Raw genomic sequence first — 57,039 nt, 5'->3', positions numbered from 1 at the left:
TACGCTTACCGGGTGGCCCGCATGCAAAAAGCACAACGGATCATTAAAACCTATCGCCGTAATCGAATGATTGTTTGTACGATTTGCGCACTCTTTACGTTTGTGGCAACACTGAGCGTGCGATTTATTTCACAGCGGAACTTAAATCAGCAGCGGGTAGTGCTCTTTGCCAATCACGCCGTTGAGGAATTAGACAAAGTCCTGCTTCCACTTCAGGCGGGTAACAACGTACTGCTTCCCCTGATTGGACTCCCCTGCTCAGTCGCCCATCTCCCCTTACGCAAACAGGCGGCAAAACTGCAAACTGTACGGTCAATTGGCCTGGTGCAAGACGGCACGCTTTATTGTTCCAGCATTTTTGGTTATCGCAATGTTCCTGCTGAAGATATCCAGGCTGATTTACCCGCGCCGCAGCCCCTTTTACGCTTAACTACCGACCGCGTATTAATTAAAGACAGCCCGGTATTGATTCAGTGGACACCTTTACCGGGCAATGGTCGAGATGGCGTGATGGAGATGATCAACATCGACCTGTTGATGGCAATGTTGCTGGAGCCGCAATTACCGCAAATAAGAACGGCCAGCCTGACGGTAGCCGAACGCCATTTACTCTATGATGATGGTCTGGTTGATTCTTTACCTCCGCTTAATGGCAATGAACGTTACCAGGTTTCATCGCAGAATTTTCCTTTTATCATCAGCGTTAGTGGACCTGGTGCGACAGCGCTGGCGTTGCAATATCTTCCCAGCCAGTTTCCACTAGCGGTACTGTTGAGTTTACTGGTGGGGTACATCGCATGGTTGGCCACGGCCCATAGAATGAGCTTTTCACGCGAGATAAATCTCGGGCTGGCGCAGCGCGAATTTGAGTTATTTTGTCAGCCCCTGCTCAATGCACGCTCGCAGCAATGTATTGGTGTAGAGATATTGCTGCGCTGGAATAATCCGCGTCAGGGATGGATCTCGCCGGATGTTTTTATCCCCATTGCGGAAGAACATCACCTGATAGTGCCGCTTACCCGTTATGTGATGATGGAAACCATCCGTCAACTCCACGTTTTTCCAATGAGCAGCCAGTTCCACATCGGCATTAACGTCGCCCCCAGCCATTTTCGCCGTGGCGTATTGTTAAAAGATCTCAATCGTTACTGGTTTAGTGCTAACCCGATTCAGCCACTAATCCTCGAAATTACCGAGCGCGATGCCTTACTGGATGTTGATTATCGGATTGCCCGCGAACTGCATCGTAAAAACGTCAAACTGGCGATTGATGACTTCGGCACCGGCAACAGTTCGTTTTCCTGGCTGGAAACGTTACGTCCTGACGTGCTGAAAATTGATAAGTCATTTACCGCAGCTATCGGTTCTGACGCGGTTAACTCAACGGTGACCGATATCATCATCGCGCTGGGGCAAAGACTGAATATTGAACTGGTGGCAGAAGGTGTGGAAACGCAAGAACAAGCGAAGTATTTGCGCCGTCATGGCGTGCATATTTTACAAGGGTATTTGTACGCGCAGCCCATGCCGCTGCGTGATTTCCCGAAATGGCTGGCGGGCAGCCAACCGCCGCCCACCCGGCATAATGGGCGCATCACACCCATTATACCGTTACGTTAACGCTTACTCGTCTTCATCGTGCGCCGGTTGCTCTTTAACAATGCGAACCAGATCAACACGATAATCATTGGCTTCTACGATGGTGATATGCAGCGGTCCAACATCGATCACGTCGCCTGCGCGAGGAATGTGACCATTTGCCGAAATTACCAGACCTGCAACCGTCGCAATATCATCATCATCGGTAAGGTGCTCAACATCAAGCGCCTGCTGTAAGGCATGTAAGTCTGTACCACCTTTTACCAGCCAACCGTCGCCATCGATAACAATTTCCGGCGTTTCATCTGCATCCGGGAACTCACCAGCAATGGCTTCCAGTACATCCAGCGGCGTAACCAGACCTTGCACCACACCAAACTCGTTGGTGACGATAACAAAACTACCGCGAGCACGACGCAACACGCCCAGCAGGTTGATCGGGTCGAGGGTTTCCGGAACGATTATCGCCGGAGAAGCCGAAGCAATTGCCGTCACGTCGACACCGACTTCCAGTGCCACCAGCAGTTCTTTGGCACGCACGATACCGATGATTTCATCCAGCTCACCACGACACACCGGAAACAGGCTGTGCGGTGAAGAAAGCAGTTGCTGGCGGATTTCATCAACGCCAAGGTTAGCATCTACCCAACTGATCTCACCGCGTGGCGTCATAATGCCGCGCAGAGAGCGTGACGCCAAAGTCAGTACGCCGTTAATCATATAACGCTCTTCTTCGGCAAAGGCACCTTCTGGAACCGGAATTGGCACCGGGTTATCGGCATCGTGTTGAATGCTTGCCTGACGTTTACCCCCCATCAAACGCAGAATGGCATCGGCGGTACGCGCACGTAGCGGTAAGGTAGACTGATGACGAATAAAGTTACGACGCGCAATCTGGTTAAACACTTCGATGATGATCGAGAAACCAATTGCTGCATACAGGTAGCCTTTTGGAATATGGAAACCAAAACCTTCAGCTACGAGACTCAGACCAATCATCAACAGGAAGCTCAAACAGAGCACTACAACTGTTGGATGCTGGTTAACGAATCGCGTCAGCGGTTTCGATGCCAGCAACATAACTGCCATCGCAATCACTACCGCAGCCATCATTACCGGTAGATGGTTGACCATCCCTACGGCAGTAATCACTGCATCCAGCGAGAAGACAGCGTCAAGGATGACAATCTGTGTGACGACCACCCAGAAACTGGCATAACCTTTACCGTGACCAGAGTCATGATCGCGGTTTTCCAGCCGCTCATGCAACTCGGTTGTCGCTTTGAACAGCAAGAATATCCCCCCGAACAGCATAATCAGATCGCGCCCGGAGAAAGAAAAATCCATTACGGTAAATAGTGGTTTGGTCAGCGTGACCATCCATGAAATCAGCGATAACAGCCCCAGGCGCATAATCAACGCCAGTGACAGCCCCAACAAACGCGCTTTATCACGTTGTTTCGGCGGCAGTTTATCGGCAAGGATGGCGATAAAAACCAGGTTATCGATACCCAGCACGATTTCAAGGACGACAAGCGTGAGCAGCCCCGCCCAAATCGAGGGATCCATTAAGAATTCCATGACAAGCTCCTGCTTAAGGAATAGCTAATCGGCGCCAGAAATAATGCAGGCGAAACGAGAAAATACAAACAAAAGGTGCGGCAAAAAATGCCAGGAAGGCAGGCGCTATATGGCCTGATGCTGAAGTGACGTCGGTGACGATCCATACTGCGGGCTGCAGCCCTATACTCCTTGGTTGTTAAACGGGAGTTAAACATATCAGAGAGATCTCTGATTTGGCAAAGATTTACCTTCCTTTGCAAATGAATGTGACAACATTTTTTACTCTTTCGGAATTTTGTCAATTCAAAGTTAATTTACGGATCTTCATCACATAAAATATTTTTTTCGATATCTAAAATAAATCGCGAGGCACAGGGGGTTTCTGGTTGTAGCCCTTATCTGAATCGATTCGATTGTGGACGACGATTCAAAAATACATCTGGCACGTTGAGATGTTAACAATAATAAGGAGGTAGCAAGTGACCATTGCTATTGTTATAGGCACACATGGTTGGGCTGCAGAGCAGTTGCTTAAAACGGCAGAGATGCTGTTAGGCGAGCAGGAAAACGTTGGCTGGATCGATTTTGTTCCTGGCGAAAATGCCGAAACGCTAATCGAAAAGTACAACGCTCAGTTGGCAAAACTCGACACCACTAAAGGCGTGCTGTTTCTCGTTGATACATGGGGAGGCAGTCCGTTCAATGCTGCCAGCCGCATTGTCGTCGACAAAGAGCATTATGAAGTGATCGCAGGCGTTAACATTCCAATGTTAGTGGAAACGTTAATGGCTCGTGATGATGACCCAAGCTTTGACGAACTGGTAGCACTGGCCGTAGAAACAGGCCGCGAAGGTGTGAAAGCACTGAAAGCGAAACCAGTTGAAAAAGCAGCACCTGCCCCCGCCGCAGCGGCACCGAAAGCGGCTCCTGCACCAGCAAAACCGATGGGACCAAACGACTATATGGTAATTGGCCTCGCGCGTATCGACGATCGTTTGATTCACGGTCAGGTTGCTACCCGCTGGACCAAAGAAACTAATGTCTCCCGTATCATCGTAGTTAGTGACGAAGTGGCTGCGGATACCGTTCGTAAGACACTGCTCACCCAGGTTGCACCTCCCGGCGTAACAGCGCATGTAGTTGATGTCGCCAAAATGATTCGCGTCTACAACAACCCGAAATATGCGGGCGAACGCGTGATGCTGTTATTTACCAACCCGACAGATGTTGAGCGTCTCGTTGAAGGCGGCGTGAAAATCACCTCAGTCAACGTCGGTGGTATGGCATTCCGTCAGGGCAAAACTCAGGTGAATAACGCGGTTTCGGTTGATGAAAAAGATATCGAAGCGTTCAAGAAACTGAATGCGCGCGGTATCGAGCTGGAAGTCCGTAAGGTTTCCACCGACCAGAAACTGAAAATGATGGATCTGATCAGCAAAATCGATAAGTAACGTATTGTGTTGATTATCACTCAGTTTTCACACTTAAGTCTTACGTAAACAGGAGAAGTACAATGGAGATTACCGCTCTTCAAATTGTGCTGGTATTTATCGTAGCCTGTATCGCAGGTATGGGATCAATCCTCGATGAATTTCAGTTTCACCGTCCGCTAATCGCGTGTACCCTGGTGGGTATCGTTCTTGGGGATATGAAAACCGGTATTATTATCGGTGGTACCCTTGAAATGATCGCGCTGGGTTGGATGAACATCGGTGCCGCTGTTGCACCTGACGCCGCCCTGGCTTCTATTATTTCTACCATTCTGGTTATTGCTGGTCATCAGAGCATCGGTGCCGGTATCGCGCTGGCAATCCCTCTGGCAGCAGCAGGCCAGGTGCTGACCATTATCGTTCGTACTATTACCGTTGCCTTCCAGCACGCTGCGGATAAAGCAGCTGAAAACGGTAACCTGACGGCGATTTCATGGATCCACGTTTCGTCTCTGTTCCTGCAAGCTATGCGTGTGGCTATTCCGGCCGTTATCGTTGCGCTTTCTGTTGGTACCAGTGAAGTTCAAAACATGCTGAACGCCATTCCGGAAGTGGTGACCAATGGTCTGAACATTGCCGGTGGCATGATCGTGGTAGTTGGTTATGCGATGGTTATCAACATGATGCGTGCTGGCTACCTGATGCCGTTCTTCTACCTCGGCTTCGTAACCGCAGCATTCACCAACTTTAACCTGGTTGCTCTGGGTGTCATCGGTACCGTTATGGCGGTGCTCTACATTCAGCTGAGCCCGAAATATAACCGTGTCGCCGGTGCGCCAGTTCAGGCTGCTGGTAACAACGATCTCGACAACGAACTGGACTAACAGGTGAGCGAAATGGTTGATACAACTCAAACTACCACTGAGAAAAAACTCACTAAGAGTGATATTCGTGGCGTCTTCCTGCGTTCTAACCTCTTCCAGGGTTCATGGAACTTCGAGCGTATGCAGGCGCTGGGCTTCTGCTTCTCTATGGTGCCGGCGATTCGTCGCCTCTACCCGGAAAATAACGATGCCCGTAAACAGGCGATTAAACGTCACCTCGAATTCTTTAACACCCAACCGTTCGTGGCGGCGCCAATTCTGGGCGTAACCCTGGCGCTGGAAGAACAGCGTGCTAACGGTGCAGAGATCGACGATGGTGCAATCAACGGTATCAAAGTAGGTCTGATGGGTCCGCTGGCAGGTGTAGGCGACCCAATCTTCTGGGGTACGGTACGTCCGGTATTTGCAGCGCTGGGCGCCGGTATCGCGATGAGCGGCAGCCTGTTAGGTCCGTTGCTGTTCTTTATCCTGTTTAACCTGGTACGTCTGGCAACGCGTTACTACGGCGTAGCATATGGTTACTCCAAGGGCATCGATATCGTTAAAGATATGGGCGGCGGCTTCCTGCAAAAACTGACGGAAGGGGCGTCTATTCTCGGCCTGTTTGTCATGGGGGCATTGGTTAACAAGTGGACACATGTCAATATCCCGCTGGTCGTCTCACGCATCACTGACCAGACGGGTAAAGAGCACGTTACCACTGTACAGACCATTCTTGACCAGTTAATGCCGGGCCTGGTACCGCTGCTGCTGACCTTCGCCTGTATGTGGCTGCTGCGCAAAAAAGTGAACCCGCTGTGGATCATCGTTGGCTTCTTCGTCATTGGTATCGCTGGTTACGCTTGCGGCCTGCTTGGACTGTAAGACTGTTGTACACTACCGGGGCCTTTTGGCCCCGTTTTTTTATCTGGAGGATTAATGACAATCACGGAACTGGTGCTGATTCTGTTCATCGCCGCACTGCTTGCCTTTGCGATATACGATCAGTTCATTATGCCCCGCCGCAATGGCCCCACCCTGCTGGCAATTCCTTTGCTGCGGCGCGGCCGCATCGACAGCGTTATCTTCGTCGGGCTGATTGTCATTCTTATCTACAATAATGTGACCAGTCATGGCGCACAAATTACCACCTGGTTATTAAGTGCTCTGGCGCTGATGGGTTTTTATATATTCTGGATCCGCGTTCCGAAGATCATCTTTAAACAGAAAGGTTTTTTCTTCGCCAATGTCTGGATTGAATATAGCCGGATAAAAGCAATGAACTTATCGGAAGATGGTGTCCTGGTTATGCAATTAGAACAGCGTCGGTTGTTAATCCGCGTTCGAAATATCGACGATCTGGAAAAGATTTATAAACTTCTTGTTTCAACTCAATAGGTTATATCTTTAGCCAAAGCTATGTTAAGTGTGTTTTTAATAACCAGACATAGCTTAGGCTATATTACCTCTTCGATCATTTGTTATTTATTTTAACGTTTCATTTATATATAAATCTAAATGAAAATCGTTATCAATGAAGTAATGAAATAATATATTCCAACAGTTGTTTTATATTCTCAAAATATGTTAAGGTTGCGCCCTCATTTGGGGAGTAGCCGATTTCCAGACTCCGGAAATGTACGTGTCAACATACTCGTTGCAAAACGTGGCACGTACGGACTGAACATTTTCAGTCAGGCGAGACCATATGCACATCAATCGCTATGCCTGCATGAGCGCCTCTTGTCGTTCATGTGTGCATGTTTGCGGGGGGCGAAGATGTGTTTTATGGATACCCCGGTCAGGACGTTGTCATGAATATCACTGCTACTGTTCTTCTTGCGTTTGGTATGTCGATGGATGCATTTGCTGCATCAATCGGTAAAGGTGCCACCCTCCATAAACCGAAATTTTCTGAAGCGTTGCGAACCGGCCTTATTTTTGGTGCCGTCGAAACCCTGACGCCGCTGATCGGCTGGGGTATGGGCATGTTAGCCAGCCGCTTTGTCCTCGAATGGAACCACTGGATTGCGTTTGTGCTGCTGATATTCCTCGGCGGGCGAATGATTATTGAGGGTTTTCGTGGCGCAGATGATGAAGATGAAGAACCGCGCCGTCGACACGGTTTCTGGCTACTGGTAACCACCGCGATTGCCACCAGCCTGGATGCCATGGCTGTTGGTGTAGGTCTTGCCTTCCTGCAGGTCAACATTATCGCGACCGCATTGGCCATTGGTTGTGCAACCTTGATTATGTCGACATTAGGGATGATGGTTGGGCGCTTTATCGGCTCAATTATTGGGAAAAAAGCGGAAATTCTCGGCGGGCTGGTACTGATCGGCATCGGCGTCCAGATCCTCTGGACGCACTACCACGGTTAATTTGTTCGCTGCCAGAGGTGAATATTAAAGTCCGTCTGGCAGTCGAATACTTCTTTTGCCGCCAACGTTTGCCAGACATCAGGCTTCGCACGCCAGGCAAACGGCGTCATCTGCAACAATGAAACAGCTTCATCGCCGCGAAGACGCATCGGATACCGCAGTTCATCGCTCTGCTGTAATGCAAAACCTTCCAGTTGTTCAGTATGGGGGGCATGCAGAAGTACTTCGTCGTAAATCAGCCCTTTCAACTCCATTAAATGTCGTGGCCCTGGAGTAACGGTAATTACCCACCCTCCCGGTTTGACGACACGCGCTAACTCTTCTGCTTTGCATGGCGCGTAGATGCGAATAATGGCATCCATACTGGCATCGGCAAAAGGCAGACGGTGGCTGGAAGCGACACAAAAGGTAACCTGTTTATAGCGTTTCGCCGCAGCTTTAATTGCGACCTTAGAGACATCAAGACCAAAGGTTGTCACTACTGGCAAGGCATCGGCAAAAGCATGAGTGTAATACCCTTCCCCACAGCCAATATCCAGTACCGCTGTTGCGTGCTCATTAAGACATCCACGCAATTGAGCGACTATCGCATCACGAAGCGGCTGGTAATGACCGGCATCTAAAAACGCACGTCGCGCCTGCATCATTTCCGCGCTGTCTCCCGGATCGCGGGATCGTTTATATTGAACGGGTAGCAGATTGACATATCCCTCTTTCGCCATATCAAATTGATGCCGCTGCGGACAGATATAGCTATTTTGTTCAAGAGATAGAGGCTGGTGGCAAAGTGGACAGGAAAACGACATGAAAACTCCGGCGGGATACTAAATGCCGCAAGTGTAACGCGAATCGCGCTGCGGGCAAATATTCGAAGATCGTAAGGGAGCATTAAACAAAGTAAAAAGCCTCGCTTTTTCGACGAGGCTTTATAGCGAGATTGAAGTGCGTTAACACTTCAGATCAGTGAATTCGATCAGATAGCGGTTACGTTAACAGCTGCCGGACCTTTCTGGCCGTCCTGAATTTCGAACTCAACGTTCTGGCCTTCGGCCAGAGTTTTGAAGCCATTACCCTGGATAGCGGAGAAGTGTACGAACACATCTTTGCTGCCATCAGCCGGAGTAATGAAGCCAAAACCTTTAGACTCGTTGAACCACTTAACCTGACCTTTAATCTTTGCCATTTGAAAAATTCCTTAGATTGTTTTCTTCGCCCGCAGGCATTACAGAGATAAAACTGACACATTACTGCTTGAGGCACTAATATAAGGTTCGGCAGAGAAGCGGTATTCAACGACAACGTGTTTACTCAGGACTTCTTTACTGAAAATGCCACACATAAACAGAACTGTACCTCGTTTAACCCAAAGCTGTTATCACATACAACGTTAATTATGGCAAGCCATTTTTAAACATGTCTCGATCAGCTGCACAAATCTCGATGCGCCTTCCACTTTTTTTGCACATTTATGCAACGAACTGCGTGTCGATATATCGAGACACTTAAGCATACCAGTACAAACAGATGCCTGAACTGATGTGGTTTCTAACATAGTTCAATAAGTTCTAATCTTCCAGTTCAGAAATACAATTTAATTCCACAATGTGTGTGATATCACTTTTTATACTATGTAATGATAAAGTGTTATATAACTTTATCTCATAAAACAGTCAGTTAACAACATACATAGATGCAATGCCGATGCCATATTCAAAGCATGTTAATAATGTAAAATAAGAAAAAATGATGAATGATAAAAAAATGAGAAGAGAAACGTTTCGCTTATAAACAATGCTATAATTAATCAATATTCCGATGCAAACATCCCAATCAGCAAGTATAAAAAATAACTTTTTCTGATGTCAAAATAAATGAATAAATAACAGAGAAAATAATAAAAATCCAATAAAGGATTAATTTTAATCAATTGCATCATTATAGTGCATGTAAGAATGATGAGATGAGTAACCCATCAACACAGGGTTACTCAAATTGCAGGAAGGATTACCGTTCTGCTACCAGACGAATAATATCTTCATCTTCACCCGTTTTTTGGTTCTCAGTAACCTTTTCATCGGCTTTTTCAGGTGCGTTAGCTTCGCACAAGCGGCGTAACAGTACATTCTGCCGTTTTTGCTGATCCAGTAATGCCTCAAGCAGTTCAACCTGTTCGTTAGTCCGGGAACTGGCTCGGTTGATGAAAAACCACAAGATGAGCCCAATAATAAGAACTACTACCGATACGACCAAAGACGCAATGTTCATCACGCCTGAATTTACAACTTCGTTCATTTAACCACCTCTAAGTAGAGGCGCCATTTTACCACTGCTACGCAGGAAGGAAATCTACTGATGAAAAAATGATATCACCATGGGATGAACTGATTGATGGCACAAATTCCGCTGAAAAATTGCACATCCTGATCGCACATTATGTTGAATACCTGCATCCATAGCAGCAAGAAAGCCAGCACAGCGGCAACCAGAACGACCCATCGAAACTTTTTCACTCCAATCTCCGTTTAACCTATCTTCTGCCTTTAAACTATCATGCGTTAGTTAAACAACGTCTAACCATGTCGATATTCGTGCTTTTTCGGAATGATACGCTTGCTTCAGTCCATATTGCCGCTACGATTAAGCAAACAAAAAGAGAAGAGGTCGTAATGCGATTCATCATTCGCACAATTATCTTGATAGCACTGGTATGGACAGGATTATTACTCAGCGGATATGGCGTTCTGATTGGAAGCAAGGAAAATGCTGCCGGGTTAGGGCTGCAATGCACATATCTCACCGCCCGAAGCACAAGCACGGTGCAATATCTTCATACTAAAAGTGGATTTTTGGGGATTACAGATTGCCCGCTGCTACGTAAAAGCAATATCGTCGTCGATAATGATTGATAGATAACGGTACAAATATCCACATCAAAACTAATGGATATAAAGTATTTTCATCTTCTGCTCGAACGATATCACTATTAACATTATTTAATCCACGCTAAATGAAGAACCTGTCTGAATTTTATGCAGACAGGTTCTTATTTTAATCAGAATGGATAGTCGTGATACCCCATTTGTGCGGATATTTTGCGCGCGGCCGTATGCAACATAGCCACATACTCCTGCAAACGTTCTTCAGAAAAACGCAGCGTCGGGAAGGAAATACTCAAGCCGGCAATCACCACGCCAAAGCGGTCAAACACCGGAACGGCGATGCAGCGCAGCCCTTCTTCCTGCTCTTCGTTATCTTCGCCGTATCCCTGCTCACGGACCTGATCTAACACGGGTAATAACGCCTCTGTGCTAGTGATGGTCCGATCGGTGCTGCGTTTATATTCCACGCCCTCAAGAATTTGCTTCACTTCATCGCGATCGCGCCATGCCAGCAGCACCTTACCAATCGCAGTGCTGTACAGCGGATTACGACGGCCAATCCGTGAATACATGCGCAAATTGTACATAGAGTCAATTTTGTGGATGTAAACGATACTGTCTTCATCCAGTGCGCCAAGATGAATGGTTTCTTTGGTCAAACGGGAGATCTCACGCATCTGGATATCAGCACTGCGAATAAGATCGACGTTTTGTAGCGCACGAGCGCCCAGCTCAAATAATTTCAGGGTCAGAGAGTATTTCTCCGACTCCCCTTCCTGCGCGACATAGCCCAAGGTTTTCATGGTCTGTAAAAAGCGATAAACGGTGCTTTTTGACATCATGACGCGCTGTGACAGCTCGGTTATCCCTATTTCGCGCTCTTCGCCCAGCGCCTGCAAAATGCCAAAAACCTTCAGTACGGAAGATACAGAATCAGGTTGTTTATCCAGATCTGCGTTAGCCATTTATCACCTCATTGCGAGTGTTTTATAAAAATTAGAACTGTTTTTTATTATAATTTCGCGCCAGGGTGGTCGCAATCCATCTTTTGCCGGTTAGTTACAATTCTGCGACATTCACCGTGAATATCAGTGCTAAAATCATACCCCTGTTGATTATTACCAAAAGATATAAAATTCCTATGCCAAAAGTTCAGGCCGATGGCCTGCCGTTGCCTCAGCGGTACGGCGCAATTTTAACCATTATTATTGGTATTTCGATGGCGGTTCTCGACGGCGCTATCGCTAATGTCGCCTTGCCAACCATTGCAACCGATCTCCACGCCACACCAGCCAGTTCCATCTGGGTGGTGAATGCCTACCAAATCGCGATTGTTATCTCCTTACTCTCGTTCTCTTTTTTGGGCGATATGTTTGGCTATCGACGAATTTATAAATTCGGTCTGGTGGTTTTTCTGCTCTCATCGTTGTTCTGCGCTCTTTCTGATTCACTGCAAATGCTAACCCTGGCGCGTGTAATACAAGGTTTTGGCGGCGCGGCGTTAATGAGCGTCAATACTGCACTCATCCGCTTAATCTACCCACAACGTTTTCTGGGGCGAGGGATGGGAATTAACTCTTTTATCGTCGCCGTCTCCTCCGCTGCCGGGCCGACGATCGCCGCCGCAATCCTTTCAATTGCGTCCTGGAAGTGGTTATTTTTAATTAATGTACCGTTGGGTATTATCGCCCTACTCCTGGCAATGCGTTTTCTGCCGCCAAATGGTTCTCGTGCCAGTAAGCCGCGGTTTGACCTGCCCAGCGCCGTGATGAATGCGCTGACATTTGGCCTGCTTATTACTGCATTGAGTGGTTTTGCTCAGGGGCAATCACTGACGCTGATCGGTGCTGAACTGGCGGTAATGATTATTGTTGGTATTTTCTTTATTCGCCGCCAGCTTTCCCTTCCAGTTCCACTGCTACCGGTGGATTTACTGCGTATTCCGCTGTTTACACTATCAATTTGTACCTCCATTTGTTCTTTCTGCGCGCAAATGCTGGCGATGGTTTCCCTGCCTTTTTATTTGCAAACCGTACTTGGACGTAGTGAAGTTGAGACAGGTTTGCTCCTGACCCCGTGGCCGTTGGCAACGATGGTAATGGCTCCGCTGGCAGGTTATTTGATAGAGCGCGTCCATGCAGGATTGCTTGGTGCTTTAGGGCTGTTCATCATGGCCGCGGGACTTTTTTCTCTGGTCCTGTTGCCAGCTTCGCCTGCCGATATCAATATCATCTGGCCGATGATCTTATGCGGTGCAGGCTTTGGGTTATTCCAGTCCCCCAATAATCACACCATTATTACCTCCGCCCCGCGTGAGCGTAGCGGTGGTGCCAGTGGAATGTTGGGTACAGCGCGTCTGCTTGGTCAGAGTAGCGGTGCAGCTCTGGTGGCGCTGATGTTGAATCAGTTTGGTGATAATGGTACGCACGTCTCGCTGACGGCTGCGGCTATTCTGGCAGTGATCGCCGCCTGTGTCAGTGGTTTACGCATTACCCAACCGCGCGCACAAGGCTAAAAAAAAGCGCGTCAACCAGGACGCGCTTTTTTATAATTTACTGCAAATTACTTCAGGTATTCACCGGTACGCAGGGCTTCAATACGTTTATCCAGCGGCGGGTGAGTCATGAACAGCTCACTCAGCGATTTGGACTTACCATTGATACAAAATGCCATCATGCTGGTTGCTTCCTGCGGCTCATAGCTGGTTTTCAGACGCTGCAGCGCAGCAATCATTTTCTCACGACCAACCAGTTTGGCTGAACCTGCATCGGCATGGAATTCACGGTGACGCGAGAACCACATGGTGATAATGCTCGCCAGAATACCAAATACCAGCTCCAGAACCGTCGCAACCGCAAAGTAGATCAGCGGGTTGCCGTTGCTCTCTTCACCTTCATCACGGTTACCGCCCATAAAGCCCGCGGCAAGCTGCGCCAGAATACGTGAAATAAAGATAACGAAGGTGTTTACCACGCCCTGAATCAGCGTCATGGTAACCATGTCACCATTCGCAATGTGGCTAATTTCGTGGGCAATTACCGCCTCGGCTTCATCCGGGCTCATGTTCTGCAGCAAACCGGTGCTGACAGCAACCAGAGAGGCATCACGACGAGCACCTGTCGCAAAGGCGTTGATATCCGGCGCATGGTAGATAGCTACTTGCGGCATAGCAATCCCCGCCTGACGGGCCTGGGTTGCTACAGTATTGACCAGCCAACGTTCCCTTTCGTTACGCGGTTGCTCGATCACTTCCCCGCCAACAGATCGTAATGCCATCCATTTGGACATCAGAAGCGAAACGAAGGAACCACCAAAACCGAACAGCAAGGCCATAATCATCAGCCCCTGAACGCTGCTCGACTGTATCCCTGTCAGGCTCAGTACCAGCCCGAAAACGACCATGACGGCCAGGTTCGTTAGCAGGAAGAGCGCGATTCGCATCATAATTTTCTTTTTACCTCAGTTTAACAAAACGCAATATGCGATACCCACATCGTATGGGTTACGCGACTATTTTCAAGTCTGGATAGAGCGTAAGTCACCAGAAAGACACAACTTTACATTTTGTAGCATCTGATTTACGGCATCTTGCCACTGTTAAAAAATCAGGCACAATTTCTTGTGCCTGATTGATGTTACTTGACGGGAGCGGGCTGTTCCGCTGGTCTGGATTTTTCCAGCTTCGCCAGATCGAGTGCGATATTCACTGTCTCGTCCAGATACGGATCTGGCTCCTTGTAATCTTTTGGCAAATCATCCAGTTTCTTCAACTCCGGTTTGCCTTCGCGTTTAAAGCGATCGTTCAAGCGCGCCAGACGCATCGCATCATCTTCATTGTTCTCTTTCTCACGCACAGCGTAATTCAGAGAAACAATATTGCGTTTGTCCTTCATGGCATTGAAACGAGCAATATCCTTCATGATGTTCTGGAATTCAGGATCCTTCGCGATGCGCGCATTATGTTCCTTCAGCAATTCCGGCTCAAACGCCGATAAATCGCCTGATTTCACATAGGTTGCAGCATCAATGCTATCCCACGGCAGCGCGTTATCTTCGAATTTCTCTCCCGTTTCCGTCTCTTCATTGCCTGTCGGCATGATGATATCCGGCGTCACGCCCTTACGTTGGGTACTGCCACCGTTAACGCGATAGAATTTCTGGATTGTATACTGCACTGACCCCAGCGCCGGCCATTCAGGACGTAACATCTGATCGTAGATACGATTCAGAGAACGATACTGCTGGACAGTGCCTTTGCCGAATGTTGGTTCGCCCACAACCAGCGCGCGACCGTAATCCTGCATCGCGGCGGCAAAGATTTCTGAAGCCGAAGCACTGAATCGGTCAACCAATACCACCAGCGGGCCTTTATAGAACACCTGGCCGTCGGTATCACTGTCCTCGCGGACTTTACCATTGTTATCACGGACCTGAACAATCGGACCGGAAGGAATGAACAAACCAGAGAGCGATACTGCCTCGGTCAGCGCCCCGCCGCCATTGCTACGCAGGTCGATGACGACGCTGCTGACATTCTGTTTTTCCAGCTTCTGCAACTGAACTTTGACATCGTCTGTCAAGCCAACATAGAAGCCGGGAATATCCAGTACGCCCACTTTTTCTTTGCCGACAGTCTTCACGGACATTTTAACTGCGCGGTCTTCCAGACGAATGCGTTCACGCGTCAGTGTTACCGTACGGGTTTTGGTCCCTTTACCGGCTGGTAAAATTTCTAAACGAACTTTACTGCCTTTCGGCCCTTTGATTAAGGCAACGACATCATCAAGACGCCAGCCAATCACGTCAACCATCGGCTTGCCGGTTTGACCAACACCGACAATTTTGTCACCAACGCTGATAGCCTTACTCTTCGCAGCCGGGCCACCTGCCACCATCGAATTGATAACGGTGTAGTCATCATCCATTTGCAGCACCGCACCAATACCTTCCAACGACAAGCTCATTTCAGTATTGAACTGTTCGGTATTACGCGGGGAAAGGTAGTTGGTATGCGGATCAATTTCGCGCGCAAACGCTGTCATTGCCAGCGAGAACACATCTTCACTGTTAGTTTGCGCCAGACGGCGAATGGCAAATTTGTAGCGACGAGTCAGGGTTTCACGAATTTCTTTATCCGTTTTTCCTGTCAGCTTCAGACTTAACTCGTCGAATTTGACTTTGCTGTCCCACAGCGCGTTCAACTCGGCCTCGTTTTTCGGCCAGGGCGCTTTGCTGCGGTCCAGGTTATAAGTGTCGTTGCCGGTAAAATCCATCGGTTTTTCCAGTACCGATAAGGCGTACTGGTAACGTTCAAAACGGCGTTTTTGCGCCAGATTGTAAAGATCGTAGAAAACGTCAAGTTTACCGGAGCGCAGTTCATCGCCCAGCTCATTTTTCTTTTTCGCGAACTGTTCAACATCGCTTGCCAGCAGCACATTGTGGCTGTAATCAAGCAGGTTCAGGTAGCGGTCAAAGATTTTGGCCGAGAATGCCTGATCGAGGTCGAACTGGCGATAATGGGAGCGGGTAAAGCGCGACGTTACGCGCTCACTCACCGTCGCATGCTGCGTCTCTTCCTTTAATACCGGAATCTGATCAGCACGCGTAATATCTTCTACTGCGAAGGTCTGGCCTGCTATTGCAAGCAGGCCAGCTAACGCGGTAAGCCTAAAAAACATGTTCATGCCTGGCCCGGCCTCCGTTTCAGAACACCAGGTGTTCTGCGCGCACAATCAAAGACATACCCGAATTCAGCTGGACGCGGACGCCGTCTTTGGTGATTTCTAATACGGTGGCATCCATCGCATTTTGACCAGCTTTCACCTTCAGGGCTTGTCCGACAGTCAGAGCTGAAATGTCAGAAACTGGGGTGTGCTGTTCTTCGCGAGGTGCTTTTACTGTTTTTGGCGCTTTCTCAGCCGGTTTCTGCGCGCGAGGTTTGCGCTCGGCGCCTTCTTTACGGCGTTGCGCGGCAGGACGTGGCTTGCGTTCGCGGCGTGGTGCGTCTTCTTTCTCACCTGCAGCTGCGGCAGCTTCGCGTTTTTTCGCCTGCTGTTCGGCACGCTGCGCCTGGACGCGCGCTTTCGCTTCTTCAAGCTGCTTGCGAGCATGTTCTACATGCTGCTCGTCCAGCTCACCGCATGGGTTGCCGTCGAGATCGACACGCGTCGCGCCTGGTTTAACGCCATACAGATAGCGCCAGCTCGAAGTGTAGAGACGTAAAGCGGATCGCAGTTGCGTTTTGCTAAGGTTCATTTCCCCAGCAACGCGATCGACCAAATCCTGAAAAATACCGATTTTCAGCGGACGCGCTTCACCTTCCGCACTGAAACAGTGGGGAAAACGTTCGGCCAGAAACGCGATTACTTCTTTACTGCTATTCAACTTAGGTTGATTTTCCATGAAATTTCCTGATTACAACGGACGTAGCCAACAAGCGCAGGCATGAACAGGCGTCATTATAATGACGTCATCAGTAAATGCTACGTTATCCGTTGATTATCCTGCGACGCTCGCAAAGAATTTTTTGTAATCCGTCGTTGCAAGCACCTTTTCAAGCTGTGCCACAAGCTGACGTAAGCCTTGCTCGTCCTCGTCTGTAAAGCGACCGAAGACAGTACTGTCGATATCGAGAACGCCAATAATCTGATTTTTCACCACCAACGGCAGAACGATTTCAGAATTACTCGCCGCATCACAGGCGATATGCCCATCAAAGGCGTGAACATCCTCGATTCGCTGTACTTCATTGCGGGCAACTGCAGTCCCACACACGCCACGCCCTACCGGGATCCGTACGCAGGCAATTTTGCCCTGAAACGGCCCGAGTACCAGCGTATCGTCCTCAAGTAAATAAAACCCAGCCCAGTTTACGTCAGTCAGACGCTCGTATAACAAAGCACTGGTATTCGCCAGCGTTGCCAGAAAACTGGTTTCTCCCGCCATCAACGCATTAAAGTCGCGGTTTAAGTCCGCGTAAAATTCTGTTTTGTTCATTATATAATCACTTGGTTGTCTTACCTGGAACTGCCAGCCTATTAAAATAAGCATTAAATGCGTTAATGCTCAAGATCATTCCCATCATGGGTTAAGATAAATGTTAATTCTTATTACATTTGGCATGTCATGGCTCTTAACACCCCACAAATTACGCCGACAAAAAAGATAACAGTGAGCGCAATTGGCGAGGCACTACCGTGTGGTGATTATCAGCGTTGCCCGCAATGTGACATGCTGTTTAGCCTGCCCGAGATAAATTCTCACCAGAGTGCCTATTGCCCGCGCTGTCAGGCGAAAATTCGCGATGGGCGTGACTGGTCGCTCACAAGGCTGGCTGCAATGGCTTTTACTATGTTGTTGCTTATGCCGTTTGCCTGGGGCGAACCTCTATTACATATCTGGCTGTTAGGTATCCGTATCGACGCCAATGTAATGCAAGGCATCTGGCAAATGACCAAACAGGGCGATGCGATAACCGGCGCAATGGTGTTTTTCTGCGTTATAGGTGCACCTCTCATACTGGTGACCTCTATTGCTTATTTATGGTTTGGCAATCGGCTGGGAATGAATTTACGCCCGGTGTTGCTGATGCTGGAGCGACTAAAAGAGTGGGTAATGCTGGATATCTATCTGGTCGGCATTGGCGTTGCTTCTATAAAGGTACAGGATTACGCCCATATCCAGGCGGGCGTCGGGCTATTCTCTTTTTTCGCGCTGGTGATTTTAACAACGGTGACGTTGTCACATCTTAATGTTGAACAGCTGTGGGAGCGATTTTATCCGCAGCGCCCTGCCACGCGTAGGGACGAGAAATTACGCGTTTGCCTGGGTTGTCACTTTACCGGCTATCCCGATCCGCGCGGTCGTTGTCCCCGTTGCCATATCCCACTTCGCTTGCGTCGCCATCATAGTATTCAAAAATGCTGGGCTGCTCTTTTGGCTTCAATTGTCTTGTTGTTACCTGCCAACCTGCTGCCTATTTCGATCATCTACCTGAACGGTGGACGACAAGAAGATACGATTCTTTCCGGAATTATGTCGCTGGCGAACAGCAATATTGCAGTTGCCGGCATTGTTTTTATCGCCAGTATCCTGGTGCCGTTCACCAAAGTGATCGTCATGTTTACTTTACTGGTAAGCATTCATTTTAACTGCCAGCAAGGCTTACGCACGCGGATTTTGCTATTGCGGATGGTGACCTGGATTGGCCGTTGGTCGATGCTCGATCTGTTTGTCATTTCATTAACCATGTCGCTGATTAATCGCGATCAGATCCTCGCTTTTACTATGGGACCCGCTGCGTTTTATTTCGGCGCAGCGGTTATTTTGACTATTCTTGCTGTGGAATGGCTGGACAGCCGCTTACTTTGGGATGCACATGAGTCAGGAAACGCCCGCTTCGACGACTGAAGCGCAAATTAAAACTAAACGCCGTATCTCACCTTTCTGGCTGTTGCCGTTCATCGCGCTAATGATTGCCGGTTGGCTGATTTGGGGTAGTTATCAGGATAGAGGCAATACCGTCACCATCGACTTTATGTCGGCAGACGGCATTGTTCCAGGTCGCACGCCTGTTCGTTATCAGGGCGTTGAAGTCGGCACGGTGCAGGATGTCAGCCTTAGCGACGATCTACGTAAGATTGAAGTGAAGGTCAGCATCAAGTCCGATATGAAAGATGCCCTGCGCGAAGAGACGCAGTTCTGGCTGGTGACGCCGAAAGCCTCACTGGCAGGTGTTTCCGGGCTGGATGCGCTGGTCGGCGGTAACTATATCGGCATGATGCCGGGTAAAGGTAAAGAGCAGGATCACTTTGTGGCGCTCGATACCCAGCCAAAGTATCGGCTGGATAATGGTGATCTGATGATCCACCTGCAAGCCCCCGATCTCGGTTCATTGAACAGCGGTTCGCTGGTCTATTTCCGTAAAATTCCGGTGGGACGCGTCTATGACTATGCGATCAATCCCAATAAGCAAGGCGTAGTGATTGATGTCCTGATTGAGCGGCGTTTCACCGATTTGGTGAAAAAAGGCAGCCGCTTCTGGAACGTTTCCGGCGTTGATGCCAATGTCAGTATCAGTGGCGCGAAGGTAAAACTGGAAAGTCTGGCTGCCCTGGTTAACGGTGCGATTGCCTTCGATTCACCAGAAGAGTCGAAACCTGCCGATCCGGAAGATACCTTTGGTCTGTATGAGGATCTCGCCCACAGCCAGCGTGGGGTGATCATAAAGCTGGATCTACCAGGTGGAGCCGGATTAAACGCCGATTCAACGCCGCTCATGTACCAGGGACTGGAAGTCGGGCAACTGACCAAACTGAATTTAAACCCAGGTGGCAAAGTCACCGGAGAAATGACCGTTGATCCCAGCGTCGTCACTCTGCTTCGTGAAAACACCCGCATCGAATTACGTAACCCGAAGTTATCCCTCAGCGACGCCAATCTCAGCGCCCTGCTGACCGGCAAAACGTTCGAACTGGTACCGGGTGATGGCGAACCACGCAAAGAGTTTGTCGTTGTGCCTGGCGAGAAAGCTTTACTGCATGAACCCGATGTTCTGACGCTAACCCTGACAGCACCAGAAAGCTATGGAATTGATGCCGGTCAGCCGCTCATTCTTCACGGCGTACAGGTAGGTCAGGTTATCGACCGTAAACTCACCAGCAAAGGCGTGACATTTACCGTCGCTATCGAACCCCAGCATCGCGAACTGGTAAAAGGCGACAGCAAATTTGTCGTTAATAGTCGTGTCGACGTGAAAGTGGGTCTGGATGGTGTCGAGTTTCTCGGTGCCAGCGCCTCAGAATGGCTCAACGGCGGGATCCGTATTCTGCCAGGCGACAAAGGTGAGATGAAAACCAGTTACCCACTGTACGCCAATCTGGAAAAAGCCCTCGAAAATAGTCTTAGCGATTTACCTACCACGACCGTGAGTTTAAGTGCGGAGACACTGCCGGATGTGCAGGCAGGGTCGGTAGTGCTGTACCGTAAATTTGAGGTCGGTGAAGTGATTACCGTACGTCCACGGGCCAATGCGTTCGATATCGATCTGCACATTAAACCGGAATATCGCAACCTGCTGACCAGCAACAGCGTGTTCTGGGCTGAAGGTGGCGCGAAAGTTCAACTTAACGGCAGCGGCCTGACCGTTCAGGCGTCACCGCTTTCGCGGGCGTTAAAGGGAGCCATCAGCTTCGATAATCTCAGCGGTGCCAGCGCCAGCCAACGTAAAGGCGATAAGCGGATTTTGTATGCTTCCGAAACAGCGGCTCGTGCGGTTGGCGGGCAGATTACGCTCCACGCTTTCGATGCCGGAAAACTGGCGGTCGGTATGCCAATTCGCTATCTCGGTATTGATATCGGGCAAATCCAGACTCTGGATCTGATCACCGCGCGCAATGAAGTACAGGCAAAGGCGGTGCTCTATCCTGAATATGTCCAGACCTTTGCGCGCGGTGGTACACGCTTCTCAGTGGTCACACCGCAAATTTCGGCAGCAGGCGTTGAGCATCTTGATACGATCCTCCAGCCGTATATCAACGTCGAACCAGGTCGGGGTAATCCTCGCCGTGACTTTGAATTGCAAGAAGCTACCATTACTGATTCGCGTTACCTTGATGGCTTAAGCATTATTGTTGAAGCGCCGGAAGCCGGTTCGTTAGGTGTTGGTACGCCAGTACTGTTCCGTGGTCTGGAAGTAGGTACAGTCACCGGAATGACGCTGGGGACATTGTCAGATCGCGTGATGATTGCGATGCGCATCAGTAAACGTTACCAGCACCTGGTACGTAACAATTCCGTCTTCTGGTTGGCATCGGGTTACAGTCTGGACTTTGGTCTGACGGGCGGCGTAGTGAAAACCGGCACCTTTAACCAGTTTATCCGTGGCGGCATCGCCTTCGCCACGCCTCCAGGTACACCGCTGGCACCGAAAGCCCAGGAAGGCAAACACTTCCTGTTGCAGGAAAGTGAACCGAAAGAGTGGCGTGAATGGGGAACAGCACTCCCCCGATAAGCCACATTGCTCCGGCGTGCCTGCGCCGGAGCGTTTATGCTAAACTGCGCGCCTGTTTTTTTGCCAGTGGTACATGCTCGTGGCCCAACACACCGTTTATTTCCCGGACGCCTTTCTGACACAAATGCGCGAAGCCATGCCTTCGACGCTCTCTTTTGATGATTTTCTCGCCGCCTGTCAGCGCCCGTTGCGCCGCAGCATTCGCGTAAATACCCTGAAAATCTCCGTTGCTGATTTCCTGCAATTAACCGCCCCTTACGGCTGGACGCTAACGCCGATTCCGTGGTGTGAAGAAGGTTTCTGGATTGAACGCGATGATGAAGAAATCTTGCCGTTGGGCAGTACCGCCGAGCATTTAAGCGGCCTGTTTTATATTCAGGAAGCCAGTTCAATGTTGCCCGTTGCCGCATTGTTTGCCGACGATAATACCCCACAGCGGGTGATGGATGTCGCCGCCGCGCCTGGTTCAAAAACCACACAAATTGCCGCTCGCATGAATAACGAAGGGGCGATTCTTGCCAATGAGTTTTCCGCCAGCCGGGTAAAAGTGTTACATGCCAATATCAGTCGCTGCGGTATCCGTAACGTCTCTCTGACTCATTTTGATGGCCGCGTCTTTGGTGCAGCGTTACCAGAAATGTTCGATGCCATTTTACTGGACGCCCCCTGCTCTGGCGAAGGCGTGGTGCGTAAAGATCCCGACGCACTGAAAAACTGGTCACCAGAAAGCAATCAGGAAATTGCTGCCACCCAACGGGAACTTATCGACAGTGCCTTTCATGCATTACGCCCTGGCGGTACGCTGGTTTACTCGACCTGTACCTTAAACAAGGAAGAAAACGAAGCCGTTTGCTTGTGGCTGAAAGAGACTTACCCCGATGCAGTAGAGTTTTTACCGCTGGGCGATCTCTTCCCTGGTGCGGACAAGGCACTCACCGAAGAAGGCTTTTTGCACGTTTTTCCGCAAATTTACGACTGCGAAGGCTTCTTCGTTGCCCGGTTACGCAAAACACAGTCGATTCCCGCCTTACCCGCACCGAAATACAAAGTGGGTAATTTCCCGTTTAGCCCAATCAAAGATCGCGAAGCCGCACAAATTCGCCAGGCGGCGACTGCCGTTGGCTTACAGTGGGATGAAAATCTGCGCCTCTGGCAGCGCGATAAAGAACTCTGGCTGTTCCCTGCAGGTATTGAAGCCCTGATCGGTAAAGTCCGATTTTCCCGTCTGGGAATTAAGCTTGCTGAAACGCATAACAAAGGTTATCGCTGGCAGCATGAAGCGGTTATTGCCCTGGCCTCCCCCAACCATACGAACGCTTTCGAACTGACGCCTCAGGAAGCGGAAGAGTGGTATCGCGGGCGCGATGTTTACCCGCAAACCGTGCCAACTACGGATGATGTGCTGGTAACCTTCCAGCATCAGCCAATAGGTTTAGCCAAACGTATTGGCTCGCGACTGAAAAACAGTTACCCACGTGAACTGGTGCGCGATGGGAAACTTTTTACCGGTAACGCCTGATAGCGCACAAAAAAAGCGCACTTTTTGACTGGCACATTCGCCTGCCTCAACTACGCTGAAAAATGGTGCGATCGGACTGGTCGTACCACAACCGGCAGATAAATGGAGAGCACGAAGATGAAAACCAGTGTGCGCATAGGCGCTTTTGAAATCGATGACGGCGAGTTACACGGCGAATCGCCAGGTGATCGAACATTAACTATTCCTTGTAAATCTGACCCCGATTTGTGTATGCAACTGGATGCCTGGGACGCCGAAACCAGCATTCCAGCTCTACTAAACGGCGAACACTCTGTCCTGTACCGTACCCGCTACGATCAAAAGTCTGATGCCTGGATTATGCGTCTTGCATGATCCAAAAAGAACCCGTCGGCATGGCGGGTTATTTATTCTGGTTATTTCCCCGAAGTAAAATCCTCTCCTAAACTTAACGGTACGGCACCACACTTCGAGGATGAAATGTTCGCGCTGGTACTTTTTGTTTGCTATCTGGACGCTGGCTGTGAAGATATTGTTGTTGATGTTTACAACACGGAACAGCAGTGCGTCTACTCAATGGACGATCAACGGATCCGCCACGGCGGCTGCTTTCCTGTTGAGGATTTTATTGATGGGTTCTGGCGGCCCGCGCAGGAGTATAGTGACTTTTAATTACTGGAGTTGTTCCATTGTGAGTGTCCCTCCGAAGACGGCGCCGGTGTCTATATAATGCAAGTTTCCAATATCTACTCGATGAGGTAACGGCGTATGTCCAAACCAGAAATGGTCAGCACCGGTAATTCCCTGCCCTTTTTGGCCTTCACGTAATCGCGAACGACTCCACAATACCTGGTGCAAATCGACGTCCTTTTGCCATTGATAAACGTCGTCAGGATAATCAGCATGGGCAATAACGTGTTTGCCAGTGCGACTGTTTAATTCAAGAATAAAAGGCAAATGCTGGCATTTGCTGAGCGCCCTTTCTGCTTGCTTCTGTTGCTTATCTGCCAGCGCAGCAAACCAGTCGCCACCGTTCATATACCATAAAGACATCTGCTGCGCGGCCAGCGCATCTATCGCCATCTGCTCATGATTGCCTCTTACCGCTCTGACCCAGCGTTGCTCCAGTAGTTGAAGACAACGTAAACTCTCCGGACCACGATCAATAACATCTCCTACCGAGATCAATAAGTCTTGCCACGGGTCAAAACGGCAATGCCATAATTTGATACGCAGTAGCCCAAGGCAGCCATGAATATCCCCCACCAACCAGATATGTCGCCAATGGCTGCCATCAATTTTCTGATAGGTGCGGCCTGCCTCTTTCATCAATTTTTTACTCCCGCGCAGAAGGTCACATTATTTTAACATAAATGTTAAAAAAGGCTGGACTGAAGCAGTAGAGTGTGTGTTATGGTTGATTGTGAAGTCAGCACAGGGAAAACAGTGATGTATTCATCCGCTGGCTTAATAGATAAAAAGAGACCGAATACGATTCCTGTATTCGGTCCAGGGAAATGGCTCTTGGGAGAGAGCCGTGCGCTAAAAGTTGGCATTAATGCAGGCTTAGTTGCCTAGCCCTTTAAGAATAGATGACGACGCCAGGTTTTCCAGTCCACACGAAAAGTGGTCAGAAAAAAGCGTCTTAATCATCGTTTTAAAAGTAAAAAAAAACGCCCGATCTGATAAAAGATCCTGGGCGTTTTTTTTGGCAAATCAAAAGACTAATTCAGGTAATCAGCAAAGTTTTTCAGCTCGTTCTATAAATGGCATCAGGCTCATTTTTTCACCGGGTTTGTTGGGATCTTCAATCTGGATCACTGAAATAGGCTGGGCCTTAGTCTTCCCACTGGAAACCTCTTTTTGCGCAACATCGTTCAAAGGGTATTGCACCAGGGTGCTGGGGTTAATGACATACAGCGCATTACCTGGTCGGCATGTCAACATCACTTCTTCGCGATTAAACGCCCATTTGTCTTTGCCAATTTCAAAACGGCTGACGGTAATCACCTGAGGAGCCGCCAGCGCCGCAGTGGAACTGGTGAGCAACAAAAACGCCAATATACTTTTTTTCATCATTTATCGTAATCCATCAAAACGGTTCCAGAGTCGCTAGCAGGCTGATAATCACCAGTACCACCGCGCCTATCGCCCATTCGAGTTGAGTCATCCATACAAACCAGGGAACAGCCCGGACTTCATCATGCCGCATTCTCGGGACCAGAACATAACGATTTGCCAGCGCGATAACCACCATAATCATAACCAGTATGACTTTGAGCAATAAGAGCTGGCCCCAGTAAGAGGCAAGCGTGGGGGGAAATCCCGTGATTAGTAATGCATTGAGAACACCACTCACTAGCACGCCAATGACAGCAAAATGTCCGCACCAGGAAAAACGCATCAGCGCATGAATGGCCGGGCGTCTCCAGCGCCCTTTCACCAGCCGCATACACCAGACAACCGGCAGTAGCCCTCCAAACCATGCGGCAGCACAGATAAGATGTACGGCGTGATTGGTCTGATGAATTTTTGCAGTTAATCCTTCATTTAATGTCGCGTGTCCCATACCCGCCATCAGGATAAATTGCGCGGTAGTCAGCATGAACAGTAACCGCAACATATTCCGTGGTTGCATCAGAACGACGGTCAACGTAACGAGAGCGAGAACGATTTGCCAGATCCAGACGCCTCCGAAGTGCGTTTGTAACACCGACTGCCAGATGCTCAGCGAAACGACATCTGGCCATCCCGCCCCCATCAACCCACCCTGAACGGCGAACATCGCTGCGGCACTGATCAAACTCCATGCGGCTGCGTGCTGTTGTAAACGCAAAAAACGCTTCGTCAATAATCGACGAATCGTCACTGGTGCCAACCATGCCCCGTACATCGCGAAGCCAAAAACCAGCATCAGAGAGATAAAATAGATAAATCGCAGTGTGACCCAGGTAAGCGCTAGCATGCTTTATTTCACTGTAAAGGTGTACTGCCCTTTGGTTTTATGTCCGTCCACCGAAACAACATGCCAGTCAACGGTATAACTTCCGGGATTCAGGGCGTCGGCAAGCGGAACTACCAATTGCTTTTTGTCTTGTTCATTACGTTTCGCGGGTAATGTTTTAACATTTTCATTCTTCGGGCCGATGATTTTGGCCCCACTGAATCCAGGTTCAATACCTTCAGAGAAATTTAAAGTAATGGCCTGTGGGGCAGCGGTGACCGCCGCATTCGCCGCAGGATACTGGTGAGTCAGGTGCGCATGAGCCCAGACGGAAGGGGCCGCCAGCGAACCGGCAATTATTGCCAGTGTATAACGAAGAGAACGCGCAGTTGAAACCATATTATCTATTCCTTTTTGTAATGAGTTTTTTACAGAGCATAACCTTGTCTAATGAGAGAGTCGAGGATCATCAATTCAGGCTTGCCATCCTGGCTGACTCTTAGTAACTTTTGCCCGCAATTAACGAGGAGACACCGATGCTGAAGAATCTGGCCAAACTGGATCAAACTGAAATGGATAAAGTAAATGTCGATCTGGCCGCTGCCGGAGTGGCATTTAAAGAACGGTACAATATGCCGGTGATTGCTGAAGCGGTTGAACGTGAACAACCGGAGCACTTGCGTGGCTGGTTTCGTGAGCGCCTTATCGCCCACCGTCTCGCCTCTGTAAATCTGTCACGTTTACCTTACGAGCCCAAACTTAAATAAACCTTATATTAAGTTACACTTTCTTACATGGTGGCTGCTAAATTATAAGTATTTTCTCATACACGCCATTATTCGCAGACACTATGAAAAGGAAGTCATCATGTCGTACTGGAAAGTTGCAGCAGCACAATATGAGCCTCGTAATGCTTCACTCACTGAACAGGTAGCCCATCATCTGGAGTTCGTGAGGGCTGCCGCCAAGCACCAGTGCGAACTGTTGGTTTTTCCCTCACTTTCTCTACTGGGATGCGATTACAAACGTCGTCCGCTTCCGTCTCCGCCCGATCTCTCGCTTTTAGACCCGCTTTGTTATGCAGCAACAACCTCGCGAATGACCATTATTGCTGGCCTTCCCGTTGAATATAATGAGCGGTTTATTCGCGGTATTGCAGTATTCGCCCCCTGGATGAAAACGCCAGGAATTTATCATCAAAGTCATGGTGCATGCCTGGGTCAACGTTCCGAAACCATCACTGTAGTGGATGGCCAACCGGAAGGTATTGATATGGACCCGACTTGTTCACTTTTTACAACCGGGCAATGCATCGGTGAACCTGACCTATTGGCTTCGACCCGACGCTTAGAGTTTTTCTCACATCAATACTCCATCGCTGTGCTAATGGCGAACGCCCATGGTAACAGCGCACTGTGGGATGAACATGGCCGCCTTATTGTTCGCGCCGATCGCGGTTCTCTTTTGTTGGTTGGTCAGCGCTCTTCGCAGGGTTGGCAAGGCGATATCATTCCATTACGCTAGGCGTTTTCTTCCTGGAGCATGACCATGCTGCGCATTATCGATACAGAAACCTGCGGTTTGCAGGGAGGGATCGTTGAAATTGCCTCTGTTGATGTTGTTAACGGGAAAATCGTCAACCCTATGAGCCACTTGGTGCGTCCCGACCGTCCCATCAGTCCACAAGCCATGGCGATTCACCGTATCACAGAGTCCATGGTTGCCGACAAACCGTGGATTGAAGAAGTTATCCCGCACTATTACGGTAGCGAATGGTATGTCGCCCACAATGCCAGTTTTGACCGCCGGGTATTGCCAGAAATGCCCGGTGAGTGGATTTGCACCATGAAACTGGCTCGTCGTTTGTGGCCAGGAATCAAGTACAGCAATATGGCACTGTATAAATCGCGCAAGCTGAATGTCCAGACACCATCGGGTCTGCATCACCACCGCGCGCTGTATGATTGCTATATTACCGCGGCCCTGCTTATCGATATTATGAACACATCAGGCTGGACGGCGGAGCAGATGGCGGATATCACCGGGCGGCCGTCGTTGTTGACGACGTTCACGTTTGGCAAGTATCGCGGTAAAGCCGTATCAGACGTTGCAAAGCGCGATCCGGGCTATCTGCGCTGGTTGTTTAACAACCTTGACAGTATGAGCCCGGAGTTACGTTTAACCTTGAAGCATTATCTGGAGAGTGTTTAACCCGCTGATTGGCCTGGTAATGTCCCCTGCGCCAGGGCTATCAGAAAAGCATATTCCATCGCCACACCTTCGTAGGATTTAAAACGTCCGGATTTACCGCCATGCCCTGAATCCATGTCGGTACAAAGCAATAATAGATGGTTATCAGTTTTAAGCTCGCGCAGCTTAGCCACCCATTTTGCCGGTTCCCAGTATTGCACCTGTGAATCGTGTAATCCGGTCGTTACCAGCAGATGCGGATAAGCCTGAGCCGTGACATTGTCATACGGGCTGTAGCTTTTCATATACTCATAATATTGCGGATCCTGCGGATTTCCCCACTCTTCAAATTCGCCGGTAGTAAGAGGAATCGACTCATCAAGCATCGTTGTTACAACATCAACAAACGGTACCTGGGCAATCACGCCGTGGAATAACTCGGGGCGCTCATTAATTGCAACGCCCATCAACATACCGCCAGCACTGCCCCCCATCGCATAACAGAGTGAAGGTGAACCGTAGCCCAGTTTTAACAATGCGTCGCAGGCATCAAGATAGTCATTAAAGGTATTTTTCTTTTTCAGGAATTTACCGTCTTCGTACCATTGCTGCCCCAGTTCGCCGCCACCACGGACATGGACAATGGCGTAGACAAAACCGCGATCCAACAAACTCAGGCGGCTAAAACTAAAATCGGCATCAATGCTTGCGCCGTAAGAGCCATATCCATATACCAGCAGCGGGTTGTGGCCTTTCTGGAAATGCTTGCGATGATAGACCAGCGAAACAGGCACTTCGACGCCATCACGGGCAGTGATCCACAAGTGTTCGCTGCGGTAATTCGCCGCATCGAAACCGGGGACTTCCGTTTGTTTTAATACCCGACGCTCTCCAGTATCCATATCCAGTTCAAACAATGTATCTGGCGTAGTCATGGAGGAATAGCCATAACGCAATCGTGAGGTTTCAGGTTCCGGGTTATAGGCAATCCAGGTAACGTAAGCCGGATCATCAAAGGCAATGCCGATAACCTCCCGCGTTTTGCGGTTGATTTGCCGCAGACTGGTTAACCCACGCTGACGCTCTTCAACCACCAACCAGTCAGTAAACAGCGTAAAGCCTTCGAGCATGATGTTATCGCGCGGTGGGATTAACTCTTCCCACTCTTGCTCATCACGCATACGGGTACGGTATAAGCCAAAATTTTTGCCGTTGCGGTTGGAGCGCAGATAAAACCGATGCTGGTAGTGATCAAGACTGTATTCGTGATCTTTGCGACGCGGTAAAAAGACAAACGGCTCGGCATCGGCCAGCTCTGCATCCAGCAGCCGAACTTCACTGGTAGTAGCGCTGGCAAGATGAATAACCACATAGTGTTTCGACGTCGTTTTATGTAGGCTGACGTAAAAGGTATCGTCTTTTTCTTCGTAAATCAGTTTGTCTTCAGATGCTGGAGTGCCAATGGCATGCCGCCAGACCTGATACGGCAACAACGTCACTGGATGCTTGCGAACATAATAAAATGTCCAGGAGTCATTCGCCCAGACAAAGCTGGGTTCCACGTTATCCAACAGTTCGGGATACCAGTTGCCCGTTTCCAGATTGCGAAAACGGATACCGTACTGGCGTCGGGAAAGAAAATCTTCTGCAAGTGCCATGATCGTGTTATCGGGCGTAATCGCCATTCCGCCCATTGAATAAAATTCACTGTGCGCCGCCCGTTTGTTCGCATCGAGCAGAGTCTCCCATTCGTCCCACTCTTCACTGAACGCCGACTGACGCTGGTAGATTGCATATTCACAACCAGGTTCATAAATTTGCCGGTAGCGATAGCCATTTTTGACGTAAGGTGCAGAGACTTCTCTTTGCGGTATGCGGTCAATGATTTCTTTTAATATCCGATCCTGCAAAGCTTGTTGCGACTCCATGACCTGATGACCGTAGCTATTTTCTTGTTGCAGGTAATCCAGCACTTCCGGCTGCGAGCGTGTGTCGTCCCGCAGCCAGTAGTAATTATCGATGCGCGTGTCGCCATGAAGCGTCATGGCATGGGGGATGCGGGCGGCTTTTGGTAGCATGTTATTGTTCTTTCTGGTTGAAACATCTTATAAGGGTGGCAAAACTCACCCGGGATGCAAGCGAAACAGGGCGGTCATTGTATAGATGATGACAGGTAATGGTGTGAAAATCGAAAGGATGTCGCCAGCGAAAATTAATTCGCTCAAATAGCTGTGCGGTTTTGTATAGCCCGATAAACAGGCATATCAGGCTATACGGAGTGAGATATTATTCAGACAAAGTGCGTTTTTGCTGTTCGAGATCGCGTTCAATTCCTTCACGGACTTCCTGGGGAATTTTCAGCGCATCCCCCAGTGCATTCAGGTAACTGCGCTCCATAAAATGGTCAATATCAATAGCCGCACAGCTCAGGAAATAGATCTCCAGTGCCTCTTCTTCGTTGCGAATCCCCTGGGCCAGGCGCTGCGGATCCAATGGTTGCTCGATTGCCTGTTCGATAAGTACACGCCCCTGCTCTTCAACACCAGCTTCACGCAATTGCTGGTCGATAGCCGCGCGTTCTTTACTATCGATATAACCATCGCTTTTGGCAGCAAAAACCAGGGCGAGGATTAAACGTTCTGTACGTTCATCCAGCGGCGTACTTTGGGTGCCGTATTGCGGTTCGTTCTGATGCGCCGCACGAATTTTATCTTTGTATTTGTTCCACAGTACGGTACCGGCGACCGCTCCGCCGCCAACCAGCAACGCGTTTGTGCCGTATTTCGTTAATAGTTTACGTGCTGATTTATTGGCAACCAGCAGTCCTGCCAACCCGCCTAATGCGCCGGGTACTAAAAGTTTGCCCAATCCCTGATCTGTAGACGAAGAGGAAGCGCTGCTTTGCCCAAGAAGGGATTGCAGTTGATTTAACCAGTTAGCCATATTTACTCCTCGATTCACTATTTTAATGGCAACAGCATAGCGAATGAGGATGTCAGAAAGTGTATATAGAGACAAAAGATGCGCAAATAAGCGGGACGGGAGGCAGTCCTCACAGGAAATTCACGTCATGTAAGGTGCCGGGTGATGTGATTAATTTGAAACTTGTAGATTTGATTGTAATTGCCTGATGCGAACCTGGCGCTTCTTATCAGGCTTGTGGGGGCTGGTACATTGTTGGGCGGATAAGGCGCTCGCGCCGCATCCGCCAACAGTCAGCCGAATTATCAGAAGCCATTAGCGCCGCTGATATTCCGCCATTCCCGCTTTACAATCCACATTAACCAGATAATGAATATCGGCACTTTTACCACGCACAGTCAGCGGTACCGACCATTTATCATCTTTCCCCTGAATGTCCTGCAAACTAACCCACGCCACCGGATCGGCCTGACCGACGATTTTTTGATCGTCTGCCCAGCGCGCCACGCGGTTTTGCTGGTAATCACGTTTTACACTCGCAGCGATTCCGGCTGCATCCAAACCTTCACATTTGGGGAAAGTTACCGACTTGCTGGTTTCGTTATTGGCAGCGAAAACTGATGCACAGGCGGAAACCAACAACAGCCCCAACAACGCTCCTCTTTTTTTCATGTTTTTCTCCATAGCACAATGATTCAGGAGAAAGCATGGTACAAATTATCAGGAGCGCAAGTTGCTTCAGGCGGCGTGGGTTTCACCTTCCCCATCCGTGTCAGTATCAACCACCTGAGGAGAAGGTAATTTACCGGTTTTCAGAATGGTACTAAGCACATCTTTCTGTTCCGCCAACCACAAAGAAAGCGCCTCACGCTGCTCGTCTTCCATTGTCACCGGAGAATTCGCCAACCATGTGTCGAGTAGATCCGCTGTATCGAGCATTTTGTCATAAGCATCGGCTTCCTTTTTGCTGGTAAACGACATCTTCTCTTCGCCCTCACGAATGACCACGTATTTAATTTCAACCGCCATTTGCAGCCTCTCATCATAACTGTAATTTTATACAGTATATTTCTTTTCAGTCGAGAAATCAACGCAGGCAATCAAGCAATAAAGACACGCGCAAACGTTTTCGTTTATACTTCACGCGGAATTAATCAGGGGATATTCGTTATGACGTTATTAGGCACTGCGCTGCGTCCGGCAGCAACTCGCGTGATGTTATTGGGCTCCGGTGAACTGGGTAAAGAAGTGGCTATCGAATGCCAACGCCTCGGCGTAGAGGTGATTGCGGTCGATCGCTATGCCGACGCGCCCGCCATGCATGTCGCGCATCGCGCCCATGTCATTAATATGCTGGATGGCGACGCATTGCGCCGTGTTGTTGAACTGGAAAAACCACATTATATCGTGCCGGAGATCGAAGCTATTGCTACCGATATGCTGATCCAGCTTGAAGAGGAAGGGCTAAATGTTGTCCCCTGCGCGCGTGCAACACAATTGACGATGAACCGCGAAGGTATCCGTCGTCTGGCGGCGGAAGAGCTTCAGCTTCCCACTTCAACTTATCGTTTTGCTGATAGCGAAGACCTTTTCCGCGATGCGGTCGCCGCCATTGGCTATCCCTGCATTGTTAAACCGGTGATGAGTTCTTCCGGCAAGGGGCAGACGTTTATTCGCTCTGCCGAACAACTGGCTCAGGCATGGGAGTACGCCCAGCAAGGTGGTCGCGCCGGAGCGGGTCGCGTGATTGTCGAAGGCGTCGTTAAGTTTGATTTCGAAATTACCCTGCTGACCGTCAGCGCGGTGGATGGTGTTCATTTCTGTGCGCCTGTAGGTCATCGCCAGGAAGATGGTGACTATCGTGAATCCTGGCAACCGCAGCAAATGAGCCCACTGGCCCTCGAACGTGCGCAGGAGATTGCCCGCAAGGTGGTGCTTGCACTGGGTGGTTATGGTCTGTTTGGTGTCGAGTTGTTTGTCTGTGGTGATGAGGTGATTTTTAGTGAAGTCTCTCCTCGCCCGCATGACACCGGGATGGTGACGTTAATTTCTCAGGATCTTTCTGAGTTTGCCCTGCATGTGCGTGCTTTTCTGGGACTGCCGGTGGGCGGGATTCGCCAGTATGGTCCTGCCGCTTCAGCCGTTATCCTGCCGCAACTGACCAGCCAGAATGTCACGTTTGACAACGTGCAGGAGGCCGTTGGCGCAGGTTTGCAGATTCGTTTATTTGGTAAGCCGGAAATTGATGGTAGCCGTCGTCTGGGGGTTGCGCTTGCTACAGCAGAAAGTGTTGATGAAGCGATTGAACGCGCGAAGCACGCCGCCGCACAGGTAAAAGTACAAGGTTAAATCTGGCAAAAACGCGACAAAAATGCCCGATTCACGATCGGGCATTTTGACTGTTACAGCTTCGCGCCTTCTACTGCTTCACGCGCCAGCTTAGTAATGCGGTCGTAATCGCCTGCTTCCAGCGCATCTGCCGGAACCAGCCAGGAACCACCAATGCACAGTACGCTTTTCAGCGCCAGGTAATCACGGTAGTTAGCCGGAGAAATACCGCCAGTCGGGCAGAAACGAACCTGAGAGAACGGACCCGCAATGGCCTGCAGTGCTTTCACGCCGCCATTAGCTTCTGCCGGGAAGAATTTGAATTCTTTCAGGCCGTAGTCCATACCCAGCATCAGTTCGGAAACAGTGCTGATACCTGGAATCAGAGGAATAGTCCCTTCTGTCGCCGCTTTCAGCAGTGGTTCAGTCAGACCCGGGCTAATTGCGAACTGTGCGCCCGCTTCAGTTACTTCTGCCAGTTGCTGCGGATTCAGAACCGTACCGGCACCCACAATCGCTTCCGGCACTTCTTTGGCGATAGCGCGGATAGCATCAACTGCACACGCCGTACGCAGAGTCACTTCCAGAACGCGCACCCCACCAGCAACCAACGCTTTTGCCATTGGCACCGCGTGTTCCAGTTTATTTACCACGATAACCGGTACAACCGGGCCGGTGGTCAGGATTGATTCTGCACTTGTTTTCCAGTTTTTCATCAGAGTTTTCTCTCGCCTGAGTACAAATTTTGTCGTCTTAAAAAGTGATACAGGTTGCGCCCTGTTCGGCACCGGACAGTTTTTCGCGCAAGGCGCTGAATAATTCACGTCCTGTTCCCACGCGTGACGCGCTCAGGTCAGGAATGTGCGGTTCGCGAGCAGCCAGTTCAGCTTCGTCTACCAGCAGCGTCAGTTCGCCTGTCTGTCCATTCACACGAATGATGTCCCCATCGCGCACTTTTGCCAGCAGCCCACCATCGTAGGCTTCTGGTGTTACGTGGATAGCTGACGGCACTTTACCTGAAGCACCAGAGAGTCGTCCATCGGTAACTAACGCAATTTTGAAACGCCGGTCCAATAATACACCAAGTGGCGGCATGAGTTTATGTAATTCTGGCATTCCGTTCGCTTTTGGCCCCTGATGGCGGACAACAACCACACAATCACGGTCCAGCATACCCGCTTCAAAAGCAGGCATAACGTCATGCTGGCTCTCAAAAACAACAGCAGGCGCTTCAATCACCTGGTTTTCAACCGGCACTGCAGAGGTTTTCATGACGGCACGGCCCAGGTTGCCGCTTAACACTTTTGTCCCGCCATGATGCGAGAAAGGTTGTTCAAAGGAAGCAATCACATTGCTGTCGAGCGATTTGTCTGCACCTTCGCGCCAGTCCAGCTCGCCGTTATTCAGCCATGGTTCGAGGGTATAGCGCGAAAGACCAAATCCCGCCACCGTATTGACATCTTCATGCAACAGGCCAGCCTTGAGCAGCTCACGCACCAGAACCGGTACACCACCCGCCGCCTGGAAGTGGTTAATATCGGCCGGACCGTTTGGATACAAACGTGCCATCAGAGGTACGACATCAGAAAGATCAGAGAAGTCATCCCAGTTGATCTGAATACCGGCCGCTCGCGCCATCGCCACCAGGTGCATCGTGTGGTTAGTGGAGCCACCGGTCGCCAGCAGCGCAACAATACCGTTCACCACCACTTTCTCGTCGATCATCTTACCGATCGGCATCCATTCATTACCGTTGCCAGTCATGCGTGTAACCTGGCGCGCAGCGGCTGCAGTTAATGCATCACGTAACGGGGAGTCTGGATGAACAAAAGAAGAGCCCGGCAACTGCATCCCCATAAACTCCACCACCATCTGGTTGGTGTTGGCAGTACCGTAGAAAGTACATGTACCAGGGGCATGATAAGACGCAGCCTCTGACTCCAGCAGTGCCATTCGATCCACCTTCCCTTCGGCATAAAGCTGGCGAATGCGCACTTTTTCTTTATTTGGCAACCCGCTTGCCATCGGACCTGACGGCACAAATACCGCAGGCAGATGACCGAACGACAGCGCGGCCATCGTCAGCCCTGGGACAATCTTATCGCACACGCCGAGGAACAGCGCGCCATCAAACATGTTATGGGACAGCCCCACCGCCGCAGACATCGCAATCACTTCACGGCTTAACAGCGACAGTTCCATACCATCCTGCCCCTGGGTGACACCATCACACATCGCCGGAACACCACCCGCAACCTGGCCAACCGCATTAGCTTCATGCAGTGCTTTACGAATAATCTCTGGATAATGTTCATAAGGCTGGTGGGCGGAGAGCATGTCGTTGTAGGAGGTGATGATAGCGATATTGTTACGCAACATGCTTTTCAGGGAGGCTTTGTCTTCTGGCTGGCAAGCTGCGAAACCGTGAGCCAGGTTACCGCATGCCAACTGCGAACGATGAACGGTCGAAGTTTTCGCTTGTTCGATCCGGGCGAGGTAAGCAGAGCGAGTCTCGCGCGAACGTTCAATGATTCGATTTGTTACGCGTAACAATTGTGGATTCATAAAGGCTCCTGAAATTGAGTTGTCAGAGCAGGATGATTCACAACGCGTTTCATTCAGAGGATTTATGAGTGAAACGCCTGTAACCGGAGCTCATAGGGCAGAAACGTTTCAGTCAGTGTAATAAAAAAAGCCTCGCGGGTGAATCCACGCGAGGCCTGAAAGTGTAAAAATTGTTCTACAATCTGTGCAAGATCATGTTACCGGTAAAATAACCATAAAGGATGAGTGCAGATATTACTCAAACTCATTCCAGGAACGGCCATCACGGGTAATCATCGCCACCGAAGCAACCGGTCCCCAGGTTCCGGCCTGATACGGTTTCGGCGCATCGTTATCCATCGCCCATGCTTCGGTAATGGAGTCCACCCATTTCCACGCTTCTTCCACTTCATCACGACGTACAAACAGCGCCTGAATACCGCGCATGGTTTCCAGCAGCAGGCGTTCATAGGCATCTGCCAGATGCGTCTGATTAAAGGTTTCTGAATAGCTCAGATCCAGCTTGGTGATTTGCAGGTTATGTTTGTGATCAAGACCCGGGACCTTGTTCAACACTTGAATATCCACGCCTTCATCAGGTTGCAGACGGATAGTCAGTTTGTTCTGTGGCAGGTCCTGCCACGACTCTTTAAACAGATTGAGCTCTGGCGTTTTGAAATAGACCACCACTTCAGAGCATTTGGTCGGCAAACGTTTACCGGTACGCAGGTAGAACGGTACGCCAGCCCAGCGCCAGTTGTCGATATCGACACGGATAGCCACGAAGGTTTCCGTGTTACTGCTTTTGTTTGCGCCCTCTTCTTCCAGGTAGCCCGGCACTTTTTTGCCTTGGGCGAAGCCCGCAGTGTATTGCCCGCGTACGGTTTTTTCGCGTACGTTGGAGCGGTCAATGCGGCGCAGAGACTTCAGTACTTTCACTTTTTCATCGCGGATGCTGTCTGCGCTCAGATCAGACGGCGGAGACATCGCAATCATGCAGAGAATTTGTAACAGGTGATTCTGGATCATGTCGCGCATCTGACCGGCTTTATCAAAATAGCCCCAGCGCCCTTCGATCCCCACTTCTTCTGCCACGGTAATCTCAACATGATCAATAGTGCGGTTGTCCCAGTTGTTCACAAACAGAGAGTTAGCAAAACGCAGCGCCAACAGGTTCAGCACCGTTTCTTTACCAAGGTAATGGTCGATACGGTATACCTGGCACTCCTCGAAGTATTCGCCAACCTGATCGTTGATTTCCTGCGAGGTCGCCAGCGACGTACCCAGCGGTTTTTCCATCACCACGCGCGCCGGTTTGCCGTTCAGTTTCGCCTCACCAAGCCCTTTGCAGATTGCGCCAAAAGTGCCTGGCGGCATGGCAAAGTAGTTAATGGTGATACGATTTTTTTGATCCAGCATCGCACCAAGACGGCTGAATGCAGCGGTGTCATTGACATCGAGATTACAAAAATCCAGACGTGCACTCAGGGTGTCCCATAAACCTTCATCAATAGTTTCTTTCATGAAAGTTTCCAGCGCTTCGCGGACTACTTTGGTATATGCCGCTTTATCCCAGTCAGCACGCCCTACGCCGATAATACGGGTATCCGGGTTGAGCTGACCGGCTTTTTCCAGTTGATACAGGGAAGGCAGCAATTTACGACGCGCAAGGTCGCCTTTCGCGCCGAAAATGACCAGGTCACAAGCCTGGGCTGTTTGCGTTACCGCCATGTCATTCTCCTTAAGTTAACTAACCCGGTACTTAAGCCTGGGTATACTTGTAATTTTCTTACGGTGCACTGTACTGCTTTTACGAGCTTGCGAAAACTGTAAACGCTTATCCACCCGTGCGATTACGGCAAAAGCGCGCAAAGTGCGGCAAAACTGATAAAAAAATCATCGTTTTCCATTGGGTAAAAATCTGACACTGATCATGTTATGAAAAAAAATGACAACTTTTTTATCCGCTTTTGTCATTAATACGACACACAGGCGTAATATCAGACCAAACTGCATTTCGATTTCTTTCAGTGTGGAAATCGTCATTACCGTGAGTCTCTTTACATCATGAATATGCTGGAAAAAATCCAGTCTCAACTGGAACATTTGAGCAAATCAGAACGAAAAGTCGCCGAGGTCATTCTTGCTTCGCCTGACAACGCGATCCATTCGAGTATTGCTGCTCTGGCGCTTGAGGCCAATGTTAGCGAACCAACGGTGAATCGTTTCTGTCGCAGCATGGACACCCGCGGTTTTCCTGATTTTAAACTTCATCTGGCACAAAGCCTGGCAAATGGCACGCCCTATGTTAATCGCAACGTTAATGAAGATGACAGCGTTGAATCATACACGGGGAAAATATTTGAGTCGGCAATGGCCACGCTCGATCACGTCCGTCACTCGCTGGACAAATCTGCCGTCAACCGTGCCGTCGATCTCCTGACTCAGGCCAAAAAAATCGCCTTTTTCGGTCTGGGCTCTTCTGCCGCCGTCGCCCACGATGCGATGAATAAGTTTTTTCGCTTTAATGTTCCAGTGGTTTACTCCGACGATATCGTGCTGCAACGCATGAGTTGTATGAATTGTAGCGACGGAGACGTGGTTGTGCTGATTTCTCACACCGGAAGAACCAAAAATCTGGTTGAACTAGCGCAGTTAGCACGGGAAAACGACGCGATGGTAATTGCCCTCACCTCCGCCGGTACGCCACTCGCCCGGGAAGCAACGCTGGCAATTACCCTCGACGTACCTGAAGATACTGACATTTATATGCCCATGGTGTCTCGACTTGCGCAGTTGACCGTGATAGATGTGCTGGCAACAGGATTTACTTTGCGACGCGGCACAAAATTCAGAGATAACTTGAAGCGGGTCAAGGAAGCACTCAAGGAATCGCGCTTTGATAAGCAGTTACTTAAATTGAGTGACGATCGCTAAATCGATTATCACTGTTCTATCTTTATACGATATTCGCATGTGTTTAAATTACAACCATAATGGTTTTAGTTTATGCGAATTCATGTTCAAGCAACACCTGGTTGTTTCAGTCAACGGAGTATTACATGTCCAGAAGGCTTCGCAGAACCAAAATCGTTACCACGTTAGGCCCGGCTACCGATCGCGATAATAACCTTGAAAAGGTCATCGCAGCGGGTGCAAACGTCGTACGAATGAACTTTTCTCATGGCTCGCCTGAAGACCATAAAATGCGCGCGGATAAAGTTCGTGAAATTGCCGCAAAACTGGGTCGTCATGTGGCTATTCTCGGTGACCTTCAGGGGCCAAAGATTCGCGTATCTACCTTTAAAGAAGGTAAGGTTTTCCTCAATATTGGGGATAAATTCCTGCTGGATGCCAACCTGGGCAAAGGTGAAGGCGATAAAGAAAAAGTCGGTATCGACTATAAAGGTCTGCCTTCTGACGTCGTGCCTGGCGACATTCTGCTGCTGGACGACGGTCGCGTACAGTTAAAAGTGCTGGAAGTTCAGGGCATGAAAGTGTTCACCGAAGTGACCGTCGGCGGCCCTCTCTCCAACAATAAAGGGATCAACAAACTCGGCGGCGGTCTGTCGGCTGAAGCGCTGACTGAGAAAGACAAAGCAGACATTAAAACTGCGGCATTGATTGGCGTAGATTATTTGGCTGTCTCTTTCCCACGCTGCGGCGAAGATCTGAATTATGCTCGTCGCCTGGCGCGCGATGCAGGTTGTGATGCGAAAATTGTCGCCAAAGTTGAACGTGCGGAAGCCGTTTGCAGCCAGGATGCAATGGACGACATCATCCTCGCTTCTGACGTGGTGATGGTCGCACGTGGCGACCTCGGCGTAGAGATTGGCGATCCCGAACTGGTTGGGATTCAGAAAGCGCTGATTCGTCGCGCGCGTCAGCTGAACCGCGCAGTCATTACTGCTACCCAGATGATGGAATCGATGATTACCAATCCAATGCCGACGCGTGCAGAAGTCATGGACGTGGCGAACGCCGTTCTGGATGGTACTGACGCCGTAATGTTGTCTGCGGAAACCGCCGCTGGTCAATATCCATCTGAAACCGTTGCTGCAATGGCGCGTGTTTGCCTGGGTGCCGAAAAAATCCCGAGCATCAATGTGTCTAAACACCGCCTGGACGTTCAGTTCGACAATGTGGAAGAAGCTATCGCGATGTCCGCAATGTACGCAGCTAACCACCTGAAAGGCGTTACCGCGATCATCACCATGACCGAATCTGGTCGTACCGCGCTGATGACTTCTCGTATCAGCTCCGGTCTGCCGATTTTCGCCATGTCACGTCATGAACGCACGCTGAACCTGACTGCGCTTTATCGTGGTGTTACGCCGGTCTATTTTGACAGTACAAATGATGGCGTAGTTGCTGCCAGCGAAGCAGTAAATCTGCTGCGCGATAAAGGCTACCTGATGTCTGGTGATCTGGTGATTGTCACCCAGGGCGACGTGATGAGTACCGTGGGTTCGACGAATACCACGCGTATTTTAACGGTAGAGTAAGTTAGTTGCCGGATGCGGCATAAATGCCATATCCGGCCTACAGGACCGTGATAATTCAATAAATTACGATCAACCTGTAGGGCCGATAAGCATGCGCATAGAATAAATGCGCACTTAACATTAGACGAGAGCCTCTCCTCACGAGAGGCTTTTTTTATTTGATGGGATAAAGATCTTTACGCTTATACGGCTGGATTTCGCCCGGTTTGCGCGTTTTCAGCAATTTTAAAATCCAGGTGTACTGCTCTGGTCGCGGACCAACAAAAATCTCAACTTCTTCATTCATACGCCGCGCAATGGTAGCGTCATCCGCCTCTAACAGGTCATCCATCGGTGGACGAACCTGAATCGTCAGACGATGGGTTTTGCCATCATAGATTGGGAACAACGGAACGACACGCGCGCGACACACTTTCATCAGGCGACCAATTGCTGGCAGCGTCGCTTTATAGGTTGCGAAAAAATCAACAAATTCGCTGTGTTCAGGTCCATGATCCTGATCCGGTAAATAATATCCCCAGTAGCCCTGACGAACCGACTGGATGAAAGGTTTAATACCATCATTTCTCGCGTGCAGACGACCGCCAAAACGACGACGCACCGTGTTCCAGACATAATCAAAAACCGGGTTGCCCTGATTATGGAACATTGCTGCCATTTTCTGCCCTTGTGAGGCCATCAGCATAGCGGGGATATCAACTGCCCAGCCGTGCGGTACCAGAAAGATCACTTTCTCGTTGTTACGCCGCATCTCTTCGATGATCTCCAGCCCCTGCCAGTCGACGCGAGACTGGATTTTCTCCGGCCCACGTATCGCCAGTTCAGCCATCATTGCCATCGCTTGCGGCGCTGTGGCAAACATCTCATCCACAATCGCTTCGCGTTCGGCTTCGCTACGTTCTGGAAAGCAGAGAGACAGATTGATCAACGCCCGACGACGTGAGCTTTTACCCAGTCTTCCGGCAAAACGCCCCAACCGCGCAAGGATGGGATCACGGAATTTCGCTGGTGTTAAGGCAATACCGGCCATTGCCGCCACGCCCAACCAGGCTCCCCAGTAACGAGGGTGACGAAAGGATTTATCAAACTCAGGAATATATTCGCTATTATTTTTTTTCGTTTCCATGCTTTTCCAGTTTTGGATAAGGCAATAATCAATCTGGTGGTAGTGTAACGGCGCAACTTGCCCCGCACCAAATAAAAAAGCCGGCACTGACTGCGTACCGGCTGCCAATGGGTATTAATTAATCAAACTGTAGCTGCGGTACAATCTCCTTGGCCTTCGCCAGGAAATCGGTACGATCTGAACCGGTCAGCCCTTCAGTACGCGGCAGTTTCGCTGTCAACGGGTTCACAGCCTGTTGGTTAATCCATACTTCATAGTGCAGATGTGGCCCAGTTGAACGCCCGGTGTTACCGGAAAGCGCGATACGATCGCCACGCTTCACCTTCTGCCCCGGTTTAACCAGAATCTTACGCAGATGCATATAACGCGTGGTGTAGCTGCGACCATGACGAATCGCGACATAATAACCAGCGGCGCCACTGCGTTTAGCAACGACCACTTCACCGTCCCCCACCGAAAGCACCGGCGTACCCTGTGGCATCGCAAAATCAACGCCTCTGTGCGGCGCAATGCGAGCGGTTACCGGGTTCAGACGACGCGGGTTAAAGTTAGACGAAATGCGGAACTGTTTTGCCGTCGGGAATCGTAAGAATCCCTTCGCCAGGCCCGTACCGTTGCGGTCGTAGAATTTGCCATCTTCAGCGCGAATAGCATAGTAATCTTTGCCTTCTGAACGCAAACGCACGCCCAACAGTTGGCTTTGTTCACGTTTACCATCAAGCATTTCACGTGACATTAATACCGCAAATTCGTCACCTTTTTTCACTTTGCGGAAGTCCATCTGCCACTGCATTGCTTTAATCACCGCGCTCACTTCAGCGCTGGTTAAACCTGCACTTTGGGCGCTGGCAACAAAACTTGTCCCAACGGTTCCTTTCAACAGACTATTAACCCACTCCCCTTGCTGCATTTCGCTGGTCATTTTAAAACCATTAGCAGCGGTGCGGTCATAGGTACGAGTTTCGCGGCGAGACACTTCCCAGGTCAGACGCTGTAACTCGCCATCAGCTGTTAATGTCCAGGAGAGTTGTTGACCAATTTTCAGGTTACGCAGATCTTTATCAGCAGCAGCAAGTTGGGTGATATCACCCATCTCAATACCATATTGATTAAGGATGCTACTTAACGTGTCGCCCGTAGAAACGACATATTCATGAACGCCGGCTTCACCAGCGATTTTGTCGTCCAGTTCGTCCTGTGGAATGGCTTCATCTTCTTGCGCAGCTTGATCAATCGGCTCACTGGCCTCAGGTAAGAGAGAACGAATTTCGTTCTGTTCAAGCTCAATGGTTTTGACAATAGGCGAGGCGTCTCGGTGGTAAACATAAGGCCGCCAGACAGCGACGGCCAGTGTAAGAACGGTGAGCGACCCCAACATAACGCGGTGTGGTCGCGGTAAATTATTAAACGCCAGGGCGACAGAGCGGGCTATCTGTTGCACGTAATCACTTCCTCATTAATCTCCTTTCAGGCAGCTCGCGTACTGGTTAGCTAATTGATTCAGGAATTCTGAATAGCTTGTTTTGCCCAGTTTGATATTCGTCCCAAGGGGATCCAACGTTCCCATACGAACGGATGTCCCTCGTGCGACGCTTTCAACGACCGCAGGCCTGAACTGTGGCTCAGCAAAAACGCAAGTTGCTTTTTGCTCAACCAACTGTGTTCTTATTTGATGTAAACGCTGCGCGCCAGGTTGAATCTCTGGGTTTACGGTAAAGTGACCAAGCGGTGTCAGTCCGAATTGTTTTTCGAAGTAGCCGTAAGCATCATGAAAAACGAAATAACCTTTTCCCTTGAGCGGCGCGAGCTCGTTACCAACCTGTTTCCTACTTGAAGCTAATTGTGCCTCAAATTCCATCAGGTTGGCGTCAAGTTTGGCTCGACTTTGCGGCATAAGTTCCACTAATTTTCCATGGATTGCAACCGCTGTAGCCCGCGCTATCTCTGGGGAAAGCCAAACGTGCATGTTGAAATCGCCGTGATGGTGATCTTCGTCACTTTTTTCCGCGTGGTCATGATCATCATCAGCGTCGTGAATGCTTTTCATCAGCAGCGGTTTTACACTCTCAAGCTGCGCAATGGTTACCTGCTTCGCTTCGGGTAATTTACTCACGGGCTTTTGCATAAACGCTTCCATTTCCGGTCCAACCCAGACAACTAAGTCCGCGTTCTGTAAGCGTTTTACATCAGATGGACGCAGTGAATAATCATGTTCAGAGGCCCCATCAGGAAGTAACACCTCCGTCTCTGTTACTCCATCAGCAATAGCGGAAGCGATGAATCCAACAGGTTTAAGCGAAGCGACAACGGCAGCTTCTGCTACCTGAGTTGCACTGCCCCAGAGAGCAGCAGATAATGCTGCGAAAAGAAGCGTTTTTTTATGTAACATAATGCGACCAATCATCGTAATGAATATAAGAAGTGTGATATTATAACATTTCATGACTACTGCAAGACTAAAATTAACATGACAAGTCTGGTTTCCCTGGAAAATGTCTCGGTTTCATTTGGCCAACGCCGCGTCCTCTCTGATGTGTCGCTGGAACTCAAGCCTGGTAAAATTTTGACCTTACTTGGGCCGAACGGCGCAGGTAAGTCGACATTGGTTCGGGTTGTCCTCGGGCTGGTAACACCAGATGAAGGTGTTATCAAGCGCCACGGAAAACTGCGCATTGGTTATGTGCCACAGAAGCTGTATCTCGACACCACGTTGCCACTGACCGTAAACCGTTTTTTACGCTTACGCCCCAGAACACATAAGGAAGATATTCTGCCTGCACTAAAACGCGTTCAGGCTGGGCATCTTATTGACGCGCCAATGCAAAAGCTCTCTGGCGGTGAAACGCAGCGTGTACTACTCGCGCGCGCATTGTTAAATCAACCCCAGTTATTAGTTCTGGACGAACCCACCCAGGGCGTGGATGTGAATGGTCAGGTGGCGTTATATGACCTTATTGACCAGTTACGTCGCGAACTGGATTGTGGCGTTTTAATGGTGTCTCACGATCTGCATCTGGTAATGGCAAAAACCGATGAAGTACTTTGCCTTAACCATCACATCTGTTGTTCTGGCACACCAGAAGTCGTTTCCCTGCATCCGGAATTTATTTCGATGTTCGGGCCTCGTGGAGCTGAACAGCTGGGTATTTATCGCCATCATCATAATCACCGCCACGATTTACAGGGGCGAATTGTTCTGCGTCGGGGAAGTGATCGCTCATGATTGAATTATTATTTCCCGGTTGGGTAGCCGGGATTATGCTGGCCTGTGCCGCTGGTCCTTTGGGTTCTTTTGTTGTCTGGCGTCGTATGTCTTATTTCGGCGATACGCTGGCCCATGCGTCTTTACTTGGAGTGGCCTTTGGTCTGTTGCTGGACGTGAATCCCTTCTATGCAGTGATTGCCGTTACGCTGCTGCTGGCGGGCGGTCTGGTATGGCTGGAGAAGCGTCCACAGCTGGCGATCGATACGTTATTGGGAATTATGGCGCACAGTGCCTTGTCGCTGGGCCTGGTCGTTGTCAGTCTGATGTCTAACATTCGCGTTGACTTGATGGCATACCTGTTCGGTGATTTGCTGGCAGTGACGCCGGAAGATCTCATCTCCATCGCCATTGGCGTGGTCATTGTGGTGGCAATTCTGTTCTGGCAATGGCGTAATTTACTGTCGATGACCATTAGCCCGGACCTGGCATTTGTCGATGGCGTGAAATTACAGCGCGTGAAATTGCTGTTGATGCTGGTAACAGCATTGACGATTGGTGTGGCAATGAAATTTGTCGGGGCGTTGATTATTACCTCGCTGCTGATCATTCCGGCTGCTACCGCACGTCGTTTCGCCCGTACGCCGGAACAGATGGCAGGTGTCGCCGTTTTGGTGGGGATGATTGCTGTAACTGGCGGTTTAACTTTTTCAGCGTTTTACGATACGCCTGCGGGTCCGTCCGTGGTGCTGTGTGCTGCTCTGTTGTTTATTTTGAGTATGATGAAAAAACAGGCCAGCTAATTTCGCCTGAACACATTTGTCGGATGCGGCGCAAGCGCCTTATCCGACCTACGGTTCGTTATACATGCCAGGCCTGATAAGACGCGAACAGCGTCGCATCAGGCACATTGCCAGTATCGGATGCGGCGCGAGCGCCTTATCTGATCTACGGTTCGCTATACCAGATAGGCCTGATAAGACGCGAACAGCGTCGCATCAGGCACATTGCCAGTGTCGGATACGGCGCGAACGCCTTATCCGACCTACGGTTCGCTATATCGGGTAGGCCTGATAAGACGCGAACAGCGTCGCATCAGGCATATTGCCAGTGTCGGATGCGGCGCGAGCGTCTTATTTGAACTACGGCATTTCTGGCGGCGTGATGCCGAAGTGGTTCCACGCCCGCACTGTCGCCATACGCCCGCGTGGTGTACGCTGCAAAAAGCCTTGCTGAATCAAATAAGGCTCCAGCACATCCTCAATGGTTTCACGTTCTTCGCCAATAGCCGCCGCCAGGTTATCCAGACCTACAGGCCCGCCGAAGAACTTGTCAATTACCGCCAGCAATAACTTGCGGTCCATATAATCGAAACCTTCAGCATCGACATTCAGCATATCCAGCGCCTGGGCGGCGATATCTGCCGAGATGGTACCATCATGCTTCACTTCGGCGAAATCACGCACTCGACGCAGCAGGCGGTTGGCAATACGTGGCGTACCACGCGCCCGACGCGCCACTTCCAGCGCGCCATCGTCACTCATCTCGAGCCCCATAAAGCGCGCACTACGACTGACGATATATTGCAGATCTGGCACCTGATAAAACTCCAGACGTTGCACAATACCAAAACGGTCGCGCAACGGTGATGTCAGCGAACCTGCGCGCGTGGTTGCACCAATCAGGGTAAACGGGGGCAAATCAATTTTAATGGAGCGTGCCGCCGGACCTTCACCAATCATGATATCCAGTTGGTAGTCTTCCATTGCCGGATACAACACCTCTTCCACCACTGGTGAAAGACGGTGGATCTCATCAATAAACAGCACGTCATGCGGTTCAAGGTTAGTGAGCATTGCTGCCAGATCGCCGGCCTTTTCCAGCACCGGACCGGAAGTCGTGCGTAAATTAACGCCCATTTCATTGGCGACAATGTTAGCAAGCGTGGTTTTACCTAAACCCGGAGGGCCAAAAATCAACAGATGATCGAGGGCATCGCCGCGCAGTTTCGCTGCTTTGATGAAAATCTCCATCTGTGAACGAACCTGCGGCTGACCAACATACTCTTCCAGTAATTTGGGGCGAATGGCGCGATCTGCCACATCTTCCGGCAAAGTCGTACCGGCAGAAATCAGACGGTCTGCTTCAATCATCCTTTACCTCATAACGCGGCGCGCAGAGCTTCGCGAATTAATGTTTCACTGCTGGCGTCAGGGCGAGCAATTTTGCTCACCATCCGGCTGGCTTCTTGTGGTTTATAGCCCAGTGCCACCAGCGCAGCAACCGCTTCCTGTTCAGCATCATCGGTTGCCGGGCTGGCAGGCGACGTGAGCACCAGATCGGCGGCCGGGGTAAACAGATCGCCATGCAAACCTTTAAATCGGTCTTTCATTTCGACAATTAAACGCTCGGCGGTTTTTTTGCCAATACCCGGCAGTTTCACCAGTGCCCCCACTTCTTCACGCTCAACGGCATTAACGAACTGCTGCGCTGACATTCCGGAGAGGATCGCCAGTGCCAACTTGGGGCCGACGCCGTTGGTTTTGATCAACTCTTTGAACAACGTGCGCTCTTGTTTATTGTTAAAACCGTACAGTAGTTGCGCGTCTTCACGCACCACAAAGTGGGTGAAAACGATCGCTTCCTGACCCGCTTCAGGGAGCTCATAAAAACAGGTCATCGGCATATGCACTTCATAGCCTACGCCGCCCACTTCAATTAACACCAGCGGGGGTTGTTTTTCAATGATGATGCCTCTGAGTCTGCCTATCACATGACGCTCCTGCGTAATGAATCAAAGATAATGCTGTATGATAAAAAAATGCTGGATAGATATCCAGCGAAGGATGAAGAAAACTTGCGAGGCGTCCCGATGATCTGAAAAATGGCGCAGTATAATTTATTCTACAGGTTATATTGGAAGCAAATATTTGAATATTACATATTCAGTGAGTTAATGCGTAAAAAAATATACATTTCGACTCCTGAAAAATAAACTTTTTTATGTTATTACGTGTATTCATATTTATTTCAATGGAATGACAACGTGAATATTAATTACCCTGCTGAATATGAAATTGGTGATATCGTCTTTACATGTATAGGTGCTGCCTTATTTGGTCAAATATCAGCAGCATCAAATTGCTGGAGTAATCACGTCGGGATCATTATAGGTCATAACGGTGAAGACTTCCTGGTTGCAGAAAGCCGGGTTCCCCTTTCAACCATCACCACGCTATCCCGTTTTATTAAACGTTCTTCTAATCAACGCTATGCTATAAAGCGATTAGACGCAGGGCTAACAGAACAACAAAAACAACGAATTGTTGAACAGGTTCCCTCCCGGCTACGCAAACTCTACCACACCGGTTTTAAATACGAATCTTCACGCCAGTTCTGTTCAAAATTTGTCTTTGATATTTATAAAGAGGCGCTATGTATTCCGGTGGGTGAAATAGAGACATTTGGAGAATTGTTAAATAGCAATCCGAATGCAAAACTCACTTTCTGGAAATTCTGGTTCTTAGGCGCAATTCCGTGGGATCGTAAAACGGTTACGCCAGCGAGTTTGTGGCATCATCCGAGTCTAATGTTGATTCATGCGGAGGGAGTAGAAACGCCTCAGCCTGAACTGACTGAAGCGTGATAATTTAGCGCAGTCGCCCTCTCGCCAGGTTCAGCCGCGATTCGCTCATCTGCATCGCATTCTGGCTGACATGGCTGTGGGTGATGGCAATCGCCAGCGCATCGGCGGCATCCGCCTGTGGATTAGCAGGTAATTTCAGCAAGGTACGCACCATATGCTGCACCTGGCTTTTTTCGGCGCTACCAATGCCCACCACTGTTTGCTTCACCTGACGCGCAGCATATTCAAACACCGGCAATTCCTGATTCACCGCTGCCACAATCGCCACGCCTCGTGCCTGCCCCAGTTTCAGGGCAGAGTCAGCGTTCTTCGCCATAAAGACTTGTTCGATTGCGAAATAATCGGGCTGGAACTGGGTGATGATTTCCGTCACGCCCGCATAGATCAGTTTCAGACGAGACGGTAAATCATCCACTTTGGTGCGTATGCATCCGCTACCCAAGTAGGACAGTTGCCTGCCCACCTGACGGATAACACCGTAGCCGGTAACGCGCGAACCCGGGTCAATACCGAGAATAATAGACATCACGCGTCTCCGTTTTGTTGTTTAGCCGGCCTCATCAGAGGGTCGCTGCAACCTCATCAGAGATCTCACCGTTATGGTAAACTTCCTGCACGTCGTCACAGTCTTCCAGCATATCGATCAGACGCATCAGTTTCGGTGCAGTTTCTGCATCCATATCGGCTTTGGTTGACGGGATCATGGAAACTTCTGCGCTGTCTGCTTTCAGACCTGCCGCTTCCAGAGCGTCGCGTACTTTACCCATCTCTTCCCATGCAGTGTAGACGTCGATCGCGCCGTCATCATAGGTCACAACGTCTTCAGCACCTGCTTCCAGTGCTGCTTCCATGATGGTGTCTTCGTCGCCTTTCTCGAAGGAGATCACGCCTTTTTTGCTGAACAGATAGGCTACGGAACCGTCAGTACCGAGGTTACCGCCACATTTGCTGAATGCGTGACGCACTTCAGCAACGGTACGGTTGCGGTTGTCAGACAGACATTCAATCATGATTGCCGTGCCGCCAGGGCCGTAACCTTCGTAGATGATGGTTTCCATGTTTGCATCATCATCACCGCCCACACCACGTGCAATTGCGCGGTTCAGGGTGTCACGGGTCATGTTGTTAGACAGTGCTTTATCAATTGCTGCACGCAGACGCGGGTTAGCGTCCGGATCGCCACCGCCCAGCTTAGCCGCGGTTACCAGCTCACGAATGATTTTAGTGAAGATTTTACCGCGCTTAGCATCCTGCGCAGCTTTACGATGTCTGGTGTTGGCCCATTTACTATGACCTGCCATAAAAATATCTCCAGATAGCCCTGCCTGTTCAGGCAGCGTTAATAACAAACTGTTCAATCGCCTGCCGGTTGCTCCATGACTTAGTGAGCGCCGCCGCAGCAGGCGCATCAAGCCACTTGTAAGCCAGATGTTCAGTGAAAACAATCTGGCGCTCGTGCGGGAGCGCAAGACAGAACCATGATTCCGTATTGCGCGTCACGCCCGGCGCATAGCGATGACGTAAATGTGAAAAAATTTCAAACTCTACCGTGCGCTGACAGTCAATTAAGGTCAGTTGTTCAGCGACAACATCGATGGTGACCTCTTCCTTTACTTCGCGCATGGCAGCTTGCGGCGCGGTTTCACCCTCTTCCACGCTGCCGGTTACCGACTGCCAGAAATCGGGATCGTCACGCCGCTGCAACATCAGCACCCGTTTCGTATCTTGTGCATAGATGACCACTAAGATCGAAACGGGACGCTTATACACTTTAACCTTCACGCTGCCTCTTCGTTGACTGCCTTCGCTCATCCCATTCACATAGTTATCTATGCTCATGGGAGTTCACTCAGTTGCCGCCTCGATGCAACGCGAATGATTTCGTGTATTTGAGTCATATCAGTTATTCTCAGCCTTCTTCACAACCTGAATGCTCAGCTCAGCCAGTGCAGTCGGGTTAGCAAAGCTCGGTGCTTCAGTCATCAGGCACGCTGCTGCCGTGGTTTTCGGGAAGGCGATAACGTCACGAATGTTGTCGGTGCCAGTCAGCAGCATGGTCAGACGGTCAAGACCAAATGCCAGACCTGCGTGCGGCGGAGTACCGTATTTCAGGGCGTCGAGCAGGAAGCCGAATTTCTCGCGCTGTTCCTCTTCGGTTATCCCCAGAATGCCAAACACCGTCTGCTGCATATCACCATTATGGATACGCACTGAACCACCGCCCACTTCGTAACCATTGATGACCATATCGTAAGCATTCGCCACCGCATTTTCCGGTGCAGCTTTCAGTTCTGCCGCCGTCATGTCTTTCGGCGCGGTGAACGGATGGTGCATTGCCGTCAGGCCGCCTTCACCGTCGTCTTCAAACATCGGGAAGTCGATAACCCACAGCGGTGCCCATTTGCTTTCGTCGGTCAGGCCAAGGTCTTTACCCACTTTCAGACGTAGTGCGCCCATCGCGTCGGCAACAATTTTCTTGTTGTCGGCACCGAAGAAAATCATATCGCCATCTTGCGCGGCAGTACGATCCAGGATGGCTTCGATGATTTCCGCATTAAGGAACTTCGCTACCGGGCTGTTGATACCTTCCAGACCTTTCGCGCGTTCGTTAACTTTGATGTAAGCCAGACCTTTCGCGCCGTAGATTTTAACGAAGTTACCGTATTCGTCGATCTGCTTACGGGTCAGCGATGCGCCACCCGGAACACGCAGAGCGGCAACACGGCCTTTCGGATCGTTCGCTGGACCTGCAAATACTGCAAACTCAACGGATTTCAGCAGATCGGCAACGTCGGTCAGTTCCATCGGGTTGCGCAGATCCGGTTTATCAGAACCGTAACGGCGTTCAGCTTCCGCAAAGGTCATTACCGGGAAATCGCCCAGATCAATGCCCTTCACTTCCAGCCACAAATGACGCACCAGCGCTTCCATCACTTCACGCACTTGCGGCGCGGTCATGAAAGAAGTTTCCACATCGATCTGAGTAAATTCAGGCTGACGATCAGCGCGCAGGTCTTCGTCACGGAAGCATTTAACGATCTGATAGTAGCGGTCAAAACCGGACATCATCAGCAGCTGTTTGAACAACTGCGGGGATTGCGGCAGCGCGTAGAATTTACCTTTGTGCACACGAGAAGGCACCAGGTAGTCACGCGCGCCTTCCGGCGTGGCTTTAGTCAGCATCGGAGTTTCGATGTCGAGGAAACCGTGGTCGTCCATAAAACGACGCACCAGACTGGTGATTTTCGCACGGGTTTTCAGGCGCTGAGCCATTTCCGGGCGACGCAGGTCAAGATAGCGGTACTTCAGACGCGCTTCTTCGGTGTTGACGTGGTTGGAGTCAAGCGGCAGAACGTCTGCGCGGTTGATGATGGTCAGCGAGGAAGCCAGCACTTCGATTTCGCCAGTCGCCATATCGCGGTTGATATTTTTTTCGTCACGCGCACGTACGGTGCCCGTGACCTGAATGCAGAACTCATTACGCAGTTCAGAGGCCAGCTTTAACGCGTCCGCACGATCCGGATCGAAAAATACCTGCACGATACCTTCGCGGTCGCGCATATCGATAAAGATCAAGCTACCAAGATCACGACGACGGTTGACCCAACCACACAGAGTCACCTGCTGCCCCACGTGGGACAAACGGAGCTGTCCACAATATTCTGTACGCATGAGATATCCCTTAACTTAGCTGCTGGCGGATGTCCCCTGCTGTGCAGGTGACCTGAGTCGCAGCGTTAGCTGTATGTCACAACTGAATGAAAAAAGGCGGCTATTATACTGGAAATTCTGCCGCACCGTAAGAGCCTGGCCCGCGCTGGAACGCCTCGTTACCACTTTATATCGGGCCTGAAATCAGACTCTACGCCAGTTTGCTATAAAGGTGTTGCCCGAACTCATAAAAATTAACAAAATTTGTCGTTCCGCCATCGGCTAATCGCATTAAGGTGAGAGGCACAATTTTGTTTTATCTGGAGTGATCATGCTTGAACTTAATGCCAAAACCACAGCGCTGGTTGTGATTGATTTACAGGAAGGCATCTTGCCTTTTGCCGGTGGTCCGCATACTGCCGAAGACGTGATGAATCGCGCAGGAAAACTGGCGGCGAAATTTCGCGCGAGCGGTCAGCCCGTGTTTCTGGTGCGTGTTGGCTGGTCTGCCGATTATGCTGAAGCATTGAAACAGCCTGTCGATGCGCCCTCACCGGCCAAAGTGTTGCCCGAAAATTGGTGGCAACATCCTGCTGCATTAGGTGCAACCGACAGCGATATCGAAATCATCAAACGTCAATGGGGTGCGTTTTACGGTACGGATCTGGAGTTGCAATTACGCCGCCGAGGTATCGATACAATAGTGTTATGTGGGATCTCGACCAATATCGGCGTTGAGTCCACCGCCCGCAATGCCTGGGAACTCGGTTTTAATCTGGTGATTGCCGAAGATGCCTGTAGCGCCGCCAGTGCCGAGCAGCACCATAACAGCATCAACCATATCTATCCACGCATCGCCCGTGTGCGCAGCGTGGAAGAGATCCTCAACGCGTTATGATTTATATCGGTCTGCCGCAATGGTCGCATCCTAAATGGGTGCGGTTGGGGATAACCAGCCTGGAAGAGTATGCCCGCTACTTTAATTGCGTGGAGGGCAACACCACGCTATACGCCCTGCCGAAACCCGAGGTTGTCCTGCGCTGGCGGGAGCAGACTACAGATGACTTCCGCTTCTGTTTTAAGTTTCCGGCGACCATTTCGCATCAGGCAGCGTTGCGTCATTGCGATGATTTAACCAGTGAATTTTTGACCCGTATGTCACCGTTAGCACCGCGTATTGGTCAATACTGGCTGCAACTGCCTGCCACGTTTGGTCCACGGGATTTGCCTGCGCTTTGGCATTTTCTCGATACTCTTCCCGGCGAGTTTCACTATGGCGTGGAAGTGCGTCATCCGTTGTTTTTCGCCAAAGGGGAAGCGGAACAAACGCTTAATCGCGGTTTGCATCAGCGCGCCGTTAATCGGGTGATTTTAGATAGCCGTCCAGTTCATGCTGCACGTCCGCATAATGAAGCCATACGCGACGCTCAACGGAAGAAACCGAAGGTTCCGGTACATGCCGTACTAACGGCGACAAATCCGCTGATCCGTTTTATCGGCAGCGATGATATGGCGCAAAACAGGGAATTATTTCAGGTCTGGTTACAGAAATTAGCGCAGTGGCAGCAGAGCACCACGCCTTATCTTTTTCTGCACACGCCAGATATTGCCCAGGCACCGGAGCTGGTACATACACTGTGGGAAGACTTACGTAAAATGCTTCCAGAGATCGGAGCAGTCCCGGCTATTCCACAGCAATCTTCTCTTTTCTGAATTTGCCACCTATCATAGACAAGTGCCATCGGCCATTTTAAAGGGAGTTTGTATGGTAAGCGCGCTGTATGCCGTTTTAGGTGCGTTGTTATTAATGAAGTTCTCTTTTGATGTTGTTCGCCTGCGAATGCAGTATCGCGTTGCCTATGGCGACGGCGGTTTTAGCGAACTACAAAGTGCTATTCGTATTCATGGCAATGCGGTGGAATATATTCCTATCGCGATTGTATTGATGCTATTTATGGAAATGAATGGTGCTGAAACCTGGATGGTGCATATTTGCGGCCTCGTTTTGCTTGCAGGTCGCCTGATGCATTATTACGGTTTCCATCACCGTCTGTTTCGCTGGCGACGTTCTGGTATGAGCGCCACCTGGTGTGCGCTATTGCTGATGGTGCTGGCGAATCTTTGGTATATGCCCTGGGAGTTGGTTTTCTCCCTACGTTAGCGCACAATACGCCACTTTCTTTTTCCCGGATTTTTACGTTATGTCTCACCGCGACACGCTATTTTCTGCCCCTATCGCCAGACTGGGCGACTGGACCTTTGATGAACGGGTAGCTGAAGTCTTCCCGGATATGATCCAACGTTCCGTTCCCGGCTACTCCAATATTATTTCAATGATTGGTATGTTAGCTGAACGCTTCGTTCAACCGGGTACGCAGATTTACGATCTGGGCTGTTCTTTGGGCGCGGCGACGCTCTCAGTGCGTCGCAACATTCATCATGATAATTGTAAAATTATCGCCATCGACAATTCCCCGGCAATGATTGAACGCTGCCGCCGTCATATCGACGCCTATAAAGCGCCTACGCCTGTTGACGTTATTGAAGGTGATATTCGTGATATTGCCATTGAAAACGCGTCGATGGTGGTACTGAATTTTACCCTGCAATTCCTGGAACCTTCCGAGCGCCAGGCGTTACTGGATAAAATTTATCAAGGGCTAAACCCGGGCGGCGCGCTGGTGCTTTCGGAAAAATTTAGTTTCGAAGATGCCAAAGTTGGTGAACTGCTGTTCAACATGCACCACGATTTTAAACGTGCCAACGGCTACAGCGAGCTGGAAATCAGCCAGAAGCGCAGCATGTTAGAAAACGTCATGCTGACCGATTCCGTGGAAACCCACAAGGCACGCCTGCATAAAGCCGGTTTTGAGCATAGCGAGCTGTGGTTCCAGTGCTTTAATTTTGGTTCACTGGTGGCATTAAAAGCAGAGGACGCTGCATGATCGACTTTGGTAACTTTTATTCTCTGATTGCCAAAAATCATCTTTCACACTGGCTGGAAACCCTGCCCGCGCAGATTGCCAGCTGGCAGCGCGAACAGCAGCACGGTCTGTTTAAACAGTGGTCCAACGCGGTGGAATTTCTGCCTGAAATTAAACCGTATCGTCTTGATTTACTGCATAGCGTGACAGCGGAAAGCGAAGAGCCACTGAGCGCCGGGCAGATTAAGCGCATTGAGACTCTGATGCGCAACCTGATGCCGTGGCGCAAAGGGCCGTTCTCACTGTATGGCGTCAACATCGATACCGAATGGCGTTCCGACTGGAAATGGGATCGTGTTCTGCCCCATCTTTCTGATTTAACCGGGCGCACCATTCTTGATGTCGGCTGCGGCAGCGGCTATCACATGTGGCGCATGATTGGCGCAGGCGCACACCTTGCGGTGGGTATCGACCCTACGCAACTATTCCTCTGCCAGTTTGAAGCAGTGCGTAAACTGTTGGGTAACGACCAACGGGCGCATCTGCTGCCGTTAGGGATTGAACAACTTCCGGCACTGAAAGCCTTTGATACCGTCTTTTCGATGGGCGTGCTTTATCATCGTCGTTCACCGCTGGAACATCTGTGGCAGTTGAAAGATCAACTGGTGAATGAGGGTGAACTGGTGCTTGAAACGCTGGTTATTGATGGCGACGAAAACACGGTGCTGGTACCAGGCGATCGTTACGCACAAATGCGTAATGTTTATTTCATCCCGTCGGCCCTGGCGTTGAAAAACTGGCTGAAGAAGTGTGGTTTTGTTGATATTCGCATTGCGGATGTGAGTGTCACCACTACAGAAGAGCAGCGACGCACTGAATGGATGGTCACCGAGTCTCTGGCCGATTTTCTCGACCCGCATGATCCGGGTAAGACGGTAGAAGGTTATCCTGCGCCTAAACGCGCGGTGCTGATTGCGCGTAAGCCGTAAAGGTCTGGTATTACTGCCGGATGCGGCGTGAACGCCTTATCCGGCCTACAAAACCTTGCTAATTCAGCATATTGCAGGGACTATGTAGGCCTGATAAGCATAGCACATCAGGCAGTTTTGCGTTTGCATAACCTCAGCGCCCGTTTCCGGGCGCTTTTCACGTCTTATGCCTGAATAGCTGGCTGATCAAACGCCGTTAACTTCGGCGCATTGCCCGTATATTTTTCGATATACACCAGCGCAGAGTTACCGGCACAGGCATTCGCCAGCTGCGAGCTGGGGATATCCGCCGTTAACACGTTCGCACTGCCGTTTTTACACAAGCCATTTTCCAGATCCGGCCATGCACCTTCATGCACGCATACAACGCCTTTTTTGATCCCGTCAGTCACCACAGCGCCTGTCAGGATCTGACCACGTTTATTCCAGACACGGACCAGATCGCCATTTGCAATACCAAACCGAGCTGCATCTTCGGTGTGAATTGTGATCGGCTCACGATCGGCAACCGCATATTTTTTACGCAGCTCCGCATAGTTAAGCTGACTGTGTAGACGATGTGCCGGATGCGCGGTCAGAAGCTGCAACTGCTTCTCGTCGGCGGTACCTTTCCATTCATCAGGAGCCAGCCAGGTCGGGTGTGCCGGGCAATCCTTATAGCCAAATTTTTCCAGTGTTTTTGAGTAGATTTCAATTTTGCCACTTGGTGTACCCAGCGCGTTTTTCACCGGATCGGCGCGGAAATCGCCATAGCGAACATATTGCTCGTTCTTCTCGCTGCGGCGCATTTCAAGCAGTTTATTTTGCTGCCAGAAGGCATTAAACATTGGCATAGTCACGCGTT

General features: G+C 50.0%; 60 protein-coding genes (1 of these 60 cut by a window edge). 27 read left to right on the top strand and 33 right to left on the bottom strand.

The features are described 5' to 3' along the window. The first annotated feature begins 21 nt into the window (after positions 1–21). Complete coding sequence (locus tag FEK46_RS20930; RefSeq protein WP_135559490.1) at positions 22–1,620, top strand: cyclic diguanylate phosphodiesterase; 1,599 nt, start codon at positions 22–24, stop codon at positions 1,618–1,620. 3 nt (positions 1,621–1,623) lie between these two features. On the opposite strand, the gene yoaE is transcribed toward FEK46_RS20930, so the two are convergent. Both yoaE and FEK46_RS23960 read right to left on the bottom strand, forming a co-directional pair. Continuing rightward, positions 1,624–3,180 carry a CNNM family cation transport protein YoaE gene (gene yoaE / locus FEK46_RS20925; RefSeq protein WP_130208434.1) on the bottom strand — a complete coding sequence of 519 codons (1,557 nt, stop codon included), beginning with the start codon at positions 3,178–3,180 and terminating at the stop codon, positions 1,624–1,626. Beyond that, positions 3,168–3,326 (bottom strand): hypothetical protein, encoded by a 159-nt coding sequence (locus FEK46_RS23960; RefSeq protein ID WP_276320326.1) that lies wholly within the window; start codon positions 3,324–3,326, stop codon positions 3,168–3,170. The genes yoaE and FEK46_RS23960 overlap by 13 nt, the downstream gene beginning before the upstream one ends. A 315-nt stretch (positions 3,327–3,641) precedes the next feature. Here FEK46_RS23960 and manX point away from each other — a divergent pair, with 315 nt between their 5' ends. From manX to mntP, 5 genes are all read left to right on the top strand, one after another. Continuing rightward, on the top strand, positions 3,642–4,613 hold the full coding sequence (gene manX / locus FEK46_RS20920; RefSeq protein ID WP_130223509.1) for a PTS mannose transporter subunit IIAB: 972 nt from the start codon (positions 3,642–3,644) through the stop codon (positions 4,611–4,613). A 62-nt stretch (positions 4,614–4,675) separates the two neighbouring features. Continuing rightward, positions 4,676–5,476 (top strand): PTS mannose transporter subunit IIC, encoded by an 801-nt coding sequence (manY, locus tag FEK46_RS20915; protein WP_064529241.1) that lies wholly within the window; start codon positions 4,676–4,678, stop codon positions 5,474–5,476. A gap of 12 nt (positions 5,477–5,488) precedes the next feature. Next, on the top strand, positions 5,489–6,340 hold the full coding sequence (gene manZ / locus FEK46_RS20910) for a PTS mannose transporter subunit IID (RefSeq protein WP_130208438.1): 852 nt from the start codon (positions 5,489–5,491) through the stop codon (positions 6,338–6,340). Positions 6,341–6,394: 54 nt separating this feature from the next. Continuing rightward, complete coding sequence (locus FEK46_RS20905) at positions 6,395–6,853, top strand: DUF986 family protein (protein ID WP_130208443.1); 459 nt, start codon at positions 6,395–6,397, stop codon at positions 6,851–6,853. Positions 6,854–7,269: 416 nt separating this feature from the next. Next, complete coding sequence (gene mntP, locus FEK46_RS20900) at positions 7,270–7,836, top strand: manganese efflux pump MntP (protein WP_001353153.1); 567 nt, start codon at positions 7,270–7,272, stop codon at positions 7,834–7,836. On the opposite strand, the gene rlmA is transcribed toward mntP, so the two are convergent. The 5 genes from rlmA to mgrB all read right to left on the bottom strand — a co-directional run bounded on the left by rlmA (position 7,833) and on the right by mgrB (position 10,346). Then, complete coding sequence (rlmA, locus tag FEK46_RS20895; RefSeq protein ID WP_135559489.1) at positions 7,833–8,642, bottom strand: 23S rRNA (guanine(745)-N(1))-methyltransferase; 810 nt, start codon at positions 8,640–8,642, stop codon at positions 7,833–7,835. The genes mntP and rlmA overlap by 4 nt on opposite strands. A gap of 167 nt (positions 8,643–8,809) precedes the next feature. Continuing rightward, complete coding sequence (gene cspE, locus FEK46_RS20890) at positions 8,810–9,019, bottom strand: transcription antiterminator/RNA stability regulator CspE (RefSeq protein ID WP_001062678.1); 210 nt, start codon at positions 9,017–9,019, stop codon at positions 8,810–8,812. A 39-nt stretch (positions 9,020–9,058) separates the two neighbouring features. Then, on the bottom strand, positions 9,059–9,175 hold the full coding sequence (locus tag FEK46_RS20885) for a DUF2627 domain-containing protein (RefSeq protein ID WP_064529246.1): 117 nt from the start codon (positions 9,173–9,175) through the stop codon (positions 9,059–9,061). 665 nt (positions 9,176–9,840) lie between these two features. Continuing rightward, on the bottom strand, positions 9,841–10,128 hold the full coding sequence (locus FEK46_RS20880) for a YebO family protein (RefSeq protein WP_135559488.1): 288 nt from the start codon (positions 10,126–10,128) through the stop codon (positions 9,841–9,843). Positions 10,129–10,202: 74 nt separating this feature from the next. Continuing rightward, positions 10,203–10,346 carry a PhoP/PhoQ regulator MgrB gene (gene mgrB / locus FEK46_RS20875; RefSeq protein ID WP_130208449.1) on the bottom strand — a complete coding sequence of 48 codons (144 nt, stop codon included), beginning with the start codon at positions 10,344–10,346 and terminating at the stop codon, positions 10,203–10,205. 156 nt (positions 10,347–10,502) lie between these two features. Between mgrB and FEK46_RS20870 the strand changes: the two genes are divergently transcribed. Further along, positions 10,503–10,742, top strand: a complete 240-nt coding sequence (locus tag FEK46_RS20870; RefSeq protein ID WP_130208729.1) for a YobH family protein — start codon at positions 10,503–10,505, stop codon at positions 10,740–10,742. A gap of 146 nt (positions 10,743–10,888) precedes the next feature. On the opposite strand, the gene kdgR is transcribed toward FEK46_RS20870, so the two are convergent. Next, positions 10,889–11,680, bottom strand: coding sequence for a DNA-binding transcriptional regulator KdgR (gene kdgR / locus FEK46_RS20865; RefSeq protein WP_096849880.1), 792 nt, complete (start codon positions 11,678–11,680; stop codon positions 10,889–10,891). Between the two features lie 176 nt (positions 11,681–11,856). Here kdgR and FEK46_RS20860 point away from each other — a divergent pair, with 176 nt between their 5' ends. Then, complete coding sequence (locus FEK46_RS20860) at positions 11,857–13,230, top strand: MFS transporter (protein WP_130208451.1); 1,374 nt, start codon at positions 11,857–11,859, stop codon at positions 13,228–13,230. A gap of 47 nt (positions 13,231–13,277) precedes the next feature. On the opposite strand, the gene htpX is transcribed toward FEK46_RS20860, so the two are convergent. The 4 genes from htpX to msrC form a co-directional block, all read right to left on the bottom strand. Continuing rightward, positions 13,278–14,159 (bottom strand): protease HtpX, encoded by an 882-nt coding sequence (gene htpX, locus FEK46_RS20855; RefSeq protein WP_000984517.1) that lies wholly within the window; start codon positions 14,157–14,159, stop codon positions 13,278–13,280. A 191-nt stretch (positions 14,160–14,350) separates the two neighbouring features. Next, positions 14,351–16,399 carry a carboxy terminal-processing peptidase gene (prc, locus tag FEK46_RS20850; RefSeq protein WP_130208453.1) on the bottom strand — a complete coding sequence of 683 codons (2,049 nt, stop codon included), beginning with the start codon at positions 16,397–16,399 and terminating at the stop codon, positions 14,351–14,353. A 19-nt stretch (positions 16,400–16,418) separates the two neighbouring features. Beyond that, complete coding sequence (gene proQ, locus FEK46_RS20845) at positions 16,419–17,117, bottom strand: RNA chaperone ProQ (RefSeq protein ID WP_000431365.1); 699 nt, start codon at positions 17,115–17,117, stop codon at positions 16,419–16,421. Between the two features lie 96 nt (positions 17,118–17,213). After that, a complete protein-coding gene (msrC, locus tag FEK46_RS20840; protein WP_130208455.1) occupies positions 17,214–17,711 on the bottom strand; it encodes an L-methionine (R)-S-oxide reductase in 498 nt (165 codons plus the stop codon). 129 nt (positions 17,712–17,840) lie between these two features. Between msrC and yebS the strand changes: the two genes are divergently transcribed. The 5 genes from yebS to FEK46_RS20815 all read left to right on the top strand — a co-directional run bounded on the left by yebS (position 17,841) and on the right by FEK46_RS20815 (position 23,896). Beyond that, a complete protein-coding gene (gene yebS, locus FEK46_RS20835; RefSeq protein ID WP_135559487.1) occupies positions 17,841–19,124 on the top strand; it encodes a membrane integrity lipid transport subunit YebS in 1,284 nt (427 codons plus the stop codon). Then, positions 19,093–21,726: a lipid-binding membrane homeostasis protein YebT gene (yebT, locus tag FEK46_RS20830; RefSeq protein WP_131161133.1), complete on the top strand. Its 2,634-nt coding sequence runs from the start codon at positions 19,093–19,095 to the stop codon at positions 21,724–21,726. The genes yebS and yebT overlap by 32 nt, the downstream gene beginning before the upstream one ends. A gap of 79 nt (positions 21,727–21,805) precedes the next feature. Next, positions 21,806–23,245 (top strand): 16S rRNA (cytosine(1407)-C(5))-methyltransferase RsmF, encoded by a 1,440-nt coding sequence (rsmF, locus tag FEK46_RS20825; protein WP_131161132.1) that lies wholly within the window; start codon positions 21,806–21,808, stop codon positions 23,243–23,245. 117 nt (positions 23,246–23,362) lie between these two features. After that, positions 23,363–23,599 (top strand): YebV family protein, encoded by a 237-nt coding sequence (locus tag FEK46_RS20820; protein ID WP_002431586.1) that lies wholly within the window; start codon positions 23,363–23,365, stop codon positions 23,597–23,599. Between the two features lie 105 nt (positions 23,600–23,704). Then, positions 23,705–23,896: a YebW family protein gene (locus FEK46_RS20815; RefSeq protein WP_130208463.1), complete on the top strand. Its 192-nt coding sequence runs from the start codon at positions 23,705–23,707 to the stop codon at positions 23,894–23,896. Here the strand turns inward: FEK46_RS20815 and pphA are convergent, their stop codons facing one another. The 4 genes from pphA to yobA form a co-directional block, all read right to left on the bottom strand. Continuing rightward, entirely contained in the window at positions 23,897–24,553 is a 657-nt protein-coding gene (gene pphA, locus FEK46_RS20810) for a protein-serine/threonine phosphatase (RefSeq protein ID WP_131161131.1), read from the bottom strand. A 408-nt stretch (positions 24,554–24,961) separates the two neighbouring features. Further along, positions 24,962–25,303, bottom strand: coding sequence for a YebY family protein (locus FEK46_RS20805; RefSeq protein ID WP_130208467.1), 342 nt, complete (start codon positions 25,301–25,303; stop codon positions 24,962–24,964). 13 nt (positions 25,304–25,316) lie between these two features. After that, entirely contained in the window at positions 25,317–26,189 is an 873-nt protein-coding gene (gene copD, locus FEK46_RS20800; RefSeq protein ID WP_135559486.1) for a copper homeostasis membrane protein CopD, read from the bottom strand. 3 nt (positions 26,190–26,192) lie between these two features. Further along, positions 26,193–26,567, bottom strand: a complete 375-nt coding sequence (gene yobA, locus FEK46_RS20795; RefSeq protein WP_135410079.1) for a CopC domain-containing protein YobA — start codon at positions 26,565–26,567, stop codon at positions 26,193–26,195. Between the two features lie 137 nt (positions 26,568–26,704). Here yobA and holE point away from each other — a divergent pair, with 137 nt between their 5' ends. The 3 genes from holE (at position 26,705) to exoX (ending at position 28,379) form a co-directional block, all read left to right on the top strand. Beyond that, positions 26,705–26,935, top strand: coding sequence for a DNA polymerase III subunit theta (holE, locus tag FEK46_RS20790; protein ID WP_000916758.1), 231 nt, complete (start codon positions 26,705–26,707; stop codon positions 26,933–26,935). Between the two features lie 100 nt (positions 26,936–27,035). Beyond that, a complete protein-coding gene (gene yobB, locus FEK46_RS20785; protein WP_135559485.1) occupies positions 27,036–27,692 on the top strand; it encodes a carbon-nitrogen hydrolase family protein YobB in 657 nt (218 codons plus the stop codon). A 24-nt stretch (positions 27,693–27,716) separates the two neighbouring features. After that, positions 27,717–28,379, top strand: coding sequence for an exodeoxyribonuclease X (exoX, locus tag FEK46_RS20780; protein WP_130208475.1), 663 nt, complete (start codon positions 27,717–27,719; stop codon positions 28,377–28,379). Here the strand turns inward: exoX and ptrB are convergent. From ptrB to yebG, 4 genes are all read right to left on the bottom strand, one after another. Then, positions 28,376–30,436 (bottom strand): oligopeptidase B, encoded by a 2,061-nt coding sequence (gene ptrB / locus FEK46_RS20775; protein ID WP_135559484.1) that lies wholly within the window; start codon positions 30,434–30,436, stop codon positions 28,376–28,378. The genes exoX and ptrB overlap by 4 nt on opposite strands. Before the next feature lie 208 nt (positions 30,437–30,644). Further along, the gene (locus tag FEK46_RS20770; RefSeq protein ID WP_135559483.1) at positions 30,645–31,301 is read right to left on the bottom strand and encodes a tellurite resistance TerB family protein; all 657 of its coding nucleotides are present in this window, start codon (positions 31,299–31,301) and stop codon (positions 30,645–30,647) included. A 294-nt stretch (positions 31,302–31,595) separates the two neighbouring features. Beyond that, positions 31,596–31,952: a protein YebF gene (gene yebF / locus FEK46_RS20765; RefSeq protein ID WP_130223535.1), complete on the bottom strand. Its 357-nt coding sequence runs from the start codon at positions 31,950–31,952 to the stop codon at positions 31,596–31,598. Between the two features lie 66 nt (positions 31,953–32,018). Beyond that, positions 32,019–32,309 (bottom strand): DNA damage-inducible protein YebG, encoded by a 291-nt coding sequence (yebG, locus tag FEK46_RS20760; protein ID WP_130208483.1) that lies wholly within the window; start codon positions 32,307–32,309, stop codon positions 32,019–32,021. A gap of 141 nt (positions 32,310–32,450) precedes the next feature. Here yebG and purT point away from each other — a divergent pair, with 141 nt between their 5' ends. Next, the gene (purT, locus tag FEK46_RS20755) at positions 32,451–33,629 is read left to right on the top strand and encodes a formate-dependent phosphoribosylglycinamide formyltransferase (RefSeq protein WP_135559482.1); all 1,179 of its coding nucleotides are present in this window, start codon (positions 32,451–32,453) and stop codon (positions 33,627–33,629) included. Between the two features lie 53 nt (positions 33,630–33,682). Here purT and kdgA read toward each other — a convergent pair whose 3' ends face one another. From kdgA to zwf, 3 genes are all read right to left on the bottom strand, one after another. Next, the gene (gene kdgA / locus FEK46_RS20750) at positions 33,683–34,324 is read right to left on the bottom strand and encodes a bifunctional 4-hydroxy-2-oxoglutarate aldolase/2-dehydro-3-deoxy-phosphogluconate aldolase (protein WP_064529269.1); all 642 of its coding nucleotides are present in this window, start codon (positions 34,322–34,324) and stop codon (positions 33,683–33,685) included. Between the two features lie 37 nt (positions 34,325–34,361). Next, positions 34,362–36,173 (bottom strand): phosphogluconate dehydratase, encoded by a 1,812-nt coding sequence (gene edd, locus FEK46_RS20745; protein WP_130208487.1) that lies wholly within the window; start codon positions 36,171–36,173, stop codon positions 34,362–34,364. Between the two features lie 234 nt (positions 36,174–36,407). Continuing rightward, the gene (zwf, locus tag FEK46_RS20740) at positions 36,408–37,883 is read right to left on the bottom strand and encodes a glucose-6-phosphate dehydrogenase (RefSeq protein WP_130208489.1); all 1,476 of its coding nucleotides are present in this window, start codon (positions 37,881–37,883) and stop codon (positions 36,408–36,410) included. A 336-nt stretch (positions 37,884–38,219) separates the two neighbouring features. Here zwf and hexR point away from each other — a divergent pair, with 336 nt between their 5' ends. Both hexR and pyk read left to right on the top strand, forming a co-directional pair. After that, the gene (hexR, locus tag FEK46_RS20735) at positions 38,220–39,089 is read left to right on the top strand and encodes a DNA-binding transcriptional regulator HexR (protein ID WP_105289041.1); all 870 of its coding nucleotides are present in this window, start codon (positions 38,220–38,222) and stop codon (positions 39,087–39,089) included. A 125-nt stretch (positions 39,090–39,214) separates the two neighbouring features. After that, the gene (gene pyk / locus FEK46_RS20730) at positions 39,215–40,657 is read left to right on the top strand and encodes a pyruvate kinase (protein ID WP_130208490.1); all 1,443 of its coding nucleotides are present in this window, start codon (positions 39,215–39,217) and stop codon (positions 40,655–40,657) included. Positions 40,658–40,811: 154 nt separating this feature from the next. On the opposite strand, the gene lpxM is transcribed toward pyk, so the two are convergent. From lpxM to znuA, 3 genes are all read right to left on the bottom strand, one after another. Next, a complete protein-coding gene (lpxM, locus tag FEK46_RS20725) occupies positions 40,812–41,783 on the bottom strand; it encodes a lauroyl-Kdo(2)-lipid IV(A) myristoyltransferase (protein ID WP_135559481.1) in 972 nt (323 codons plus the stop codon). A 118-nt stretch (positions 41,784–41,901) separates the two neighbouring features. After that, on the bottom strand, positions 41,902–43,224 hold the full coding sequence (gene mepM / locus FEK46_RS20720) for a murein DD-endopeptidase MepM (RefSeq protein ID WP_130208492.1): 1,323 nt from the start codon (positions 43,222–43,224) through the stop codon (positions 41,902–41,904). Between the two features lie 15 nt (positions 43,225–43,239). Next, a complete protein-coding gene (gene znuA / locus FEK46_RS20715) occupies positions 43,240–44,172 on the bottom strand; it encodes a zinc ABC transporter substrate-binding protein ZnuA (protein ID WP_074399578.1) in 933 nt (310 codons plus the stop codon). Positions 44,173–44,250: 78 nt separating this feature from the next. Here znuA and znuC point away from each other — a divergent pair, with 78 nt between their 5' ends. Both znuC and znuB read left to right on the top strand, forming a co-directional pair. Beyond that, a complete protein-coding gene (znuC, locus tag FEK46_RS20710; protein ID WP_130208493.1) occupies positions 44,251–45,006 on the top strand; it encodes a zinc ABC transporter ATP-binding protein ZnuC in 756 nt (251 codons plus the stop codon). Then, positions 45,003–45,788: a zinc ABC transporter permease subunit ZnuB gene (gene znuB / locus FEK46_RS20705; RefSeq protein WP_135559480.1), complete on the top strand. Its 786-nt coding sequence runs from the start codon at positions 45,003–45,005 to the stop codon at positions 45,786–45,788. Before znuC ends, znuB begins: the two co-directional genes overlap by 4 nt. A gap of 339 nt (positions 45,789–46,127) precedes the next feature. Here the strand turns inward: znuB and ruvB are convergent, their stop codons facing one another. Both ruvB and ruvA read right to left on the bottom strand, forming a co-directional pair. Further along, a complete protein-coding gene (gene ruvB, locus FEK46_RS20695; protein WP_000568522.1) occupies positions 46,128–47,138 on the bottom strand; it encodes a Holliday junction branch migration DNA helicase RuvB in 1,011 nt (336 codons plus the stop codon). Positions 47,139–47,146: 8 nt separating this feature from the next. Then, a complete protein-coding gene (gene ruvA / locus FEK46_RS20690) occupies positions 47,147–47,758 on the bottom strand; it encodes a Holliday junction branch migration protein RuvA (RefSeq protein WP_000580323.1) in 612 nt (203 codons plus the stop codon). A gap of 273 nt (positions 47,759–48,031) precedes the next feature. Between ruvA and FEK46_RS20685 the strand changes: the two genes are divergently transcribed. Next, positions 48,032–48,631: a YebB family permuted papain-like enzyme gene (locus FEK46_RS20685; protein WP_130208495.1), complete on the top strand. Its 600-nt coding sequence runs from the start codon at positions 48,032–48,034 to the stop codon at positions 48,629–48,631. Positions 48,632–48,635: 4 nt separating this feature from the next. On the opposite strand, the gene ruvC is transcribed toward FEK46_RS20685, so the two are convergent. From ruvC to aspS, 4 genes are all read right to left on the bottom strand, one after another. Further along, entirely contained in the window at positions 48,636–49,157 is a 522-nt protein-coding gene (ruvC, locus tag FEK46_RS20680; protein WP_135559478.1) for a crossover junction endodeoxyribonuclease RuvC, read from the bottom strand. A 34-nt stretch (positions 49,158–49,191) separates the two neighbouring features. Next, positions 49,192–49,932: a YebC/PmpR family DNA-binding transcriptional regulator gene (locus tag FEK46_RS20675; RefSeq protein ID WP_000907234.1), complete on the bottom strand. Its 741-nt coding sequence runs from the start codon at positions 49,930–49,932 to the stop codon at positions 49,192–49,194. A gap of 28 nt (positions 49,933–49,960) precedes the next feature. Beyond that, complete coding sequence (nudB, locus tag FEK46_RS20670; RefSeq protein WP_131161209.1) at positions 49,961–50,413, bottom strand: dihydroneopterin triphosphate diphosphatase; 453 nt, start codon at positions 50,411–50,413, stop codon at positions 49,961–49,963. Between the two features lie 117 nt (positions 50,414–50,530). Continuing rightward, the gene (gene aspS, locus FEK46_RS20665) at positions 50,531–52,303 is read right to left on the bottom strand and encodes an aspartate--tRNA ligase (protein WP_130208496.1); all 1,773 of its coding nucleotides are present in this window, start codon (positions 52,301–52,303) and stop codon (positions 50,531–50,533) included. 310 nt (positions 52,304–52,613) lie between these two features. Here aspS and FEK46_RS20660 point away from each other — a divergent pair, with 310 nt between their 5' ends. From FEK46_RS20660 to cmoB, 5 genes are read left to right on the top strand one after another with little or no spacing between them, the layout of a single operon-like run. Next, entirely contained in the window at positions 52,614–53,180 is a 567-nt protein-coding gene (locus tag FEK46_RS20660) for a hydrolase (protein WP_135559477.1), read from the top strand. Continuing rightward, entirely contained in the window at positions 53,177–53,995 is an 819-nt protein-coding gene (locus FEK46_RS20655; RefSeq protein ID WP_135559476.1) for a DUF72 domain-containing protein, read from the top strand. Before FEK46_RS20660 ends, FEK46_RS20655 begins: the two co-directional genes overlap by 4 nt. A gap of 52 nt (positions 53,996–54,047) precedes the next feature. Then, positions 54,048–54,443 (top strand): MAPEG family protein, encoded by a 396-nt coding sequence (locus FEK46_RS20650; RefSeq protein ID WP_130208499.1) that lies wholly within the window; start codon positions 54,048–54,050, stop codon positions 54,441–54,443. Between the two features lie 40 nt (positions 54,444–54,483). Next, positions 54,484–55,227 (top strand): carboxy-S-adenosyl-L-methionine synthase CmoA, encoded by a 744-nt coding sequence (gene cmoA, locus FEK46_RS20645; RefSeq protein ID WP_130208500.1) that lies wholly within the window; start codon positions 54,484–54,486, stop codon positions 55,225–55,227. Continuing rightward, on the top strand, positions 55,224–56,195 hold the full coding sequence (gene cmoB / locus FEK46_RS20640) for a tRNA 5-methoxyuridine(34)/uridine 5-oxyacetic acid(34) synthase CmoB (protein WP_000564757.1): 972 nt from the start codon (positions 55,224–55,226) through the stop codon (positions 56,193–56,195). Before cmoA ends, cmoB begins: the two co-directional genes overlap by 4 nt. Positions 56,196–56,359: 164 nt before the next feature. Here the strand turns inward: cmoB and torZ are convergent, their stop codons facing one another. Beyond that, on the bottom strand, positions 56,360–57,039 hold the end of the coding sequence (torZ, locus tag FEK46_RS20635) for a trimethylamine N-oxide reductase TorZ (protein ID WP_135559475.1). It continues 1,750 nt past the right edge of the window; 680 of the gene's 2,430 nt are visible here — the last part of the coding sequence; its start codon lies off the right edge, out of view — the gene reads right to left on this strand; its stop codon occupies positions 56,360–56,362.

The organism is Escherichia sp. E4736 (genome assembly GCF_005781225.1).
Taxonomy (GTDB): domain Bacteria; phylum Pseudomonadota; class Gammaproteobacteria; order Enterobacterales; family Enterobacteriaceae; genus Escherichia.
Note: the sequence above shows the minus strand (reverse complement) of the source record. Positions and strands in the feature narration are given on the sequence as shown.

Excerpts from the sequence above, each read along its gene's own strand:
- ptrB (WP_135559484.1), bottom strand. The coding sequence starts at position 30,436 with ATGCTACCAAAAGCCGCCCGCATCCCCCATGCCATGACGCTTCATGGC.
- yebF (WP_130223535.1), bottom strand. The coding sequence starts at position 31,952 with ATGAAAAAAAGAGGAGCGTTGTTGGGGCTGTTGTTGGTTTCCGCCTGT.
- cmoB (WP_000564757.1), top strand. The coding sequence starts at position 55,224 with ATGATCGACTTTGGTAACTTTTATTCTCTGATTGCCAAAAATCATCTT.
- yobA (WP_135410079.1), bottom strand. The coding sequence starts at position 26,567 with ATGGTTTCAACTGCGCGTTCTCTTCGTTATACACTGGCAATAATTGCC.
- rlmA (WP_135559489.1), bottom strand. The coding sequence starts at position 8,642 with ATGTCGTTTTCCTGTCCACTTTGCCACCAGCCTCTATCTCTTGAACAA.
- FEK46_RS20905 (WP_130208443.1), top strand. The coding sequence starts at position 6,395 with ATGACAATCACGGAACTGGTGCTGATTCTGTTCATCGCCGCACTGCTT.
- zwf (WP_130208489.1), bottom strand. The coding sequence starts at position 37,883 with ATGGCGGTAACGCAAACAGCCCAGGCTTGTGACCTGGTCATTTTCGGC.
- yobB (WP_135559485.1), top strand. The coding sequence starts at position 27,036 with ATGTCGTACTGGAAAGTTGCAGCAGCACAATATGAGCCTCGTAATGCT.
- exoX (WP_130208475.1), top strand. The coding sequence starts at position 27,717 with ATGCTGCGCATTATCGATACAGAAACCTGCGGTTTGCAGGGAGGGATC.
- FEK46_RS20860 (WP_130208451.1), top strand. The coding sequence starts at position 11,857 with ATGCCAAAAGTTCAGGCCGATGGCCTGCCGTTGCCTCAGCGGTACGGC.
- yoaE (WP_130208434.1), bottom strand. The coding sequence starts at position 3,180 with ATGGAATTCTTAATGGATCCCTCGATTTGGGCGGGGCTGCTCACGCTT.
- cmoA (WP_130208500.1), top strand. The coding sequence starts at position 54,484 with ATGTCTCACCGCGACACGCTATTTTCTGCCCCTATCGCCAGACTGGGC.
- FEK46_RS23960 (WP_276320326.1), bottom strand. The coding sequence starts at position 3,326 with ATGGATCGTCACCGACGTCACTTCAGCATCAGGCCATATAGCGCCTGC.
- znuB (WP_135559480.1), top strand. The coding sequence starts at position 45,003 with ATGATTGAATTATTATTTCCCGGTTGGGTAGCCGGGATTATGCTGGCC.
- copD (WP_135559486.1), bottom strand. The coding sequence starts at position 26,189 with ATGCTAGCGCTTACCTGGGTCACACTGCGATTTATCTATTTTATCTCT.
- cspE (WP_001062678.1), bottom strand. The coding sequence starts at position 9,019 with ATGGCAAAGATTAAAGGTCAGGTTAAGTGGTTCAACGAGTCTAAAGGT.
- hexR (WP_105289041.1), top strand. The coding sequence starts at position 38,220 with ATGAATATGCTGGAAAAAATCCAGTCTCAACTGGAACATTTGAGCAAA.
- pyk (WP_130208490.1), top strand. The coding sequence starts at position 39,215 with ATGTCCAGAAGGCTTCGCAGAACCAAAATCGTTACCACGTTAGGCCCG.
- mntP (WP_001353153.1), top strand. The coding sequence starts at position 7,270 with ATGAATATCACTGCTACTGTTCTTCTTGCGTTTGGTATGTCGATGGAT.
- FEK46_RS20880 (WP_135559488.1), bottom strand. The coding sequence starts at position 10,128 with ATGAACGAAGTTGTAAATTCAGGCGTGATGAACATTGCGTCTTTGGTC.
- FEK46_RS20770 (WP_135559483.1), bottom strand. The coding sequence starts at position 31,301 with ATGGCTAACTGGTTAAATCAACTGCAATCCCTTCTTGGGCAAAGCAGC.
- FEK46_RS20660 (WP_135559477.1), top strand. The coding sequence starts at position 52,614 with ATGCTTGAACTTAATGCCAAAACCACAGCGCTGGTTGTGATTGATTTA.
- znuC (WP_130208493.1), top strand. The coding sequence starts at position 44,251 with ATGACAAGTCTGGTTTCCCTGGAAAATGTCTCGGTTTCATTTGGCCAA.
- prc (WP_130208453.1), bottom strand. The coding sequence starts at position 16,399 with ATGAACATGTTTTTTAGGCTTACCGCGTTAGCTGGCCTGCTTGCAATA.
- yebT (WP_131161133.1), top strand. The coding sequence starts at position 19,093 with ATGAGTCAGGAAACGCCCGCTTCGACGACTGAAGCGCAAATTAAAACT.
- FEK46_RS20815 (WP_130208463.1), top strand. The coding sequence starts at position 23,705 with ATGTTCGCGCTGGTACTTTTTGTTTGCTATCTGGACGCTGGCTGTGAA.
- proQ (WP_000431365.1), bottom strand. The coding sequence starts at position 17,117 with ATGGAAAATCAACCTAAGTTGAATAGCAGTAAAGAAGTAATCGCGTTT.
- manZ (WP_130208438.1), top strand. The coding sequence starts at position 5,489 with ATGGTTGATACAACTCAAACTACCACTGAGAAAAAACTCACTAAGAGT.
- znuA (WP_074399578.1), bottom strand. The coding sequence starts at position 44,172 with ATGTTACATAAAAAAACGCTTCTTTTCGCAGCATTATCTGCTGCTCTC.
- msrC (WP_130208455.1), bottom strand. The coding sequence starts at position 17,711 with ATGAACAAAACAGAATTTTACGCGGACTTAAACCGCGACTTTAATGCG.
- FEK46_RS20820 (WP_002431586.1), top strand. The coding sequence starts at position 23,363 with ATGAAAACCAGTGTGCGCATAGGCGCTTTTGAAATCGATGACGGCGAG.
- FEK46_RS20655 (WP_135559476.1), top strand. The coding sequence starts at position 53,177 with ATGATTTATATCGGTCTGCCGCAATGGTCGCATCCTAAATGGGTGCGG.
- yebG (WP_130208483.1), bottom strand. The coding sequence starts at position 32,309 with ATGGCGGTTGAAATTAAATACGTGGTCATTCGTGAGGGCGAAGAGAAG.
- FEK46_RS20930 (WP_135559490.1), top strand. The coding sequence starts at position 22 with ATGCAAAAAGCACAACGGATCATTAAAACCTATCGCCGTAATCGAATG.
- pphA (WP_131161131.1), bottom strand. The coding sequence starts at position 24,553 with ATGAAAGAGGCAGGCCGCACCTATCAGAAAATTGATGGCAGCCATTGG.
- FEK46_RS20650 (WP_130208499.1), top strand. The coding sequence starts at position 54,048 with ATGGTAAGCGCGCTGTATGCCGTTTTAGGTGCGTTGTTATTAATGAAG.
- kdgA (WP_064529269.1), bottom strand. The coding sequence starts at position 34,324 with ATGAAAAACTGGAAAACAAGTGCAGAATCAATCCTGACCACCGGCCCG.
- ruvC (WP_135559478.1), bottom strand. The coding sequence starts at position 49,157 with ATGTCTATTATTCTCGGTATTGACCCGGGTTCGCGCGTTACCGGCTAC.
- FEK46_RS20885 (WP_064529246.1), bottom strand. The coding sequence starts at position 9,175 with ATGTGTGGCATTTTCAGTAAAGAAGTCCTGAGTAAACACGTTGTCGTT.
- purT (WP_135559482.1), top strand. The coding sequence starts at position 32,451 with ATGACGTTATTAGGCACTGCGCTGCGTCCGGCAGCAACTCGCGTGATG.
- lpxM (WP_135559481.1), bottom strand. The coding sequence starts at position 41,783 with ATGGAAACGAAAAAAAATAATAGCGAATATATTCCTGAGTTTGATAAA.
- FEK46_RS20870 (WP_130208729.1), top strand. The coding sequence starts at position 10,503 with ATGCGATTCATCATTCGCACAATTATCTTGATAGCACTGGTATGGACA.
- FEK46_RS20675 (WP_000907234.1), bottom strand. The coding sequence starts at position 49,932 with ATGGCAGGTCATAGTAAATGGGCCAACACCAGACATCGTAAAGCTGCG.
- yebS (WP_135559487.1), top strand. The coding sequence starts at position 17,841 with ATGGCTCTTAACACCCCACAAATTACGCCGACAAAAAAGATAACAGTG.
- manY (WP_064529241.1), top strand. The coding sequence starts at position 4,676 with ATGGAGATTACCGCTCTTCAAATTGTGCTGGTATTTATCGTAGCCTGT.
- aspS (WP_130208496.1), bottom strand. The coding sequence starts at position 52,303 with ATGCGTACAGAATATTGTGGACAGCTCCGTTTGTCCCACGTGGGGCAG.
- ruvB (WP_000568522.1), bottom strand. The coding sequence starts at position 47,138 with ATGATTGAAGCAGACCGTCTGATTTCTGCCGGTACGACTTTGCCGGAA.
- kdgR (WP_096849880.1), bottom strand. The coding sequence starts at position 11,680 with ATGGCTAACGCAGATCTGGATAAACAACCTGATTCTGTATCTTCCGTA.
- FEK46_RS20805 (WP_130208467.1), bottom strand. The coding sequence starts at position 25,303 with ATGATGAAAAAAAGTATATTGGCGTTTTTGTTGCTCACCAGTTCCACT.
- htpX (WP_000984517.1), bottom strand. The coding sequence starts at position 14,159 with ATGATGCGAATCGCGCTCTTCCTGCTAACGAACCTGGCCGTCATGGTC.
- holE (WP_000916758.1), top strand. The coding sequence starts at position 26,705 with ATGCTGAAGAATCTGGCCAAACTGGATCAAACTGAAATGGATAAAGTA.
- edd (WP_130208487.1), bottom strand. The coding sequence starts at position 36,173 with ATGAATCCACAATTGTTACGCGTAACAAATCGAATCATTGAACGTTCG.